65 protein-coding genes are annotated in these 56609 nt (G+C 41.8%); 49 read left to right on the top strand and 16 right to left on the bottom strand.

The genetic code is table 11. The annotated features are described in order from the left end of the window. Positions 1-486 precede the first annotated feature (486 nt). Positions 487-1359: a polysaccharide deacetylase family protein gene (locus AB5I83_RS21415; RefSeq protein ID WP_448978408.1), complete on the top strand. Its 873-nt coding sequence runs from the start codon at positions 487-489 to the stop codon at positions 1357-1359. A 91-nt stretch (positions 1360-1450) separates the two neighbouring features. Here AB5I83_RS21415 and AB5I83_RS21410 read toward each other — a convergent pair whose 3' ends face one another. Continuing rightward, positions 1451-1885 (bottom strand): DUF1885 family protein, encoded by a 435-nt coding sequence (locus tag AB5I83_RS21410; protein WP_448978406.1) that lies wholly within the window; start codon positions 1883-1885, stop codon positions 1451-1453. Positions 1886-2044: 159 nt separating this feature from the next. On the opposite strand from AB5I83_RS21410, the gene AB5I83_RS21405 reads away from it, so the two are divergent. Then, a complete protein-coding gene (locus tag AB5I83_RS21405; protein WP_041966361.1) occupies positions 2045-2344 on the top strand; it encodes a DUF3055 domain-containing protein in 300 nt (99 codons plus the stop codon). Between the two features lie 242 nt (positions 2345-2586). Beyond that, the gene (locus AB5I83_RS21400; protein WP_023615067.1) at positions 2587-2709 is read left to right on the top strand and encodes a GapA-binding peptide SR1P; all 123 of its coding nucleotides are present in this window, start codon (positions 2587-2589) and stop codon (positions 2707-2709) included. Positions 2710-2789: 80 nt separating this feature from the next. On the opposite strand, the gene AB5I83_RS21395 is transcribed toward AB5I83_RS21400, so the two are convergent. Then, complete coding sequence (locus tag AB5I83_RS21395; protein ID WP_448978403.1) at positions 2790-4259, bottom strand: aminotransferase class I/II-fold pyridoxal phosphate-dependent enzyme; 1470 nt, start codon at positions 4257-4259, stop codon at positions 2790-2792. Positions 4260-4480: 221 nt separating this feature from the next. Here AB5I83_RS21395 and AB5I83_RS21390 point away from each other — a divergent pair, with 221 nt between their 5' ends. Next, positions 4481-5440 (top strand): NAD(P)H-dependent flavin oxidoreductase, encoded by a 960-nt coding sequence (locus AB5I83_RS21390; RefSeq protein ID WP_448978401.1) that lies wholly within the window; start codon positions 4481-4483, stop codon positions 5438-5440. 111 nt (positions 5441-5551) lie between these two features. Next, positions 5552-5842, top strand: coding sequence for a UPF0223 family protein (locus tag AB5I83_RS21385; protein WP_226087293.1), 291 nt, complete (start codon positions 5552-5554; stop codon positions 5840-5842). Positions 5843-5957: 115 nt separating this feature from the next. Here AB5I83_RS21385 and AB5I83_RS21380 read toward each other — a convergent pair whose 3' ends face one another. Next, positions 5958-6578, bottom strand: coding sequence for a YktB family protein (locus AB5I83_RS21380; RefSeq protein ID WP_448978399.1), 621 nt, complete (start codon positions 6576-6578; stop codon positions 5958-5960). A gap of 170 nt (positions 6579-6748) precedes the next feature. Here AB5I83_RS21380 and AB5I83_RS21375 point away from each other — a divergent pair, with 170 nt between their 5' ends. The 3 genes from AB5I83_RS21375 to AB5I83_RS21365 all read left to right on the top strand — a co-directional run bounded on the left by AB5I83_RS21375 (position 6749) and on the right by AB5I83_RS21365 (position 8493). Then, positions 6749-6943, top strand: a complete 195-nt coding sequence (locus AB5I83_RS21375; RefSeq protein WP_448978397.1) for a hypothetical protein — start codon at positions 6749-6751, stop codon at positions 6941-6943. Between the two features lie 291 nt (positions 6944-7234). Further along, positions 7235-8038 (top strand): inositol monophosphatase family protein, encoded by an 804-nt coding sequence (locus AB5I83_RS21370; protein ID WP_448978395.1) that lies wholly within the window; start codon positions 7235-7237, stop codon positions 8036-8038. 179 nt (positions 8039-8217) lie between these two features. Next, positions 8218-8493, top strand: coding sequence for a hypothetical protein (locus AB5I83_RS21365; protein WP_448978433.1), 276 nt, complete (start codon positions 8218-8220; stop codon positions 8491-8493). A 34-nt stretch (positions 8494-8527) separates the two neighbouring features. Here the strand turns inward: AB5I83_RS21365 and AB5I83_RS21360 are convergent, their stop codons facing one another. Beyond that, positions 8528-8713 carry a YlaF family protein gene (locus tag AB5I83_RS21360; protein ID WP_226644146.1) on the bottom strand — a complete coding sequence of 62 codons (186 nt, stop codon included), beginning with the start codon at positions 8711-8713 and terminating at the stop codon, positions 8528-8530. Between the two features lie 154 nt (positions 8714-8867). Here AB5I83_RS21360 and typA point away from each other — a divergent pair, with 154 nt between their 5' ends. From typA to AB5I83_RS21345, 3 genes are read left to right on the top strand one after another with little or no spacing between them, the layout of a single operon-like run. After that, positions 8868-10703 carry a translational GTPase TypA gene (gene typA / locus AB5I83_RS21355; protein ID WP_167831875.1) on the top strand — a complete coding sequence of 612 codons (1836 nt, stop codon included), beginning with the start codon at positions 8868-8870 and terminating at the stop codon, positions 10701-10703. A gap of 19 nt (positions 10704-10722) precedes the next feature. Next, on the top strand, positions 10723-11037 hold the full coding sequence (locus tag AB5I83_RS21350; RefSeq protein WP_167831874.1) for a YlaH-like family protein: 315 nt from the start codon (positions 10723-10725) through the stop codon (positions 11035-11037). Between the two features lie 11 nt (positions 11038-11048). After that, the gene (locus AB5I83_RS21345; RefSeq protein ID WP_448978392.1) at positions 11049-11342 is read left to right on the top strand and encodes a hypothetical protein; all 294 of its coding nucleotides are present in this window, start codon (positions 11049-11051) and stop codon (positions 11340-11342) included. A gap of 341 nt (positions 11343-11683) precedes the next feature. Here AB5I83_RS21345 and AB5I83_RS21340 read toward each other — a convergent pair whose 3' ends face one another. After that, entirely contained in the window at positions 11684-11884 is a 201-nt protein-coding gene (locus AB5I83_RS21340; protein ID WP_448978391.1) for a YlaI family protein, read from the bottom strand. Positions 11885-12040: 156 nt separating this feature from the next. Between AB5I83_RS21340 and AB5I83_RS21335 the strand changes: the two genes are divergently transcribed. Further along, entirely contained in the window at positions 12041-12496 is a 456-nt protein-coding gene (locus AB5I83_RS21335; protein WP_448978389.1) for a pyridoxamine 5'-phosphate oxidase family protein, read from the top strand. Between the two features lie 19 nt (positions 12497-12515). On the opposite strand, the gene AB5I83_RS21330 is transcribed toward AB5I83_RS21335, so the two are convergent. Next, positions 12516-13100: a YhcN/YlaJ family sporulation lipoprotein gene (locus AB5I83_RS21330; RefSeq protein ID WP_448978387.1), complete on the bottom strand. Its 585-nt coding sequence runs from the start codon at positions 13098-13100 to the stop codon at positions 12516-12518. Between the two features lie 312 nt (positions 13101-13412). Here AB5I83_RS21330 and AB5I83_RS21325 point away from each other — a divergent pair, with 312 nt between their 5' ends. Further along, entirely contained in the window at positions 13413-14753 is a 1341-nt protein-coding gene (locus tag AB5I83_RS21325; protein ID WP_226644140.1) for a PhoH family protein, read from the top strand. A gap of 81 nt (positions 14754-14834) precedes the next feature. On the opposite strand, the gene AB5I83_RS21320 is transcribed toward AB5I83_RS21325, so the two are convergent. After that, positions 14835-15335 (bottom strand): peptidyl-prolyl cis-trans isomerase, encoded by a 501-nt coding sequence (locus AB5I83_RS21320; protein ID WP_448978384.1) that lies wholly within the window; start codon positions 15333-15335, stop codon positions 14835-14837. A 190-nt stretch (positions 15336-15525) separates the two neighbouring features. On the opposite strand from AB5I83_RS21320, the gene AB5I83_RS21315 reads away from it, so the two are divergent. Beyond that, on the top strand, positions 15526-15807 hold the full coding sequence (locus AB5I83_RS21315) for a YlaN family protein (protein ID WP_041965554.1): 282 nt from the start codon (positions 15526-15528) through the stop codon (positions 15805-15807). Between the two features lie 184 nt (positions 15808-15991). Beyond that, a complete protein-coding gene (locus tag AB5I83_RS21310; protein WP_448978382.1) occupies positions 15992-17200 on the top strand; it encodes an FtsW/RodA/SpoVE family cell cycle protein in 1209 nt (402 codons plus the stop codon). Between the two features lie 132 nt (positions 17201-17332). Here AB5I83_RS21310 and AB5I83_RS21305 read toward each other — a convergent pair whose 3' ends face one another. After that, positions 17333-18289: a COX15/CtaA family protein gene (locus AB5I83_RS21305; protein WP_448978380.1), complete on the bottom strand. Its 957-nt coding sequence runs from the start codon at positions 18287-18289 to the stop codon at positions 17333-17335. Between the two features lie 617 nt (positions 18290-18906). On the opposite strand from AB5I83_RS21305, the gene cyoE reads away from it, so the two are divergent. From cyoE to AB5I83_RS21265, 8 genes are all read left to right on the top strand, one after another. Beyond that, complete coding sequence (cyoE, locus tag AB5I83_RS21300) at positions 18907-19833, top strand: heme o synthase (protein ID WP_167831866.1); 927 nt, start codon at positions 18907-18909, stop codon at positions 19831-19833. A gap of 102 nt (positions 19834-19935) precedes the next feature. Then, positions 19936-21009 (top strand): cytochrome c oxidase subunit II, encoded by a 1074-nt coding sequence (gene coxB, locus AB5I83_RS21295; protein ID WP_448978378.1) that lies wholly within the window; start codon positions 19936-19938, stop codon positions 21007-21009. 31 nt (positions 21010-21040) lie between these two features. After that, positions 21041-22912: a cytochrome c oxidase subunit I gene (ctaD, locus tag AB5I83_RS21290; protein WP_448978376.1), complete on the top strand. Its 1872-nt coding sequence runs from the start codon at positions 21041-21043 to the stop codon at positions 22910-22912. Continuing rightward, a complete protein-coding gene (locus tag AB5I83_RS21285) occupies positions 22912-23541 on the top strand; it encodes a cytochrome (ubi)quinol oxidase subunit III (protein WP_448978374.1) in 630 nt (209 codons plus the stop codon). Before ctaD ends, AB5I83_RS21285 begins: the two co-directional genes overlap by 1 nt. Before the next feature lie 4 nt (positions 23542-23545). Further along, on the top strand, positions 23546-23881 hold the full coding sequence (ctaF, locus tag AB5I83_RS21280) for a cytochrome c oxidase subunit IVB (RefSeq protein WP_226087304.1): 336 nt from the start codon (positions 23546-23548) through the stop codon (positions 23879-23881). Between the two features lie 152 nt (positions 23882-24033). Beyond that, a complete protein-coding gene (ctaG, locus tag AB5I83_RS21275; RefSeq protein ID WP_448978372.1) occupies positions 24034-24945 on the top strand; it encodes a cytochrome c oxidase assembly factor CtaG in 912 nt (303 codons plus the stop codon). A 150-nt stretch (positions 24946-25095) separates the two neighbouring features. Further along, a complete protein-coding gene (locus AB5I83_RS21270) occupies positions 25096-25560 on the top strand; it encodes a DUF420 domain-containing protein (RefSeq protein ID WP_448978370.1) in 465 nt (154 codons plus the stop codon). A 98-nt stretch (positions 25561-25658) separates the two neighbouring features. After that, complete coding sequence (locus AB5I83_RS21265) at positions 25659-26843, top strand: GNAT family N-acetyltransferase (protein ID WP_448978432.1); 1185 nt, start codon at positions 25659-25661, stop codon at positions 26841-26843. A gap of 236 nt (positions 26844-27079) precedes the next feature. On the opposite strand, the gene ytvI is transcribed toward AB5I83_RS21265, so the two are convergent. Then, a complete protein-coding gene (ytvI, locus tag AB5I83_RS21260; protein ID WP_448978368.1) occupies positions 27080-28138 on the bottom strand; it encodes a sporulation integral membrane protein YtvI in 1059 nt (352 codons plus the stop codon). Positions 28139-28419: 281 nt separating this feature from the next. Between ytvI and AB5I83_RS21255 the strand changes: the two genes are divergently transcribed. Continuing rightward, positions 28420-28776: a hypothetical protein gene (locus AB5I83_RS21255; protein WP_448978366.1), complete on the top strand. Its 357-nt coding sequence runs from the start codon at positions 28420-28422 to the stop codon at positions 28774-28776. A 21-nt stretch (positions 28777-28797) separates the two neighbouring features. Here AB5I83_RS21255 and AB5I83_RS21250 read toward each other — a convergent pair whose 3' ends face one another. Continuing rightward, positions 28798-29157 carry a YugN family protein gene (locus AB5I83_RS21250; protein ID WP_448978364.1) on the bottom strand — a complete coding sequence of 120 codons (360 nt, stop codon included), beginning with the start codon at positions 29155-29157 and terminating at the stop codon, positions 28798-28800. 244 nt (positions 29158-29401) lie between these two features. On the opposite strand from AB5I83_RS21250, the gene AB5I83_RS21245 reads away from it, so the two are divergent. After that, entirely contained in the window at positions 29402-29830 is a 429-nt protein-coding gene (locus AB5I83_RS21245) for a CBS domain-containing protein (RefSeq protein WP_448978362.1), read from the top strand. 282 nt (positions 29831-30112) lie between these two features. After that, positions 30113-31192, top strand: coding sequence for a CAP domain-containing protein (locus tag AB5I83_RS21240; RefSeq protein WP_448978430.1), 1080 nt, complete (start codon positions 30113-30115; stop codon positions 31190-31192). A gap of 48 nt (positions 31193-31240) precedes the next feature. Here the strand turns inward: AB5I83_RS21240 and AB5I83_RS21235 are convergent, their stop codons facing one another. After that, positions 31241-31606 carry a hypothetical protein gene (locus tag AB5I83_RS21235; protein ID WP_448978361.1) on the bottom strand — a complete coding sequence of 122 codons (366 nt, stop codon included), beginning with the start codon at positions 31604-31606 and terminating at the stop codon, positions 31241-31243. 11 nt (positions 31607-31617) lie between these two features. Further along, entirely contained in the window at positions 31618-32109 is a 492-nt protein-coding gene (locus AB5I83_RS21230; RefSeq protein WP_448978359.1) for a PaaI family thioesterase, read from the bottom strand. 218 nt (positions 32110-32327) lie between these two features. Between AB5I83_RS21230 and ylbD the strand changes: the two genes are divergently transcribed. The 4 genes from ylbD (at position 32328) to AB5I83_RS21210 (ending at position 34003) form a co-directional block, all read left to right on the top strand. Next, positions 32328-32726 carry a spore coat protein YlbD gene (ylbD, locus tag AB5I83_RS21225; RefSeq protein WP_448978357.1) on the top strand — a complete coding sequence of 133 codons (399 nt, stop codon included), beginning with the start codon at positions 32328-32330 and terminating at the stop codon, positions 32724-32726. Positions 32727-32740: 14 nt separating this feature from the next. Next, entirely contained in the window at positions 32741-32980 is a 240-nt protein-coding gene (locus tag AB5I83_RS21220) for a YlbE-like family protein (protein ID WP_167831852.1), read from the top strand. A 123-nt stretch (positions 32981-33103) separates the two neighbouring features. Beyond that, positions 33104-33571, top strand: coding sequence for a YlbF family regulator (locus AB5I83_RS21215; protein ID WP_167831851.1), 468 nt, complete (start codon positions 33104-33106; stop codon positions 33569-33571). Positions 33572-33727: 156 nt separating this feature from the next. Continuing rightward, positions 33728-34003 (top strand): YlbG family protein, encoded by a 276-nt coding sequence (locus tag AB5I83_RS21210; RefSeq protein ID WP_167831850.1) that lies wholly within the window; start codon positions 33728-33730, stop codon positions 34001-34003. A gap of 54 nt (positions 34004-34057) precedes the next feature. Here the strand turns inward: AB5I83_RS21210 and AB5I83_RS21205 are convergent, their stop codons facing one another. Next, the gene (locus tag AB5I83_RS21205) at positions 34058-34447 is read right to left on the bottom strand and encodes a DUF7147 family protein (protein WP_448978355.1); all 390 of its coding nucleotides are present in this window, start codon (positions 34445-34447) and stop codon (positions 34058-34060) included. A gap of 166 nt (positions 34448-34613) precedes the next feature. Here AB5I83_RS21205 and AB5I83_RS21200 point away from each other — a divergent pair, with 166 nt between their 5' ends. The 3 genes from AB5I83_RS21200 (at position 34614) to coaD (ending at position 37372) form a co-directional block, all read left to right on the top strand. Beyond that, a complete protein-coding gene (locus tag AB5I83_RS21200; RefSeq protein ID WP_448978353.1) occupies positions 34614-36005 on the top strand; it encodes a hypothetical protein in 1392 nt (463 codons plus the stop codon). A gap of 299 nt (positions 36006-36304) precedes the next feature. Beyond that, positions 36305-36877, top strand: a complete 573-nt coding sequence (gene rsmD / locus AB5I83_RS21195; protein ID WP_448978351.1) for a 16S rRNA (guanine(966)-N(2))-methyltransferase RsmD — start codon at positions 36305-36307, stop codon at positions 36875-36877. Then, positions 36878-37372, top strand: coding sequence for a pantetheine-phosphate adenylyltransferase (gene coaD, locus AB5I83_RS21190; RefSeq protein ID WP_448978349.1), 495 nt, complete (start codon positions 36878-36880; stop codon positions 37370-37372). It begins immediately after the preceding gene. A 17-nt stretch (positions 37373-37389) separates the two neighbouring features. Here coaD and ylbJ read toward each other — a convergent pair whose 3' ends face one another. Beyond that, positions 37390-38613 carry a sporulation integral membrane protein YlbJ gene (gene ylbJ / locus AB5I83_RS21185; RefSeq protein WP_448978347.1) on the bottom strand — a complete coding sequence of 408 codons (1224 nt, stop codon included), beginning with the start codon at positions 38611-38613 and terminating at the stop codon, positions 37390-37392. 400 nt (positions 38614-39013) lie between these two features. Between ylbJ and AB5I83_RS21180 the strand changes: the two genes are divergently transcribed. Further along, the gene (locus tag AB5I83_RS21180) at positions 39014-39829 is read left to right on the top strand and encodes a patatin-like phospholipase family protein (protein WP_209437904.1); all 816 of its coding nucleotides are present in this window, start codon (positions 39014-39016) and stop codon (positions 39827-39829) included. Then, positions 39826-40851 carry a SepM family pheromone-processing serine protease gene (locus AB5I83_RS21175; RefSeq protein ID WP_448978345.1) on the top strand — a complete coding sequence of 342 codons (1026 nt, stop codon included), beginning with the start codon at positions 39826-39828 and terminating at the stop codon, positions 40849-40851. The genes AB5I83_RS21180 and AB5I83_RS21175 overlap by 4 nt, the downstream gene beginning before the upstream one ends. 65 nt (positions 40852-40916) lie before the next feature. Here AB5I83_RS21175 and AB5I83_RS21170 read toward each other — a convergent pair whose 3' ends face one another. After that, on the bottom strand, positions 40917-42134 hold the full coding sequence (locus tag AB5I83_RS21170) for a nucleotidyltransferase (RefSeq protein WP_448978343.1): 1218 nt from the start codon (positions 42132-42134) through the stop codon (positions 40917-40919). Between the two features lie 146 nt (positions 42135-42280). On the opposite strand from AB5I83_RS21170, the gene AB5I83_RS21165 reads away from it, so the two are divergent. The 4 genes from AB5I83_RS21165 (at position 42281) to AB5I83_RS21150 (ending at position 44737) form a co-directional block, all read left to right on the top strand. Continuing rightward, a complete protein-coding gene (locus AB5I83_RS21165) occupies positions 42281-42805 on the top strand; it encodes a YceD family protein (RefSeq protein WP_167831841.1) in 525 nt (174 codons plus the stop codon). 80 nt (positions 42806-42885) lie between these two features. Next, the gene (gene rpmF / locus AB5I83_RS21160; protein ID WP_023615018.1) at positions 42886-43059 is read left to right on the top strand and encodes a 50S ribosomal protein L32; all 174 of its coding nucleotides are present in this window, start codon (positions 42886-42888) and stop codon (positions 43057-43059) included. A gap of 207 nt (positions 43060-43266) precedes the next feature. Next, positions 43267-44037, top strand: a complete 771-nt coding sequence (locus tag AB5I83_RS21155) for an enoyl-CoA hydratase/isomerase family protein (RefSeq protein WP_448978341.1) — start codon at positions 43267-43269, stop codon at positions 44035-44037. A 79-nt stretch (positions 44038-44116) separates the two neighbouring features. After that, on the top strand, positions 44117-44737 hold the full coding sequence (locus tag AB5I83_RS21150; protein ID WP_448978339.1) for an RsfA family transcriptional regulator: 621 nt from the start codon (positions 44117-44119) through the stop codon (positions 44735-44737). 105 nt (positions 44738-44842) lie between these two features. Here the strand turns inward: AB5I83_RS21150 and AB5I83_RS21145 are convergent, their stop codons facing one another. After that, complete coding sequence (locus AB5I83_RS21145; RefSeq protein WP_448978337.1) at positions 44843-45316, bottom strand: N-acetyltransferase; 474 nt, start codon at positions 45314-45316, stop codon at positions 44843-44845. Between the two features lie 307 nt (positions 45317-45623). Here AB5I83_RS21145 and AB5I83_RS21140 point away from each other — a divergent pair, with 307 nt between their 5' ends. The 10 genes from AB5I83_RS21140 (at position 45624) to AB5I83_RS21095 (ending at position 56536) form a co-directional block, all read left to right on the top strand. After that, positions 45624-46967: an acetyl-CoA carboxylase biotin carboxylase subunit gene (locus AB5I83_RS21140; RefSeq protein ID WP_448978335.1), complete on the top strand. Its 1344-nt coding sequence runs from the start codon at positions 45624-45626 to the stop codon at positions 46965-46967. A 13-nt stretch (positions 46968-46980) separates the two neighbouring features. Beyond that, entirely contained in the window at positions 46981-47193 is a 213-nt protein-coding gene (locus AB5I83_RS21135; RefSeq protein ID WP_041965515.1) for an acetyl-CoA carboxylase biotin carboxyl carrier protein subunit, read from the top strand. A 21-nt stretch (positions 47194-47214) separates the two neighbouring features. Continuing rightward, positions 47215-48756: an acyl-CoA carboxylase subunit beta gene (locus AB5I83_RS21130; protein ID WP_448978333.1), complete on the top strand. Its 1542-nt coding sequence runs from the start codon at positions 47215-47217 to the stop codon at positions 48754-48756. Between the two features lie 239 nt (positions 48757-48995). Continuing rightward, the gene (locus AB5I83_RS21125; protein ID WP_448978331.1) at positions 48996-49892 is read left to right on the top strand and encodes a 2-dehydropantoate 2-reductase; all 897 of its coding nucleotides are present in this window, start codon (positions 48996-48998) and stop codon (positions 49890-49892) included. After that, positions 49889-50281: a DUF3397 domain-containing protein gene (locus AB5I83_RS21120; RefSeq protein ID WP_448978329.1), complete on the top strand. Its 393-nt coding sequence runs from the start codon at positions 49889-49891 to the stop codon at positions 50279-50281. Before AB5I83_RS21125 ends, AB5I83_RS21120 begins: the two co-directional genes overlap by 4 nt. Positions 50282-50485: 204 nt before the next feature. Next, positions 50486-52120: a bacillithiol biosynthesis cysteine-adding enzyme BshC gene (gene bshC, locus AB5I83_RS21115; RefSeq protein ID WP_448978327.1), complete on the top strand. Its 1635-nt coding sequence runs from the start codon at positions 50486-50488 to the stop codon at positions 52118-52120. A 381-nt stretch (positions 52121-52501) separates the two neighbouring features. Then, on the top strand, positions 52502-52933 hold the full coding sequence (gene mraZ / locus AB5I83_RS21110; RefSeq protein ID WP_102262102.1) for a division/cell wall cluster transcriptional repressor MraZ: 432 nt from the start codon (positions 52502-52504) through the stop codon (positions 52931-52933). A gap of 57 nt (positions 52934-52990) precedes the next feature. Then, positions 52991-53929: a 16S rRNA (cytosine(1402)-N(4))-methyltransferase RsmH gene (gene rsmH, locus AB5I83_RS21105; RefSeq protein ID WP_448978428.1), complete on the top strand. Its 939-nt coding sequence runs from the start codon at positions 52991-52993 to the stop codon at positions 53927-53929. 40 nt (positions 53930-53969) lie between these two features. Then, positions 53970-54326 carry a cell division protein FtsL gene (ftsL, locus tag AB5I83_RS21100; protein WP_448978325.1) on the top strand — a complete coding sequence of 119 codons (357 nt, stop codon included), beginning with the start codon at positions 53970-53972 and terminating at the stop codon, positions 54324-54326. Next, positions 54326-56536 (top strand): penicillin-binding protein, encoded by a 2211-nt coding sequence (locus tag AB5I83_RS21095; protein ID WP_448978323.1) that lies wholly within the window; start codon positions 54326-54328, stop codon positions 56534-56536. The genes ftsL and AB5I83_RS21095 overlap by 1 nt, the downstream gene beginning before the upstream one ends. Positions 56537-56609: the final 73 nt, after the last annotated feature.

Genomic DNA, 56609 nt, shown 5'->3' with positions numbered 1-56609 from the left:
TGTTTGTCCATATTCTATCACAGCAATTTCCAAAAGAATGGAATGTTATTGATTTGTTACATAATTGAAAAATATCCTCTTCATCCAGACATATACTAGTAAAAAGAGATGAATGTTTATCCTATCGCGACTAGGGAAAAAGATAATTTAGACATGGTGGTGGAGAGTTTGAAGGTGTATGCAGTATTGCTGCTTCAATTCATGATCTGGAGTGGATTTACCTTAATCGAATGGCTATCCAAACACGATCATCCAATTTATAATGGTATTATGTTCTTTGTATTTTTCTATTTAGCCATAATCATAGGCAATCAAATAATGAAATCGACGAGGAAGACCTTTTTCATAACCCTATTGAGCCTTGTTATTTATGCATCGATTCATATGACAATGTCTTTTATTTCTTCCATTTGAATTTCCTGAAATACCGAGAACCTAATCATATAAGCCATCAGCCTTGTCATTACACAGCAGGAGGGGAAAGACGTGAAAAAAACTCTAGCATTAGCAATTGCAGCTGCGATTACTTTAGCAGGATGCGGGGACACGCAAGAATCACAGAAGACAACAGGCAATATTCAAGAAAAACAAAAGACAGTCAAGGAAGAGGGAAAAGCTTCAGAAATGAAGACAGAAACAGAAGTTGAGGAGGTAACAAAAGAATCACCTGAAGAAGAGGCAAAGAGCGAAGAAGTGGTACAGGCATCACCGCAGTACACAATGAAAGGCGATTTTTCCATCCAAAACATTTCCAACCCTGATGAAAAAGTCGTTCTATTGACAATAGATGATGCACCTGACAAAAATGCTCTTGAAATGGCCAAAACGTTAAAGGGATTGAATGTAAAAGCCATCTTTTTTGTGAATGGACACTTCCTTGATACTCCGGAAGAGGGCGAGGTCCTGAAACAGATTCATCAAATGGGCTTTCCGATTGGGAATCATACATACAATCATAAATCATTAAGAGACTTAACAGAAGAACAGCAAAGGAAAGAGATTGTTGATTTGAATGACAGAGTGGAAGAACTCATTGGCGAAAGGCCGCAATTTTTCAGGGCTCCGTTCGGAATGAATACGGACTATAGCAAGCAACTGGCTGCAGATGAAAAAATGCTTTTGATGAACTGGACCTATGGATATGATTGGGAAAAGGATTATCAATCAAAGGACGCTCTTGCGGATATTATGGTAAATACACCATTGCTTCGGAATGGGGCGAATTTGCTGATGCATGACCGCGATTGGACGAGCGCAGCGCTAGGCGATATCGTAAAAGGCCTGCAAGACAAAGGATATAAAATCGTTGACCCTGAACTCATTGAAACTCCAGCGAATAAAGAAACGGCTGCCCAGTAGCAGCCGTTTCTTATGTCTAAATAGAATAGTCTATTTCATTAAATCTCAACTTTTATTCGGAATCATGCAATTGTACGAGAAGGATCATTCATTATTTTCGAGGATAGAAATACATGACTCTACCATTGAATAAATGAAGCTCACCTTGAAGTTTTTTACCGATGAATTTGCTGAATTCATTTGCTTTTCCCTTGTCACCTGCAGTTGCTGTCGGCGGCAGGGTTATTTGTATGTATGATTGCTCGCGTTCGGTCCCGTCTTCCTCGACAACAGCCTCTGTGTCAACACCAATCAGAATCGCATTATAACGGTCCTGTGATGATTCCAGGTAGAACCATTTGCCTTTGCCATCTTCTTTTTCCTTCAAATCATAAGGAAATGCGGAATTTTCATAATTCCAATCAACCTGGTCGCCAGTTTTAGCGGTAATTTCCTTATAGTAAATAAATAAATTCTTTAATTCTTCTGTGGAAATGGCTTGCTGAGATGATGATGGAACAAGTTTGATATAAGCATTACTAGACATCGTCCAATCCCCTTTTCCTATCTATTCTTCCTCATTTTATCACTCCTGAAAAAGCGTTGACAATAGAATAAAAGCTTTTTAGCTTTTAAGGCACTTGCCTTTTTGTCAAAAATAAATTATAATAATATTCTAAATATTTAATTAAAAAGGAGGAGGCATATGGAACTATTCGATAAGCTTTATGATGAGCACGAAAAGGTTCACGTCAGGTTTGTGGGGTTCACTACTTATGATACTCGTTATGACTTTGGAATCGTATATACCAATATGTTTTTCGGGAAACCACTTGTAGTTTGCATGCAGACGGGGCGTTCAGCACTCCTCGACCCTAAGGACATTGAAGACGTAGAATATTTGCAGAAAGCATTCCATATTACTGAAGTCCGGCAGGCTGAGGACCTTGCATTATTTTTCAATGAAGAATTGCCAACAGCGCCATTCCAGACTCAGTACGAATAAGCGGAGACGAGAGCAGGCCAACAGAGGCCTGTTTTTAGTTTTTTATACTGAAATTCAGGTGAATAGTGTCATACTAATTGTTTTATGAACATATATAATGGGTACATATAATAAAAATTACCATACAAAAAAATAAAAGTGTTATACAGTTTAGGCTTGAAATCTTAATAGTGTTATATTATTATATAATTAGAAATTGATGAAGCGCTTTCAAAATTCAAAACGAAAAGGAGTTTGAAAAGATGGGCACAATCGTTTGTCAAACTTGCAATGCTACAATTGACCATTTCGAAGATGAGAAAGTAACGGTTTTATATTCAAAAAAGTGCAACTGCTGCGATCATGAAGGAGCAGAGGAAAGATAAGAATAGATAAAAGGGCATGCCTGCTGCATGCCCTTTTTTGTCTATTCTTTTTACAGCGTTTCGTCTTGACTGGCTTGATGTTATCGTATTGCTTTATGTTCCTTGATTACCCTGAATGATTTAAGCTCATCATCCTCTGGTCCTTGTACTGGAAGGCCGGCTTCCATATTTGTTTTGATATATACAAGGTTTTCTTGTGTGATGATTTCTCCTGGAATGAAAATTGGAATTCCAGGCGGATAAACCATGACGAACTCTGCAATGATCCGTCCTTCTGATTCCTCAACAGGAATAACCTCTGTATCCGCATAAAATGCATCTCTAGGTGTCAATGCCAGCAAAGGTATATCAGGAAGCATGACTTCGGCATGGACCTTTTCGGCTAAATGGTGGAATTCACTTGAAAGTTCACGTAATGCCTGAACAAGTATTTCTGCTTCCTTTTGGGTGTCACCTGGTGTGATGATACACAGGATATTGTACAAATCAGAGAGTTCCACTTCGATATTGTATTTTTCGCGAAGCCATTGCTCGACTTCATAACCTGTAATATTAAGATCCTTGATGCTGATGAGTACTTTTGTCGGGTCAAAATCAAAGGTGGCATTAGTTCCAAGCAGGTCTTCACCAGGACAGTAGAGATATTCGATCTCATTTACCTGTCCACGAATCCATTGTGCCAGCTTGATGGTCCTGTCGATGATGTCCCTTCCTTCAATTGCAAGCCTTCTCCTCGCCGTATCCAATGAAGCGAGCAACAGATATGAGGTAGAAGTGGTCGTCAGCATGCTGATGATCGATTGGACGCGTTTGGCTGAAACAAGGCCTTCTTTTACATTGAGTATGGAGCTTTGAGTCATTGATCCGCCAAGTTTATGAACGCTGGTGGCTGCCATATCGGCTCCAGCTTGCATGGCTGAAAGCGGGAGGTCCTCATGGAAATGGATATGGACACCGTGAGCTTCATCCACTAATACCGGAACGTCATATGAATGGGCGATCTCAACGATTTTCTTTAGGTCAGCTGCAAAACCAAAATACGTTGGATTAATGACCAGCAGACCTTTCGCGTCAGGGTGCTGCTCAAGTGCTTTTTCAACAGCATCGGTTGATATACCGTGGGAAATACCTAGTTTTTTGTCAATCTCCGGATGGATGAAAATAGGGATGGCACCGGAAAAAACAATTGCGGACATGATTGATTTGTGCACGTTCCGTGGAACGATGATTTTATCCCCAGGTCCGCAGACAGTCATGATCATAGTCATGATGGCACCGCTTGTCCCCTGAACTGAAAAGAAAGTATGGTCCGCACCGAAAGCATCAGCCGCCAACTCCTGGGCCTGCTTGATTATTCCTTTAGGTGAATGGAGATCGTCGAGCGGACCGATATTGATCAAGTCAATTGAGAGGGCATTATCGCCAATGAACTCTCGGAACTCAGGATCGATTCCGCTGCCTTTCTTATGTCCAGGTATATGAAATTGGATTGGGTTCTTTTCTGCGTGCTTCAACAGGCTAGTGAATAGTGGTGTTTCGTTTTGTGACAATTGATGATCACACCTCTTTAACGTATTGGATTCCCTTTTTATAGGTTATGATTATAGTTCCTTTTTTAAAAAAATAAAACAAATGCATTATAGCACTAATCAGGGTGTTTGCAAAGAATTTCAAAATAACCAGAAAAACGACAATCCTGCTTCAAGAAAACAGGAAATATGGCTTCTGTAATAGAAGTATTAAAGATACAAGCATGTGAAGGAGAGGGAATATGAACTGGAAAACAGATGTTACGACCCTATTAGGTATACAATACCCTATTATCCAGGGAGGACTCGCGTATCTTGCATATTCTGAGCTTGCTGCTGCGGTATCGAACGCAGGAGGACTAGGTCAGATCACGGCGATGTCACTCCCTGACCCTGATGCACTGAGAACGGAGATACATAAAGTAAGGAAACTGACTGATAAGCCATTTGGTGTTAATTTTGCCATCGGCCAGCATGGAAGGCCATTTTCGCATTACCTGGATGTAGCGATTGAAGAAGATGTTCCCGTCATTTCAATGACAGGTGGCAATCCGGCACCTATCTTTGATCAGCTAAAAGGAACTTCAATTAAAAAATTGGTTTTGGTGGCAGCGAAGAGGCAAGCCCAAAAAGCAGAAGAGCTGGGAGCAGACGCAGTTATGGTTGTCGGACAGGAAGGAGGCGGCCATCTGGGGAAAAGTGACATAGGCACGATGGTGCTAATACCTGCAGTTGTCGATGCAGTCAAGATACCAGTCATTGCTTCTGGTGGCATTGGAGATGGCCGTGGCTTGATGGCAGCATTAAGCCTGGGGGCCCATGGGATTGAAATGGGGACCCGTTTCATTGCGACAAAAGAGTGCGTTCATGCGAATGAACTGTACAAGCAAAAGCTGGTGGACGGCAGTGAAAACGATACGACTGTCATAAAAAGAACATTGGGTATGCCAGCAAGAGCGATTGCCAACCCATTGACTGATAGAATTCTTGAAATCGAGAAGCAAGGGGGAGGCTATGAAGATCTAAAAGAATTGATAAGTGGGACTGCAAACCGAAAGTATATCTATGATGGTAATGATGAACATGGCTTTGGCTGGGCTGGCCAGGTGATGGGATTAATTAAAGACTCTCCTACAGTAGCTCAGTTATTTGCCAGGATTATTGACGAGGCTGAGGAAATCAGAACAGTCTGGAGCAAGTAACACTATGCTTTGCTTGCGCTGCCTGATAAATAACGATACAATCGATTAACAGAAAAGGGATAACCGGAAAAGGCTGATCCCTCAGACAGCATAAAAAGCAGGTGAAATAAAGTGGAATACCAATATCCGATTGACTATACCTGGTCGACTGATGAAATTGTCGATGTCATCCATTTTTACGAATGCATCGAAAAAGCTTATGAAAAAGGAATTGACCGTGACTTGCTGCTTCAGGCGTACAGACGATTTAAAGAAGTCGTCCCGGGAAAAGCTCAGGAAAAAACTCTCTTCAATGAATTCGAAGAAGTTAGTGGTTATGTCCCTTACCAGGCAGTAAAAGAAATCAAACAAACCGGAAGCGGTGAAAAGATTAAAGTCGTTCCGAAAAGGCCAAAAAGATAATAGAATGAACAAAGAAAGAGCCCGTGCAAAATGGGCTCTTTCTTTTTGTCAAAACTGACTCGCATCTCCTTGAGACTCTTGTCGGAAATGGGCAGTCGCCTACTCATTTCATGGTTTATGCCAATCTATATAGGGGTAATGTTTCTTTAAATACAAACTCAATTTTCGAAAGCATTTCATCACTGTTTAACTTGACGGCTTCCTCTCGAGGGATGTTCAGACCGCAAAGGATTTCAGCTTTTTTCACAGTTTGAAGTCGCTTGAACATGGAAAGAAGTTCTTCCTTCGAAAGTTTACTGTGAAGAGTGGCTTCTGGTTTCATATGATCGATTGACCAATAGAAATCCTTAGGTGTGCTGGTGTAGATGGAATTGATGTTCTCTTCCAGTTTTTTACCGATGTTTTCCTTATCAGGTGCTTCGTAAATGACTGCAAACCAGATAAAGACATGGGTCTCCCACAAACCAATCTGGAAATGGGGCAGCATCTTATAGCCTCTTGGATTGCTGGCAAACGCCACCCAAGTATCCTTAGGCGGATTCTTCGTCCTCCTGGCATGTTTGGCAACATGGTAATGCATCTCATCGCCGGCAATGTTTGAGAGGGTTGGTGCGAAGTGCTGGCCGAGTTCTTCCAGTTTAGGTCGAATCTGAGACTTTAAAGCATCCATTCGTTCATCAAGGCCGTCTATTTTAAAAACATCGAAATCTGCTTGTTCAAAACCTGAAAATGACAATATAAAAACCTCCTACTACTTTGTCAAATATTGTAGCAAAATCTTTATAAAAATAGAAGCGACAGGCATTTTCCGAGAACCATGGGTATACGCACATATTTGTACCATAGCCGATTGGAGATTCATACAATAAATAAAAAAACAGAAAATTAATAGAGGAGTGTAAATGAATGAAACAACTTATAAATTCAACAAGGAAAAGAAATGGTGAGCTCCAAAGAACTGCTGTACTGCGTTTGGAAATGGATTATGAATTAGCCACTCTTTTTGATGCAATGTCAGAATCTGATAAACTGAAAATGAAAGAATGTAAACAGAAACTTGAACGAATTCGACAAGAATTACTACGCTTAAAAGCTCTGTAGTACAATGCTCTGTGAAAGAAGCGAATCAGATAGGATGATTGAACTGAAAAACTGCAGCAAACGAGAAACCTGACGAACTCCTATACAGCTGATGGGGTTCGTTTCTTATTGTAATGGATGCCGAAATTGGGCAATAGGAATAAATCGTGGTGTATATCCTGGGTATTTTGCATGTTATATAGTTGCCAGGGGGAATCCTATTACTTGATGATGATAAGCATAATCCGATAAGCTAAAATAGATTCCAAAAGCTTGAATGATCGTAAAAATATATGAACGGGGGAAAGCTGAATGGAATATAATCTGAAAGAAATCGATACATACGCTAAGAGCTGGGTCAAAGAAGCTGGCGAAAATATCAGGGCTTCATTTCCTAAAACCTTAAATGTTACATCAAAATCAAATCCAAATGATCTGGTGACAGATATTGATAAAGGGACAGAGCAATATTTTATTGAAAAGATCAAAAGTACCTACCCTGACCATCGCATCATGGGCGAGGAAGGGTACGGAGACGAAGTGAAATCCTTATCAGGAGTCGTGTGGATCATAGACCCGATTGATGGAACCATGAATTTTGTTCATCAGCAGCGGAATTTCGCCATTTCCATTGGTATTTATATTGATGGTGAAGGAATGATCGGACTGATTTATGATGTGGTCCATGATGAACTCTATCACTGTATAAAAGGGAATGGAGTTCATTTAAACGAAAAATCGATACCTAAACTAACTGAAGCCAAGGTCAATGAAGCAATCATCGCTCTCAATGCTACCTGGGTTGCACCTAATAAACGAATCAATCACGAATTGCTCATCCCCCTTGTAAAGGATGTGAGGGGAACACGTTCCTATGGTTCTGCGGCCATGGAGATGGTGTATGTCGCAACGGGCAGAATAGATGCTTATTTGACGCCAAGGCTTGCCCCATGGGACATTGCCGCCGGTATCATCATGATCAAGGAACTTGGTGGAGAAGCCACAGATCTTAGGGGGAGCGAACTCGATTTGCTTCAGCAGAGCTCTCTGTTTGTATCAAAGCCAGGCCTTCATAAAGAAATCCTGAAAAATTATCTTAAGGATGGAGAATGGTAATTTTAACTTATCGGCGATTTGATAATAGAGAGTTAGCGTTTTTTCGGGAATTAGTATCCTCTAGTCCAAAATGGAGAAAAAACGAATTGGGGAGCTTGTCCTTAGAAAAGTATTTGGAAGAATATGAAGCGTTTTCTGGTCAATGGAGGATTTGGGAAAAGGCAGGAACCCCTGTGGCAATGTCATATCACCTTAAGTCGGCTCCTTCCAACCAGAAACCGTGGCTTGGCACGATATTGGTTAAGGCAGAGGAAAGACGACGGAGAATCGCCTCTGAAATCATGAACCAGCTTGCAGAGGAGTCTATGATGAATGGAAACCGGGCGATCTTTGCCGCTGTCCCCATCGATGAATATGAGTGGGCCAACTTCCTAACAGATTGCGGGTTTGAACAATTCAAAACAGAAGAAAACAAGGGCGAAACATTTTTGATAATGGTCCGCCCTCTTGAATAACCGGTTGGGAATCCAGCCGGTTTTATTATTCAATTTAAAGTTCTCCTGCTTCTCTCATCTTCTTTTTCTTCTTAAAGCCGAATCCCATAACGAAAATCAGGGCGACGATACATGCCAAAGTACCCACGATGCTTCTTTCCCCGATTGCGATTCCAATACCGATCATGCATGAAGCGGCTGCAAATGCGAAAAATAATAATGGCCATTTTATCTGCTTCAAGGTGATTCCCTCCATTCGACATTTGGTGCAAATAAATAATATATTTAATTGTACATTAAAATGCTTTTAGGTTTCTACTCTTATTGTGTTATAATATGTAAGTTGTGTAAAAAGCCAATAGATAAATTACGATATTAAAGGCAGGGTGACTTTTTTGAAATTAAGAGAAGATATTAGAAATATTGCGATCATTGCCCACGTTGACCACGGTAAAACGACATTGGTCGACCAGCTACTGAAGCAATCAGGTACATTCCGTATCAATGAGCATGTGGAAGAGCGCGCAATGGATTCAAATGATTTGGAAAGAGAACGAGGAATTACCATCCTCGCGAAAAATACAGCGATTTCTTATAAGGATACTCGCATTAACATTCTTGATACTCCTGGGCACGCTGATTTTGGCGGCGAAGTTGAGCGTATCATGAAAATGGTTGACGGCGTCTTGCTTGTTGTCGATGCTTATGAAGGCTGCATGCCGCAAACACGCTTTGTTTTGAAAAAGGCACTTGAACAGCATTTGACACCAATCGTGGTCGTGAACAAGATTGACCGTGATTTTGCTCGTCCTGCTGAAGTTGTAGATGAAGTCCTTGACTTGTTCATCGAACTTGGCGCAGACGAGGATCAGCTTGAGTTCCCAGTTGTTTATGCATCCGCAATCAATGGAACAGCAAGCATGGACCCTGAAAAGCAGGATGAAAACATGCAGGCATTGTATGAGTCAATCGTTGACCATATCCCTGCTCCTGTTGATAACCGTGAAGAGCCTCTTCAATTCCAGGTTGCCCTTCTTGACTACAATGACTATGTGGGAAGAATCGGTATTGGCCGTGTATTCCGCGGAACGATGAAAGTAGGCCAGCAGGTAGCACTGATGAAGCTTGACGGTTCGGTAAAACAATTCCGTGTAACTAAGATCTTTGGTTTCTTCGGTTTGAAGCGTCAGGAAGTACAAGAAGCTCATGCAGGAGACCTAATTGCTCTATCCGGAATGGAAGACATCAATGTTGGTGAAACTGTATGTCCATTCGACCAGCAGGATCCGCTGCCGGTTTTACGTATTGATGAGCCGACATTACAGATGACTTTCCTTGTCAATAACAGCCCATTCGCAGGCCGTGAGGGTAAATACCTGACTGCAAGGAAAATCGAAGAAAGACTTCGCGCGCAGCTGCAAACCGATGTTAGTCTTAGAGTTGACAACACAGATTCTCCGGATGAGTGGATTGTTTCTGGCCGTGGAGAACTGCACTTGTCAATTCTGATCGAAAACATGCGCCGTGAAGGCTACGAGCTTCAAGTGTCAAAACCTGAAGTTATCGTAAGGGAAATCGATGGAGTAAGATCTGAACCAGTTGAACGCGTTCAAATCGATGTTCCTGAAGAACACACAGGATCAATCATGGAATCGATCGGTGCACGTAAAGGCGAAATGCTTGATATGATTAACAATGGAAGCGGCCAGGTTCGCTTGATTTTCAATGTACCGGCACGTGGACTTATTGGATACACAACAGAATTTTTAACATTGACTCGCGGATATGGTATCATAAACCATACATTCGACAGCTATCAGCCGATGCTTCAGGGCCAGGTAGGCGGACGCCGCCAGGGTGTTCTCGTATCAATGGAATCCGGAAAGGCATCTACTTATGGTATCATGCAGGTAGAAGACCGTGGAACGATTTTCGTTGAACCAGGTACTGAAATTTATGAAGGAATGATTGTCGGCGAGCACACTCGTGAAAATGACATCACTGTCAATATCACGAAGGTGAAGGCAGCAACGAATATTCGTTCTGCAAACAAAGACCAGACATCGGTCATCAAGAAGCCAAGAATCATGACTCTTGAAGAATCTTTGGAATACTTGAATGAGGATGAGTATTGCGAAGTTACTCCAGAATCAATCAGACTCCGTAAAAAGATTCTCGATAAGAATGAGCGTGAAAGACAGGCGAAAAAGAAAAAATACGCTGAAGCTTAATTAAGTAGGGGGAAGAAGTATGGATGTAAGCCAGAGGTTATCATTTTTTGCAGCATTATTCAGGGTAGATGAAAATCCGACAGTTGGTATGTGGATGCTTTACCTTACAATTGCCGCTCTCAGCATCCTTGTATATAAACTTGGATTCGCACAGAAGCTGCCATTGTTCAAGAGTATCGTCATCTACGTGTTTCTGTTACTTGGCTCTACAGTCCTGACCTTCCTTGCTATTTTCCTTCCCATAACGGAAGGACTTGTGGTCGCAGCGCTTATCCTGATCATTTACAAGCTCAGGCTGCGCCAGCATAAAAAAGCAGAAGCGAATGTCAAATAGGAGTTGGGGAAATGAAATCACTCCAGGATGCAATTTATAATTGGCTGACCATCAAAATCGTCAGCGACGCTCGGCCAGAAGATACAGCTGCAAAAGATACAACAGAACTGTTCGAGCAAATCCTTGCTGACGAACACAATGTTGAATCAAAAGAATTAAAACGAGACGCATTAATGTATTATGTCACAGTCGTTCAGGAAGGCGATTCAAAAGAATACCGATTCCCTCGTGACCTGATTGAAGTCATGCTTGACCAAATCACGCAAGAACCAGACAAATACGTGAATTACCCAGAAGAAGAATAGTGAAAAATCCGCCCAGGAATGGGCGGATTTTTTTGTGATATAGCATGGTAATACAAAGGAGGGAATACTTGAACGGAATCCTTATAGTGAGTGAAAGGGATGCATAAGGATATCTATCGCGAGGAACGGAACCCTTATAGAGAGTGAAAGGGGTGCATAAGGGTGTCTATGGCGAGAAACGGGACCCTTATAGAGAGTGAAAGGGATGCATAAGGGTGTCTATCGTGAGGAACGGGCCCCTTATATAGGAGGGAAAGCTTGCATAAGGATACGATTCGCCAAGAACCGTACCCTTATAAAGCTTAGTTGTCCGATTCCGATACTCATAGTTGGTTAAACAATCACCAATCTTCCTTCTTCACACGTGAACGGTATAGCTTAAAGTTCCCTGTGGCGATTCGGTTGTTTGTTTTATTGGCAATTCGTTCATTGCATGGTTCACACATATATGTATGGATCGGCCGGTTCCTTAGCCGCTTAGCCTGAAGGGTATCGCTGTTAATATTTTCGATTTTGTCGCACAGTACACATTTGACTCTCATTGTTACACCTCTTATCAATAATTATCATACATAGCCTAGTTGAGATTGGATTATATTATAGTATATCATGGTTTCCAGGACGAACAGGGAAAATCATTTGATTTGCCCTGCTTAAAGGGTTCGTAGTACTATTATGATAGTGTAAGGAGGGTGAATATGGCAAATCAAGTAGAACCTAAACTGATCAAACCATTGTTTGATGAACTACAGAAAGAGCGTTTTGTTACCTTGGCAACAGTGGACCACGAAACCGGCGGACCGAATGTCAGTGCAATTTCATGGGTGCTGGCCAAAGATGAGGATACTGTTTACTTTGCGGTAGATAACCGTTCTCGAATCATCGAGAATATCAAGAGCAATGACAAAGCGGTAATCAACCTGATCGCAAATGAATCTACATATTCCATCAGCGGGACAGCGAGCGTCAAGCAGGAAAAACTTGAAGGTGTACCGTTGAAGCTGGCATTAGTTGAAATCAAGGTCGGCGAAGTAAGGGATGTTATGTTCTATGGGTCAAAAATCGTCGCTGAACCTCAATACGACAAGACATATGATAAAGATGCAGCAGCGCGCCTTGATAAGCAGGTGATGGATGCAATGAGAAAAGCTTAGTCAATCGACTAAGCTTTTCTCATTTATGGTAGTTGGATTGTTTTTCCTGTTTCTTCTCCAAATCTTTTTGTTCATCCTCGTTGAGTTTTTTCTTTGGGTCTTCAGTAGGGCTTTTTGTCTGAGGTTCAATCATGTCTGCAGGAACCTCTGGCATCACTCTTCCAGTTATGTCTGAAAGCTCGTTCATGATTCCCTGAATTGGCTGTCCGTTCTGTATATCCTCTGATATCTCCCTCAATCTCGCTGTGATATCAGGGTCCGCAAGCACGACTGCCCTAGCACCGTGCGGATCTTTTTTTAAAGCTTCGGCCACTGTATATTTAACAGTGTCTACTTCAGACCTTTCCATCTTATCATTTACGTCAATTCCAACGATCGCATAACGTCCAACTACTACAGCAGCAGCGTCGTCAACATTCGGGATGTGAGTGGTCAAATTCACCAGATGGCGGGAGATTTTCTGGCCAGATTGGCGGTCCACGTTTTCAATGACACTATTCTGGACCTTGACCTTATGATCTTTGTCATCTGTGTTTGCATTGTTCTGTCCATTGCACGCAGTCAAAAGCAATACAATCGAGATTGCAGTAAACAATCTTATCATCAATGAACCCCTCCGATTATTTATTTGTAAAAAGTCATGAATACACAGTTATGAATGAAAATATAGAAGGCATTTTCTTATCCCGACATTTTCCTGTGACTTTTTCTCAGCGGTACCCTAATAGGAAGGGCCCTCAAGTGAGAATGCAAAAGGCTGCAGAGTCTATGGCAGAAGGTATTAAAAAGAAATGCTCAAATGTTATTGTGCAAAATATCTTCTATCTTTATTCAAAAAGTCATATATTTTACCAAAGTCCCGGCCAAGGCTGCCAAGTTGGCCAGAGTCGAGATCAATAAGGCGGGAGGCATCAATTTGAGTAAAATATACGTACTGGATACAAACGTCTTACTACAGGATCCGCACGCGATCTTTTCCTTTCAAGACAATGAAGTTGTCATACCTGCTGTAGTTCTGGAGGAAGTGGATTCAAAGAAAAGATATATGGATGAGATTGGGCGTAATGCACGCCAGGTTTCAAGGCTTATAGATGGCATGAGGGAGACAGGTAAGCTGCATGAGAAAATCAATCTTGAGGGCGGTGGAACGCTAAGAATTGAATTGAACCATCGATCCTTCCATCAACTCCAGGAAATCTTTGTTGAAAAAACAAATGACAATCGAATACTGGCGGTAGCTAAGAATCTGAGTCTGGAAGAAGAAACGAAGGAAGATGGGCGCCCCGTGATTCTTGTCAGTAAGGACGCGCTTGTCCGTGTCAAAGCAGATGCCATCGGGCTGATTGCAGAAGATTTTTTAAGTGACAGGGTGGTAGAAATTAACCATCTGTATTCGGGCTATGCCGAAGTGTACTTAGAAATAGAAGAAATCAATCGTTTTTATGAAAAAGGAGAATTGAATATCTCTGATTTAAAAGGGCAAAACTTCCTTTACCCCAATCAGTTTGTCATCATGAAGGATATACTGGGCAGTTCTGCATCGGCAATTGGTATGGTCGATACAAAAAATAAAAAAGTGAAAAAACTTGTTTTTGAACATGAAGGGAAGCACATTTGGGGAATCAAGCCGAGAAATGTGCAGCAAATCATGGCGATGGAACTGCTTTTGCGGCAAGACATGCCTTTAATCACCTTGATAGGGCGTGCCGGAACGGGGAAAACTTTGCTCGCTTTGGCATCTGGACTTCTTCAGACGGAAGATCTGGGCATATTTAAAAAGCTGCTTGTTGCTCGGCCAATCGTGCCTGTAGGGAAGGATCTTGGCTTCTTGCCTGGTGAAAAAGAGGAAAAGCTAAGACCATGGATGCAGCCTATTTATGATAATCTTGAATTTCTATTCAACACAAAAAAACCTGGCGAACTTGATGCCATCCTCGCTGGAATGGGTTCAATCGAGGTAGAAGCGTTAACGTATATCAGGGGACGGAGCATACCAGATCAATTCATTATTATTGACGAAGCACAGAACCTGACAAAGCATGAGGTGAAGACGATCCTCACAAGGGTGGGGGAACGAAGTAAAATCGTCTTGATGGGCGACCCTGACCAGATTGACCATCCATACCTGGACGCCTACAATAATGGCTTGACTTATGTGGTGGAAAAATTCAAGGACCAGCAGATTGCCGGTCATGTGCGGCTCGTTAAAGGAGAACGTTCACCTCTTGCCCAGCTAGCAGCCGATCTACTGAATTAAAAACTTTCAAGAAGAAATTCAAGGGAAGAGGCAATAATAAACGGGCATCAGGATGATGCCCGTTGGAAGTGCCTTTATAACTTATTCCACTTTGAATCCGGTAACATTCTTGATCGGATTGTCCTTATTGGAGCCATCCTGATAATAGACATGCAATGGTCCGTCTTCTTTTAGAGGCTTGCCGTCTTTGGAAAAGCCGAGGATGATCCGAGTGGCTTCTTCCAGAGGAAGTGCTGCCTGAGCATTATCACCATACTCAATTATAACTGTCTTCGCAGTCTGATCTGGTTCGGCATTAACTAGAAATGGCTTGAAGGGAATGCCGAAAGTGCCTGTCAGCACTTTTTCCTTCTCATACTTCACTTCTGTCTTAAGTGTTGGCGGATAGACAGCACCCTCCATAATTTCACGGTCCCAATGTTTTGAAACAGATTTCGTATACTCCTCAAGTGCATCATCAGCCTTCTGTTCTGCACTGAAATATGTATTCAAGTCTACTTTACGGTCGTCGAAAATCCAGACACCAGGATCCAGGGTGATTTTGTATTTGACTTTACCTGTAATAGGGATGATTGTCTCCATAATTTCCTCCTGAATTTTTACATAATAATTATTTATTCAGTATAACGATATTTTAGCAAGTTGTCATTTGAACTTATCCATAGCGCAGAAACCTTTATTTCTGCATGCCTAATATTCTTGCTTTTTTGTCGACTTAAGGGTAAAATTTATAGATAGGATTGGGTAATCGCTCGGAAACGGGGGGATCAAGTTGGCGTCTGATATGATAATCAACCATCAGGAAAAAGCCCATGCCTTATTAAAGGCTGACGCTGATAAAATTTTAAAGCTGATCAAAGTGCAAATGGATAACCTTACAATGCCTCAATGCCCTCTTTATGAAGAGGTTTTAGATACGCAAATGTTTGGATTATCAAGAGAGATAGATTTTGCAGTAAGACTCGGCTTAATCGAAGAATCAGATGGAAAAGTAATTCTTGACCAGCTGGAACAAGAGCTTTCCATTTTGCATGAGGCTTCGTTAAAAAAATAAATCCTAAAAACTCAAACAATCTCAATGAATGTTTGAGTTTTTTTGTGGGTCTTTTATGATTCGTGATTTAACCTTAACAAAGGTATGACTATTTTACATTTCCATAACTTTTCCTTAAACAAAGGCAGGATATTTCAACTTATAGTAGAATAGATTAAACAACTTAGAAGATGGGGAAGAGACGATGTTAAAAAAAATACTGAAATCCTATGACTATTCATTGATCATTGTTGTTGCGCTCTTGTGCTTGTTCGGCCTTGTCATGGTTTACAGTGCCAGCATGGTCACTGCCATCCAAAGGTATGATTATCCTAGCGATTTTTTCTTCCAAAAACAAAAGTTCAACTTACTTCTTGCAACATTCCTATTTGTTTTAGCCGCGTTGTTCCCTTACAAGGCAATGAAAAACACAAAGGTTTTAATGTTAATGGTAGCTTTTATCCTGGGTGGATTGGGCGCATTGTTTTTGTTCGGGAAAGTGACGAACAATGCATTGAGCTGGTTCGAATTGGGCGCTAGAAGCTTGCAGCCGTCAGAGTTTGCGAAATTAAGTGTAATCATCTATCTATCAGCCGTATACGCTAAAAAGCAAGCCTACATAAACGAGTTCAACAAAGGGGTTGTACCGCCTCTTGTCTACTTGATTTTAGTGTGTATGCTGGTCGCGATTCAGCCTGACTTCGGAACTGCGGCAATCATTTTTGCTATTGCCTCAACGATTATTATTTCTTCAGGAATGAACTTGAAAAATATCGCCAAACTGATATTATTTGGACTCGCATTCCTCGCTCCTTTTATACTGTTTCTTCAGGATGAAATCTTTTCTGAAACAAGGGTAGGAAGGTTTACTGCTTACAGCAACCCTTTTACAGATGAACAAAATACAGGCTATCATCTAGCTAATTCTTATTATGCTATTGGTTCAGGCGGTTTGAAGGGTTTGGGCCTAGGGGAAAGTGTCCAGAAGCTTGGATATTTGCCAGAGCCGCACACTGATTTCATTATCGCGATCATCTCGGAGGAATTAGGTATTTTTGGTGTAGGATTTGTATTGCTTAGTCTGGCATTCATCGTTTTGAAAGGAATCCATATTGGACTTAAGTGCAAGGATCCTTTTGGGAGTTTACTGGCAATCGGGATTGCAAGTATGATTGGTATTCAATCATTTGTTAATCTAGGGGGAGCTTCTGGGGTCATTCCGCTCACGGGTGTACCGCTGCCATTTGTCAGTTATGGAGGATCTTCCTTGTTACAGCTTGCCATAGCAACGGGAATCCTGGTGAATGTTTCAATGTTTGTTAACTACGAAGAGAAATATAAAAAGGACAAGGCTCCACAGCCAAAGGCTTCACCAGCTGTGGTAAACACGAGTACCTTCAAGTTCAGATCTTAAGCCATATGGGTCTTTTACACGGTGGATTCGGAATAATGATTTTGATAAACGCTCATGAAAAATTTGATTAATGAAGCAACAAAGCTTGCAAAAAGAGCCATAAAAAAAGCTGCAGCATCTGCTGCAGCTTTTTTATTTCACTGTTGCCGGGGAAAGTTCAACTGGTTTAGGGTTTTGGACTCTTGCGGCATTCTTCTTGCTTCTGGAAACAAGAAGAATAAAGTAGCTAAAGACACCAAAGAGAACAGATATGAAGAATGCATGTCCCAGGGCGATGTAAAGATTCAGCCTTGTGTAGATAATCAAAGCACCTGCTATGACCTGGAGGGACACGAGAATCATCGATATGATCCATCCCCAATACAAAACTTTTTCATGCTTGTAATGTTTGACAGCGATATAGGTAACATAAGCGACCCAAATAAAAATGAATCCAGCCGCAGCTCTGTGTCCCATCTGTACCCACTCGTATATATTTGTCGGGAGGAATGCTCCTCCATTCGTACATAGTGGCCAGTCCTTGCAGACTAAACTTGCATCCATATGTCTGACCAGGGCTCCAGTATAAACGACGATATAGCTGTAAACAGCAAGTCCGATTATATGGAATCTCATCCTTTTATCGATTACCAGCTTTTCAGCTTGAAACTTTTGATCGACCTCAAATATAAGCAACGTCAATAAAAGTACAGCGGCAAAAGAAATGAGTGATATACCGAAGTGCAGTGCCAGGACAAAGTCAGATTGGCCCCAAACGACAGCGGCAGCACCGATCAATGCCTGTAGAACCAGGAAGAAGAAAGATAAAACGGCCAAAAACTTCGTTTCGCGTATATGCCCGATAGCCTTCCAAGTCCAGATGGACAATATGAGTACCATAATGCCTACGCTGCCTGAAACTAACCTGTGGGCAAGTTCTATTACCAATTCCGGAGTTATATCAGTAGGAACGAATTCCCCGTTACATAGCGGCCAGGACTTCCCACAACCCATTCCTGATTCAGTTTTGGTAACCAAAGCTCCCCCGAGCAAAACAAAAAGCATCCCAATCGTGGTTAAAACAGCCAGCCACTTGAGGGAACGATTCATATTCATCACCTGCTTATTCAAAGTTCGATAAGTTGTCAAATAATAAACTTGACATGTATAATGGAAGAAGCTTGTAGAAAAGAAAAAATTCTACCCCTATAATAACGAATTTTGACGAAAAAGGATAGAAAACAATACTTAAGATACTACACAATAATAGGTAATAATTCAATACTTACTATTATAGTTGGACAACAATCGGTTTTCTAGGTAAAATGCACATGGCAGCACCAAGTTGCTTTCAATAATGGAATTACATACCAGCGATTTTACAAACATGAAAATATTATCCAAGAATATGTAAAAATGAAAAATTGAAGGTCTTCAAACATTCTCCAAATATCAAGTCAAAATTCCTTGCAATAAAAATAAACTTTATGGATAATGGCGGTAAGACACAAATTAGTCAAATTTTGTTCAAAAAAAATTCACAAAAAAGTTGTGAAGTGTGATTTAATATACAACGTAGGCCTTATTTTTCTACACAAACATTTAACAGCCTTAACACGTTGAGAATAGTGAAAACTATCCGGAATATAAATTACAAATACTCTTCTTTTTTTTGTAAAAATTTCGTCTCTGGAATTTTGAAGGAAAAGGGATGAAGGAGGATATGGATGTCTAATTCAAAAGCTTTATCAGAAGCTGTATTAGAAAACGGACAGCCGGCAGTCGTGGAGAGAACGATGATGAAAGACTTTCTTGCACTCATTAAAGTAGGAATTGTTAATTCCAATGCCATGACCACGTTTACTGGATTATGGTTAGCACTTCATTTTAGCGGAGCGCGCTTCCTGGATAATATTGATCTGATTCTTGCGACATTGATTGGCTCCTCGCTGATCGTCGCTGGTTCTTGCAGCTTGAATAACTACATCGACCGGGATATCGACCATTTAATGGAGCGGACGAAAGACAGGCCGACTGTCACAGGGAAAGTCCAACCAGGAAAAGTGGCATTGATGAGCTTTCTTTTGATAGGGATTGGGACCGCGTTTTTGCTTACGACTACCGTTACGGCTGCTGTAATTGGCCTGTTCGGAGTTTTTAGTTATGTTGTTCTGTATACATTGTGGTCAAAGAGACAGTATGTTTCCAACACGATTGTCGGAAGTATTTCAGGAGCAGTACCGCCATTAATTGGTTGGGCTGCAGTTGACGCAAACCTTGATGTCATGGCCTGGATGCTTTTTGCCATCGTTTTTGTATGGCAGCCGCCGCATTTTTATGCTCTGGCGATGAGAAGGGCAGAAGAATACCGCGCAGCTGGAATCCCGATGCTTCCTGTCGTAAAAGGATTCAAAGCGACGAAGAGATCGATTTACCTATGGATTACAGCATTATTGCCGCTTCCATTCTTCCTTCAGGAGCTCGGAATCTCATTCATGGTTCTGGCGACAATCCTGAATATTGGATGGCTTGTTTTGGGAATCTACCTTGAAAAGCTTAAAGATGATATAAAATGGGCAAAACTGATGTTTGTATATTCTTTACAATACTTAACGGTCATGTTTGTCGCTATGGTAATTGTCACACTCATTTAACCTTTGTTAGGAGATTCACTCTTTGATGAGAGAGGATTTTTCCATATATTTTTACAACAAAAATTTATAAGATTTTTTACGAAAGAGGGGTTTAATTAAGCTATGAAGATGCTTGCTAAATGGCGTCTGCTGTCATTGTTCACATTGATGGCATTAGTCTTGTCCGGCTGTGGTGAGCCATACCTGTCTACATTAAGACCAGCAGGTGAAGTTGCTCAATCCCAGTATGAACTTATGTTGTTGAGCACGGCGATTATGGTGGGAGTAATTGCTGTCGTCACAATCATTTTTATCTATGTTGTCACGAAATTCCGCAGGAAGAACGACAACGAAATACCTAAGCAGGTAGAAGGAAGCCACAAGCTGGAAATTCTTTGGACTGTTATTCCGATCTTATTGCTTCTTATTCTTGCTGTTCCAACGGTTGCTGCAACATTTAAGCTTGCAGATGTTTCCCCTATGGAAAAGAAAAACGCTGAAGGAAAGACAGATGCGCTTGTAGTTAACGTGCGCGCGAATCTTTATTGGTGGGAATTTGAGTATCCAAATGAAGAGATCGTCACCAGCCAGGATTTAGTAGTCCCTACTGATGAAAAGGTTTACTTTAATCTTAAGGCTTCTGATGTAAAACACTCTTTCTGGATTCCTTCTGTTGGAGGAAAGATGGATACCAATACGGATAACATCAACAAATTCTGGCTCGAGTTCGATAGTAAAGGAGCCGATGAAGCAGGCGGGCTTTTCTACGGAAAATGTGCTGAGCTTTGCGGACCTGCACACGCATTGATGGACTTCAAAGTAAAAGCATTGCCACGCGCTGAATTCGATCAATGGGTAGCCGACATGCAAGGAGTAAAAGAACCTGTAAAGGCTGAAACTGCAACTGCACAGCAGGGACAGGAAATCTTCAACAACAGCTGTATTGGATGTCACGCTGTTACTCCAGCAAACACGGCTCCAGAAGCAGCTCGTGTTGGCCCTAACTTGACGAATTTCGGCGAACGTTCTCGTATTGCTGGTGTTCTTGATCATACTCCAGAGAACCTGAAAAAGTGGTTGGAAGACCCAGAAGCATACAAGCCTGCAAATAAGATGACTGGCAAGTATCCTGAGCTTTCACCTGAAGAACTAGATGCATTAACAGAATATCTGATGGGCTTAAAAGTCCAGAAATAATTGGGGATTTGTTTGAAAGGGAGGTAAAACTGTGAGTACCTATGCTCAGAAAAAGGGATTTGGCGCAACTTTATGGGACTACCTGACAACGGTTGACCATAAAAAAATCGCAATCCTTTATCTAATTGCTGGCGGATTCTTCTTCATCCTTGGCGGACTAGAAGCATTATTCATCCGTATTCAGCTAGCTGTACCTAACAATGATTTCGTAAGCGCGGGTTTTTATAATGAAATCCTGACAATGCATGGAACAACGATGATTTTCCTTGCAGCGATGCCGCTTGTATTTGCATTCATGAATGCTGTTATGCCGCTTCAGATTGGAGCGCGTGACGTAGCATTTCCATTCTTGAACTCTTTAGGATTTTGGTTATTTTTCTTTGGTGGAGTATTCCTGAACCTTTCATGGTTCCTCGGTGGAGCTCCGGATGCTGGTTGGACTTCATACGCTTCTCTAGCAATTGCGTCTGAAACACACGGTATCGATTTTTATGCACTCGGTTTGCAGATATCCGGTGCGGGTACACTAATCGGGGGGATTAACTTCCTCGTAACGATCGTCAATATGCGTGCCCCGGGAATGACTTATATGAGGATGCCAATGTTCACTTGGGCAACATTCGTAACATCTGCGCTAATCCTGTTCGCATTCCCACCGCTGACTGTTGGCCTCTTCTTAATGATTTTTGATCGTATGTTTGGTTCGAATTTCTTTGATGTAGCAAACGGTGGTAACACAATCATCTGGGAACACCTATTCTGGATCTTTGGCCACCCGGAAGTTTATATCTTGATCTTGCCGGCATTCGGTATTTTCTCAGAAATATTTGCGATTTTCTCTAGAAAACGTCTTTTTGGTTACTCATCCATGGTGTTTGCAACCGTATTGATCGGTTTCCTTGGATTCATGGTATGGGCTCACCACATGTTCACAACTGGTCTTGGACCGATTGCAAACGCGATTTTCGCAGTAGCGACAATGGCGATTGCCGTTCCGACAGGTATCAAGATCTTTAACTGGATGTTCACGATGTGGGGAGGAAGCATCAAGTTCACTACTCCGATGCTTTGGGCTGTTGCCTTCATTCCATCATTCGTTGCTGGTGGGGTAACAGGTGTCATGCTTGCATCCGCTGCAGCTGACTATCAGTACCACGACAGCTATTTCGTTGTCGCTCACTTCCACTACGTTATCGTCGGTGGTGTAGTATTTGCCCTATTTGCTGGTGCGCACTTGTACTGGCCAAAAATGTTCGGCACAATGCTGAGCGAAAAATTGGGCAAAGTTACTTTCTGGTTATTCCTAATTGGTTTCCACATGACGTTCTTCATCCAGCACTTCCTTGGATTGATGGGTATGCCACGTCGTATCTTCACTTTCCTTCCTGGACAGGGACTTGAAACTGGAAACTTGATCAGTTCAGTTGGTGCCATCTTCATGGCAGTTGCAACGATCGTTCTATTAATTAACGTCATCATGACACAAGTTAAAAATGAAAAAGTTGGAAACGACCCATGGGGCGATGGCCGTACATTAGAGTGGGCGATTGCATCACCACCGCCATTCTACAACTTCAAGCAGCTTCCACTTGTACGCGGACTTGATGCTTACTGGCTGGAAAAAATGGAAGGCAAGAATGGCATGACGCCTGCGGAACCGCTTGGCGATATCCATATGCCGAATAATTCTTTCATTCCTTTCGTTATCTCACTTGGTCTTTTCATCGCAGCATTCGGTGCAATGTACCGTGCAGAAACAAGCTGGGGACTACTTGTACTCATCCTCGGTATGGCAGTAACTTTAGGAGCGATGTTCGTACGCTCTATTAAAGATGATCATGGATTCCATATTCATAAAGAAGATTTAATGGACGATGATAATGATAAGGGGGCAAAGGCATAATGCAAGCTGAAGAAAAATTCACTTATGAAACATGGCCTGCGGAGCCTGAAAAAGCAACCCTCGAAGCAAAGAACAAGTTTTTGGGCTTCTGGTTCTTCCTTGGCGGAGAGACAGTATTGTTTGCGACTCTGTTCGCAACTTATCTAGCATTGAAAGATAAGGTGCCTAGTGCTGACCATGCACTTGCCAAGGATATCTTTGAAATACCGCTGGCGTTTGCAGCGACAATGCTACTTTTAACAAGCTCTTTGACAAGTGTATATGCTATGTACCATATGAAAAACTTCAATTTTAAGAAGATGCAGCTTTGGTTAGGCTTGACTGTAGCCCTTGGCGCGGCTTTCCTTGGGCTTGAGATTTATGAGTTCAATCACTATGTACACAAGTTTGGCCACACATTCACTAGCAGTGCATTTGGTTCAGCCTTCTACACACTAGTCGGTTTCCACGGTGGTCACGTTGCATTTGGTCTTGCTTGGATCATTACATTGATGGTCCGTAACTCCAAGCGTGGATTGAATCTGTACAACGCTCCTAAGTTCTATGTTGCCAGCCTTTACTGGCACTTCATCGACGTTGTATGGGTATTCATCTTCACGGTTGTATATCTAATGGGAATGGTGGGATAAACTGATGGCTAATCAACAACCAAGTTCAGGGAACCCAAGAGTAGACGTCGAATATCGTCGCAAGAAAAGCGCCGAAGAGATGAGATACCAAATCGTTTCCTTTGCATTGATGATTTTCTTGACAATTGTTGCCTTTGTTGCAGTTGGATATGAAGGATTCTCAGGCTGGTTCACAGTTCCGTTCATCCTTCTGCTGGCTGTGATCCAGGTAATCTTCCAGCTTTATTACTTCATGCACATGAGCCATAAGGGACACGAAGCACCTTCTTTGTTCCTATATTCTGGTGTTGTTGTAGGAGCAGTAACAATTCTTGCTTTCACAACAATTATCTGGTGGTAATATGACAGAAAGAAAAAATCGGCCTATAAGCCGATTTTTTCTTTGTAAGTGAGTATGCTAACAATTAATGGCAAAGCCGTTATATTGAAGTGCCTTTCCTTTGGAAGTATAATGAAAGTAAAGTTCTTAAACAGGACGGGGTGAAAAAAACGATGCTTACTCTAGATATATTTGGGTTCAGGGCACTATGGAGTCCGATGTATTTTCTTGTGATGGCAGCGCTATTAGTTGCCTACTATCTAGTTGTCTTCAAGTACTATGATCGTTTCAAGGAAGGTATGCCTGCAACACGTAAACAGGCTATGTACTTTACCTCTGCAATCATTGTGCTGTATATAATTAAAGGGTCGCCAGTTGATTTGATGGCACATATCACATTTTATATGCACATGATTCAGATGGCAGTCCTATACCTTGTTGTACCGCCTCTTTTGATTTTTGGCTTACCTGACTGGCTTTGGAGATCGATGCTATCGCTGCCGATAGTCGATCCTCTGTTCCGCTTTTTTACAAAGCCCTTGATTGCCTTGATTTTGTTCAATGGGATATTCTCTATTTATCATATCCCGCTGATTTTTGACTTTGTAAAAACGGATATGTGGCTCCATGCTGCCTATACATCGGTGTTATTTGTGCTTGCGATGTTCATGTGGTGGCCGCTCGTCAATAAATTGGAAGAGTATCAGACTTTATCAGGTATTAAGAAAATGGGATATATCTTTGCTGACGGTGTACTGATCACACCAGCATGCGCTCTGATCATCTTTGCCGATACACCTATGTACGCAACTTTCTCCGACCCTAATGCATGGGGTGAGGCTTTGAAATTATGTGTTCCGCCTACAATGTTATCGAGTTTAAATCTCAGCGGTCCCGAAACGTTCAGTTCTATTTCACTGCTGCATGACCAGCAGCTTGGCGGAGTAATCATGAAGGTTATTCAGGAAATTGTTTATGGTATTTTCCTGGGATATGCGTTCTTCCAATGGTTCCGTAATGAAGAAGATCGCCAGGCTGAGCAGGATGCGATCAATCTTGCCAGCGCACCACAGCCGGTCAAATAAATGGATTTTTAAAAGCTTCCTTTTTGGGGAGCTTTCATTTTTTTCTCTGCAAGAAAATTTATCACTTATATGCAATCAAATATTGAAAAAAAGAGACAGGTCACCTACAATTAACCTTATGGAGAAATAATGATTGAGAGGTAAACATACATGTCTAACTTACCGATCCTGCCAACAATCAGCACAACTTTTATTGTTTTAAGTGCGATTACAGTGGCAATTGGCTGGGCCCAAATTAAACAAAGAAAAATTGACCAACACCGCAAAACCATGACGCTGGCAGGGATTTTCGCGATCATATTCTTTGTCATCTATGCATCTAGGACAATCTTTATTGGAAATACTTCCTTTGGAGGACCGGAGGATATCAAGATTTATTACACACTGTTCTTGATTTTCCATATCACACTTGCTACTATTGGAGCGGTTCTTGGAATCATTTCACTTTACACGGGATATAAAAACAGGCTGGAGCGGCATCGCAAACTTGGACCTGTGACTAGTGTTACCTGGTTTTTCACCGGAATTACTGGTGTGGCTGTTTATTTGCTGCTTTATGTGTTTTATGAAGGCGGAGAAACAACTTCAGTCATCAAGGCCATACTTGGAACCTAGCAGACTTTAAAAACATTGCTTATAGCAATGTTTTTTCTGTTTTTAGAAGGTATTCCACTTTAAGCAGGCGAATCTAATAGGGTGTATAAAAGGGGGAGATTCACCTGGATATTAAAGTTTTATCCGAAAAACATTATATGGAGTCAATGAAGTTATCAATGTACGCTTTCCAATATAAAGTACCGGAAAGTGATATTCCGAAACGTCTGGAAACGTTAAAGAAACATCATTTGCTTGGGATTTTTGAGGGAGAAGAGCTAGCGTCCAAATTGCATATTCTTTCTCTGAAAGTGAAGCTTGGACAGATAGATTGGAAAATGGGCGGAATTGCTGGTGTAGCCACGTATCCTGAGCATAGACGTAAAGGGCATGTAAACGCACTGATGAAAAGGGCATTAAAGGATATGAATCAAGAAGGAAACGTTGTCTCATTCCTTCACCCATTCCAGATTGACTTTTATAGAAGATTTGGCTGGGAGATTATTTCAGACAATAGAAAGATTACAATTGAGAAGTCGGATTTAAAACAGGTAGATGCAAAAAAGGGCATTATTAAGCGACATACAGAGGAAAGACACTCTTCTGATATCGAAAGGGTGTATGAACGCTATGCAGAAAGGCATACGGCTATGCTTGCAAGGGATACTGAATGGTGGAGCAGGAGCATATATGGGGACCAAACAGCTGCTGTGTATTATGATTCTGAAAATGAAGCCGCAGGATACCTGTTATATGAGATTAAAGACAATGTAATGAAGGTCGAGGAATATGTTTCTTTATCTCACGAAGCGAGAAAAGCGCTATGGAATTTTATTTGCCAGCATGATTCAATGGTAGAACGTGTAGAAATCTTGACATCCATCCATGACCCCTTTCCATATTTTTTGAAGGAGCCTAAGCTCAAGACTGAAATCTATCCATATTTCATGGGCCGGATCGTGAATGCTGAAAAAGCATTATCGACATATCCCTTCAGCAACGTGGATGCTGGGAAGAATGTCTTCATCCATCTGGATGACGCTGCTGCTCCATGGAATGCAGGGACTTATATAATAGGGCAGGAAGGGGTTAAATTTTATCCTGTCAAAGAGGGGGGAACCTGCGTAACAGCTCCGAAGCGCGGATTGCACTTGAACATCAACAGCTTAACTGCTTTGTTATTCGGCTATAAACGTCCACTTGAATTATATGAATTGGAACTCCTCAAGGGAAACATTGATGAAGTAAAGGAGCTCGAGCAGGCTATACCAGCGTTCAAGCCATTCTTCTATGATTTTTTCTGATTCTCTACTAATGCAACAAACCCCGGGTATCAAGCCACCCGGGGTTTTTCGTATAGTATAGGAAATTGTAGAAGTATTATTGTTCAGATAACTCCATATTGGTATCTTAATCCAGCTCCAGCGCCTAGCCCCTCGAGACGCTTCGGTCCGCCCAATGAAGTCAAAGAACGACTTCACCGGTCGGCCCTCCAGCGCTTGTCGGGGATGACCAAGGCGCTTGCGCTTTTTGTTCATGCTTAAATCTTGAATTTAAATTTAATGATGCCAGCTTCTTTTGCTGAATTGAATCCTATTAATAGCAATGGTCCGATGACGAAACCCATGAAACCAAACAGCTTAAGGCCAAGATACATGGCAATCAGGGTAGACAATGGAGAAAGGCCGATATGGCTGCCCATTACTTTTGGTTCCACAGTCCGCCTGATGATCAGCAAAATGACTGCCAGTACAGCAAGTTGTGATCCAAGAGCGATATTTCCTGTGGCGAGGTGGAAGATGGACCATGGCGCCAGAATGACGATTGAGCCAATCAACGGGATAAAATCAATCAACCAGATCACCGCGGACATCACAATGGCGTATTCTGGTGTGATGAAAAGCAACCCAATTAGTGCAACGATAAAGATAATCACGCTTACTAGAAATTGGGCTTTCAAAAATCCAAATACAACGTAAGAAAGTCGTGAAGTCATGAAATGGACTTTGTCAGCAGTTCTTTCTGTCAAATGGCTGTAAACACCCTTCCTTAATGATGGCAGTTCCAGCAAGAAGAGAAACAGGGCAATCAAATAAACCAGGAAGCTGATCAGGAAATTCGGGATGTAGGTCAGCAAGGCCTTCAAATTATCTATATTGATAAATGCGATCATATCATTCTTGAGTTTATTGAGAAAGTCTTCAGCGCGGTTGCTGATTTCAGTAACTACTTCCCTTGGAAGGTCATTGGCCGCTTCAACAAAACTATTTTCGGCCTTATACCAGGCATTTGTGATTTCATTTATATAGACTGGAGTATTATCAATCAAGTCAATTGCCTCGGTGACTGCCGTCGTAGTCAGGAAATAGCCAGCGACCACAATGAGCAATACGAAGAGGAGGAAAACTGTCAAGACTGCCAGGCGCCGTCCGCTTTTGAATCTTTTCTGGAAGTATAAGACTGCAGGCTCAAGAAAAAGGGCAGTGATCAAAGCAGCAATCAACGGGATGGATACCGGCAGGATAATGTAGAGAATTGCTGCAACTAAGATGGTGATTAATGCAATTATGATCGTGCGTTTAGTGAAAATACCGGACAAGTGAAACTCCTTTCTATACTCCTGATGAGTATATACCTCTAAAAAGCATTGTATTAAGGGCAACTAAGCCTTAATTGTAAAAAAGCGCAAAAAATTCCTTAACACTTAAATTATAGTACGCATTTAATATAAGAAACAACAAAAATCCGCTATTATCCATGTGTTTTTGTAAACTTTGTTGATTTTTAAACAGAATGGTCCTGTAAATGAACGTTTGAAAGTTAAGTTCATTTTTATGCCGTTGAAAATCGGGTTCCGCAACCTTATAGAGGGGTGAGGAAATGAAGGAGTCTAGAAAAGTCATGCCTCTGGAATTTAGAGAGGTATGCCGTGCGGTCTGTGCGATTGTCCATGCCAATATAAATGACAGTCCTTTTTTTCACCAGTCTAAGGTAAAGGCCAGTATTTCTCGATTACGAAGAAACTCATTCGCTGATAATGGGGTCTTCGTTGAACTTGAACAGGGAATTGTGAAAATAAAAGTATATGTTGACACTATAGCAGGAGAATATCCGATTCTTCTTAATGCAATGAAGCTTCAGAAAAACATAGAAGAGGAGATTGTGCTCCTAACTTCTATTATGCCCAAGAAGATTGATCTCTTCATTACGGGCCTGAATGTAAAAAAGACGCAATGATTGCGTCTTTTTTCATTGTAATTAAATCGCGAATGTTTCTACTTCAGCTTTTACATCTTTTAAAAGCTTTTCGCATTGGCTGACAAGTGCTTTCGGGAATTGCTCGCCTTCCCCATACTCAACGCCATGTGGATAATAATGTTTTCCTAGTAAAGGATTCATCAATTGAATGATCGCTTTATGTGCACCAACATCTCCCTCGTGGACATAGCCTTGGACACGCAGATAAAACGTTCCTTCTTTGACCACTAGCTTTTTGTCATAGGTTACTCTCTCATAGTCCCATTGTCCTTCACGTACCAGACCGTGTTCTAACATAACCTCATCAAGACGGTTCAAGTCCGCTTTCAGATTTTCAATACCTGTATTTTCGAATTTCATCCTTTTCCCTCCTAAAACACACTACAGTAATATCGCCTAATAAAGATTATATCTCAAATTTAATAATAGTAAAAATATGATTAAGTTGCAATGAATATAAAAGTGAATTTCTTAGCTTTCCGTTCTGCTATCAAAGGTAATATACGGGGAAATAAGATTTATTTATGTAATTTAGGGCATAATTAACATCATACGGGCTACCCTAACAGTGAGATTAAGCTTTGATTCTTAAGGAGGAAAAATAGTGCGTAAAATTAGTGATATCATGACTAGCGATGTTGAAACCTGTAGTTTGCTGGATAATGTATTCGAAGTGGCAGTCAAAATGAAGGAATGGAATGTTGGATCCATTCCAATTGTAGACGAGGATAAGCTCGTAGGCATGATTACCGACAGGGACATAGTCATTAGAGGAATAGCAGAGAAACATCCACCGTCTTCAAAGGTGGAAAGTGTCATGAGTGACCACCTTGTCACAGCCACACCTGATATGACGATCAAAGACGCATCCAGACTAATGGCGGAACACCAAATAAGAAGGCTGCCAGTAGTCGAAGGAGATACACTAGTAGGGATTGTCGCTTTAGGAGACTTTGCTGTAGATGAAATGACAGACGAACAGGCCCAGCACGCTCTATCAGAAATATCAGAGCCGGGAAATCATATGCAATAATCTAAGGCACTCATATTGGGTGCCTTTTTGTCATTAACAAGCCTGGTGATCTGCTGTTCTCTGGAATTTTGTTGTTTGATTTTACATTGAACAAACGGTATGTTAGGAATAGGTCAAACAAGTTAAAGGATATAATTTTTTTTGCCTATAGAAGACTTCTATTAAAAACATCGCTATAAATGATATAATAATTTCAAAAAACATTCATATAGTGATAGAGAGAGAATCGTGTCTTTTGACTCACAAAAGAGTACTGGCGATTGTCAAAAAGGGGGGATCTACCTGCGAACGATTGTAAGGATTTTAATTTTTGCTGCAATTTTTTTACTTATTGGTTTATACATGGGATATAACAAGGAAGATAATGATGAATTGGTAATCGAACAGAAGTCGACTCCTAAAGTAGATGAATCCCTCAAAAAGGACATAAGTGAACAAAGTATCAGTGAGGGAATTGAGCAGCCATCACAAGGTGTCGGTTCCTTGTTAGGAAAGGATATCGACTCTCTTAAAGAGACCTTAGGTGACCCATCGAGAGTTGACCTATCAGCCTATGGCTTTCATTGGTGGATCTTTAACAATGACCCTGATGAATATATCCAGGCTGGTGTCTTGAATGGAAAGGTCGTGACGGCTTATGGCATTGGACCTTCAGTCAATGTACAGCCATTTAAAATTGGCCAGCGCATTGAGGAAATTTTCTCCATGAACGTTATTGAGCCAGATGTAACATTCGAATATAATGGAAGCTCCTATAAGTTCGAGCTTTCCGAGCAAGATATGAACACCCGTCCTATAATAAAAATGGGAGAGTACTTTGTACAGCTCTATATTGATAAATTCACTAGTTCTGTTTCGAGCATCCGGTATATGGACAAAGAAACAATCGTTAAGCAGCGTCCATATGAAATGGTATACAGGGGAAGTTTGATAGAACCGCCAGTGCTATCGGAAGGTGATTGGATCAGGATTGAAGCTGGCCTTGAAAAACAGATCTTGGATATTTCGAATGCGATCAGAATAAGGCATGGCCTTCCGATGCTTGAATGGGATGAAAAGACAGCAGAAGTGGCTTATGCACATAGCAAGGATATGGCGATTGAAGATTATTTCTCGCATGAGTCAGACAAGTACGGGGATTTATCTGAAAGGCTTAAAGCGGCAGAGATTTTATATCAATTAGCTGGCGAAAACATTGCAGCTAACTATACAGATGGACCAGCCGTTGTCGAAGGCTGGCTGAATAGTGAATCCCACCGTGAGGCATTATTAAACGAAGAATTTACGCATCTTGGTGTAGGGGTATATCAAAGGCACTATACCCAGAACTTTTTGAAAATGTGGGAAGAACCACAACAGTAATGGCCATTTTACATTCATCCATAAGATAGCAAAAGAGCATGCACCAGGTCATGCTCTTTCGTTTTGCTTGATTGTCCTGTTGACTGAGAAGAAACCCTGTTTCCAATTACCATATAAATGGACCATTTCTCCTTCGGTATAAAGAGGAGGAATGGCTCCCTTCCTTAATGGTGTCACTTTTTTTACAGTCAATTCCTTTGAGCCAGTGTTGATTTTCAAAACGATAATATGGTTATATCGATGATAATAAAACCGCTCTTTATATTCCGTAACCTCGATGATTTTTCCGCTTACGATCGCTTCCTCAGGACTGTTTTCAAGTTGGATCCATTCCTGGAAATTCGCTTGCATTTCTTTCTTCGTCAACCAGTAAAAATAAGCAAGGACAATTGGAATCACAATTGCTGTAACCATTATTGATCACCCTATTTATGCTGTTTTTTTACAACGAAAAAGCTGCCGGATGAATGCGCGATTTTTTTGCCATCAGACCTGAATACATCGGCTTCTAGGACGATGGTGCTTCTGCCTTGATGGATCAGCGTCGCTTTACAATGGAGATTGTCGCCGATTCCTGGTGCAAGGTAATGGATGTTTATTTGTGATGTGACAGCTGCGTAGCCTTCTGGAAGCAGTTTATTTGCTAATGTGCCCATCGCCGTGTCGAGGATCGTGGCAGTGAAGCCGCCATGAACTATGCCGAGTGTATTATCGAGTACATTTGTAATTGGAATATCAATTTCGCAAGTTTCATGATCGAGCCTCCTATCCATATGCAGGAGACCGTCAATATACGTGCTGTTTTTACCGCTAAGTTTATTTTTCACTCCTGAAAGTACCGTTTTAAGTGCTTCAAGCTCCTGCTCGCCTGATATCGAGATGCATTCGTCTAATAGCTGCTGCAATTCTTTTTCCACTATATTATTACCTCTTTCTGAATGGCTCTGTTCCTTAGATTTTAAATCAATAAAATTATCTTAAAAAAGCCACCTTCTTATTCTGTTTTTTATTTTAACACTTTAAAAAAGGTAGATGAAGCTAAAAGCAAGCAGATTCACATGCAAGCAAGGATTCACCAAAAATGATGGTTCTCATATGCTATTATAGGCATTTGTTACACTGTGAGGTGAAAGCTATGGCCAAAAAGAAACTTCATCCCTCTGTTGAGAAGTTCAAGGAATTTGTGAAGAGCCATCCAGAGCTCGTGCAGGAAGTCAGGAAAGGCAATACGACCTGGCAGGAGATGTACGAGGATTGGTACCTGCTGGGCGAGGATGACCCAAAATGGAACAAGAGCAGTAATGAAAAGGACGAAAAAAGCGAAGAAAAGGAAAAGAAAACGGATTGGTTAGGGACGATCATGGGGGCTGTTAAAAATATGGATCCCGAACAGGTTCAAGGACAAATCCATAATATAAGCCAGGCACTCGGAGCAATCCAGGGTGTGCTTTCTCAGTTCCAGGGAAGCAAAGGCGGACAGAAGCCATCGAATAGTTCAGGACCTTCAAATCCTTTCTCCTTCAGGCAGGATTAGAACGGAGGCTAAAAATGCGCAAAGATGTCATGGAGCAATTGCGGTCGAATAAAGAATTGATTGAGTTCGTGCGGTCTCAGCCACACTGGTACAGGAAACTGAGCAGGGATCCCAGGGATATTTATTCTGCAGAGATCGCGGCACTGCATCATTTTGAAAAGACGATCCCTCATAAGGTTCAAAAGTTCTCCAATAATATCCAGATGGCGTCCATGATGATGCATATGTTCTCAAGCATGAATTCCCAATCTTGAACAAGCTTTCTTCTGAATGAGGAAAGCTTTGTTTGCTTTTAGAAAGTAAAACAAGCAGGCATGTAAGGTCCTTCGGTTGGTGCTGGACGGAAAGTTTAGCATTTCTGGCAGTTTCATGGTAAAATGAGGTTCGGAGGTGAGCCAGCATTGCTTGCTGTTACATCAGAAAGAGTACTATTGTTGGAAGAAGCTGAACAGTTAGTCAGCATGATTTTACAATCAGATATTGCCGAATATTATCGGGAATGTTTATATAAGGTGAAGAATAATCCGGAGACAAAGAGGAAGGTTCGGGACTTTGTGGACATGAAGGAGCGCTATGAAGAGGTTCAGCGTTTCGGGAAGTACCATCCTGACTATAAGGAAGTCATGGGACAGATCAGGATAGTGAAAAGAGACCTGGATATGGATGAGGTTATTGCCGAATTCAAAAAAGCGGAAAATGATTTGCAAAATATGCTTGATGAGGTTAGCGTCATCATCGGCAGATCAGTTTCGGATAGCGTGAAGGTTCCTACCGGCAATCCATTCTTCGAGAGCTCTTGCGGAGGCGGCTGTGGCAGCGGAGGAAGCTGTGGGTGCTCTGCTTAGATCGGTACAAAAAGCATGGATGATCCATGCTTTTTTCTTTTGATTTTAGCTTTGTTTAGGTTCAATGCCACGTTTAATATGATTGATGATTGAAAAAACTGGTTTTTGTATGCTAGACTAGTACAAAGCAAACGTTTACCGAAGGGGAAAAAGAATATGATAGGACAGAGGCAGGGAATCATCGTCTGGCTGTATTCATTAAAACAAGCCAAGATGCTTAGAAGATTTGGAAATGTTCATTTTGTCTCGAAAAAATTGAAATATGCAGTAATATATTGCAATCTTGATGAGGCAGAGTCGCTGATGGAGAAAATCAATTCATATTCGTTTGTTAAAAAGGTGGAACCTTCCTATAAACCATTCTTAAAGATGGAATTCGAAAACTCATCCCCTGATAAAGCAAAAGAATATGACTATAAGATGGGAATATAGAAACAAAATAGTAAAAGGTGAGGGGATTCCCTCACCTTTTTATTTTCCACTCTACTATTGCAAAGGTGGAATATAGTGGTTCAGCCTTAAAATGCCTATGAGGTGCTGATAATACAATTCTTTTTCGGGGAACATTGTTGATGGCTTTGCATCAAATTCAATGATTGTTTTCCCAAGTTCAGAGGCGAGTTCCGCAAACATGTCGAAGCGTTTGTTATTCAAGACATGAGGGTTTGGAATGCCTTCTCTGCATACGTAAAGGGCCTGGAATTTCCCTGGATCTGTTGGTTTGAGCACAACGACAAGGGAGCTTACCTCTTTTTCATTTATTTTTGTATGGATCGCCATTAAGTGCATCAGTCGATGCTGGTTTGCCCTGGCAGTTTCTATTAGTTCGTAAAGATCGGAATATCCTTCTCCTAGCTCTATAAAGCGCTGAATCAATCTGAATTACCCCTTCCAACTTTTCATTCCTTCATACTTTACCATTTGTGGCAAAAAAATTGAAGCGTTTGTCAGACTCGACTTCTTTTATAAATTTTAAAGTTTATCTTACCCTCGTCTATTGTTTTTGATATTTTATTAGTAGAAGAGATTGGGGAGTCAGACAATGAAAAAAGTATCCATCTTGATGATATCAGGATTATTGATCATTATTTGCGCAGCCGTTTTTTGGCAGTGGCATGTATATTCAAAAGACAGCGACAAACCAGCTGAACCAAAGGAAGAGTTATCGATTATTGCTTCGGTGAAGGTTGAGGCGAATCATCTCCGGGTAAAACAGACTATTCAAGGTCTTGACGCGAATCGAAAATATGAGGCTCTCATTCCGGCACAGGTCTTAGAGATCAAGTGCACCGATGCAGCGGGAAAGCCTTGTGAAGATGGAGTATGGCCAAAGGGAAAGGACATCCAGTTTGAGTACATGATTAAAACAGGCTCTGGGATCTCGCTTCTATTGAATGATTGGATGATTGTACTGAAGGATGCAGCGGTCACCAAGTCGAGAATAGAAATTGTAGACAACTATCACCGCAAAGGAACCTGGGCTGCCGGGCTACCATTGAAGGGCTATAAGCATACGGAGCTGCTGCACTATTATGTGTTTGAAGGAGTGAATTCAAATCCTTCGTTATACTGGCAGGAAAAACCCCTTTTTAAGCTAAGCGGACAAAAGGAAATACAATATTATACCAGTCAGCAGGACCAGGCTATTTATGAATTCGACAGTCTCGGAATCCTTTCTGGCCAACATTTATCTGTAGTCATCACAGATGGCCAAAGATCTGTTCTGGGCAATGGGCTTTTGCTGGCTGGAAATAAGCTGACTGACAAAGAGCTTGAGCGGGAAATGGCCATAGCTTTATTGGCGTCAAAGTTTGAAACAGAAATGGGCATGGAAGGATTCACTCTTAAGACTCTAGCGTCACTGGTTATCAAACAGGAACCGGAAAATGCTAAAAGCAAGGCGATGGCTGCAGAGCTTAGAAATACATTGTCTGCAGAAGAAACAGTTGATTTTATCACTTATTTTTCTGAAGAGGAACATCTCGATGGCAGCTTGCTTGATGAGTACTTGTCATCGATCAGAGGAATGAATACGAAGTTCTTCTTACAGAACCGCCAAGAAAATCAAGAAGTTTACCCATTGCTTTTCACAGATACAAGGAGTGTCATCGTGAATGAAATGGAAAGCGATGAACTGGAGGTTGTGGTCAGAGGTGATAAGCACTTGTTTCCTTTGGTTCCTACTCTGGGTGCATTAGGGTATAAAACCAACATAGGAACTGATTTTACTGTTATGGAATTCTCTTCTGACACCAGGAATTATCACTTCAACTTAAAAGATAAGACATTCATTCTTAATGGCCAAAGCTTTGGGCTTCTTGAGAATCCCTTTCAGTACATAAATGGCGAATGGTACCTGGAAAAGTACTGGTTTCCAGGGGTTTTTAAAGTGGAAATTACCGAAAATGATGACAGCTTCTTTCTTGAATCATAATGGCTTTTGCGTAATTCCTTAGGCAAAAAAAAAGCCCTGCAGTTTCTGCAGGGTCCTTCTATATCCTGTCAACAGGATAGAAGGCAAAGGGAGAGGAGAAACCGGAGGAAGAACTTATGGGGAAACGTAAGTCTTCTCCGCGGTTGGCAACAACATCCTCAAATTGATGTTGTTAATCATCATTATTTCCACATTAGGAAGGGATATACACTTATTTGGTTAATTTTTTATATGTGTGGTAGGATAAGGGAGTAATTTACATAAGTTTAAAATGCTTAAATGATTGAGGAGTACAAAATATGAGAGTTGTATCAGGTGAATTTAAGGGGCGCGTTTTGAAAGCGGTACCGGGAACATCAACAAGGCCTACTACTGACAAAGTAAAGGAATCGCTATTCAATATGATTGGTCCTTATTTTTCAGGAGGAATCGGCCTTGACTTATTCGCAGGTAGCGGAGGGCTGGGAATTGAAGCTCTAAGCAGGGGCCTTGAAAAAGTTATCTTTGTCGACCGAGAAGGCAAGGCAATTCATGTCATTAATGAAAACCTGAAATCCTGCGGTTTGGAAGAACAAGCCGAGGTATACCGGAACGATGCTGTCAGGGCGTTGAAGGCGATTCAGAAAAGAGATCTAAAGTTCGATTATATATTCTTGGATCCTCCATATAAGAAGCAGCAGTTGGTCAAGCTGTTGGAACTGATTGATAAAGAAGGCCTTGTTCATCAGGATGGGTTGATCGTCTGCGAGCATGCCTCTGATATTACCCTGCCTGCTCAGGTAGGTTGGCTTGTCCAGTCAAGAAACGAGAAATATGGAATAATCGGGATTACTCTCTATAAAGTTGAGGCAGAAGACGAGGGGGAAGTTTAAGTGGCAAGAGTTGCAGTTTGTCCAGGCAGTTTCGATCCGATTACCCTTGGGCATTTGGATATCATTACAAGAGCAGCAAAAGTATTTGATGAGCTTTATGTAGTTGTTTTAAATAATTCTTCAAAGAAACCATTGTTTTCTGTGGAGGAAAGAATCCAACTTATCGAACAGGTGACAAAGGGAATCGCCAATGTAAAAGTAGATTCCTTTCAGGGTTTGCTCGTTGATTATGCAGAGAGCGTCAACGCAAATGCAATCATCAGGGGCTTGCGAGCTGTTTCGGATTTTGAATATGAGATGCAAATCACATCCATGAACAGGGTTTTGAGTGATAAAATCGAGACATTCTTCATAATGACAAACAACCAGTATTCTTTCTTGAGTTCAAGTATCGTTAAAGAGGTTGCAAAATATGATGGGAAAATATCCGAATTGGTTCCACCTGAGGTCGAAGAAGCTTTACTGACAAAATTCAAAAACGAAGATAAGGAATAACGGGCAGATTATGCCCGTTATTTTTCTTTCAATATCCGATTTCCAAGCAACCAAACATAAACGAGCAAACTGCCGATTGTTATTAGCGGTCCGACCGTGATAAGCATATTGTGTGCCTCTGCCAGGCGGCTGCCTTCTGAAGTAAGGTATTCCATTACAGGGAGGGCATTAGAAGGCTGACCATCTTCAAAAAAGCGAACATATACCGGTTTCCATAGAATAAAAGCATAAAAGGCCGCAAAGAATCCGTGAATGATTCTAGCAATAAAGAAAGGCTGGAAGCGTATATCTGTCTGGGCAAGGATGCTTGCGACCTGGGCCTGGACGCTGAACCCACTGAATGCAAGGATGAAGCTGGTTATGACTGCCTGATGCATCAAAGTGGATTCCTGGATCTGGCTGGTCATCTGGCTGCCGAGCGTGATTTCGAATAAACCGGAAATGAAAGGCAAGCTAAGCATATCCGTCATGCCTAGCATCATCAGCAGGATTTCCAGAAATTCGGCCAGGAATGCTGTGATGTGAAGATGGAATAATAGTTTATTAATGACTGAGAATAAGATAATGAATCCGCCAATCATCAACAATGTCTGGATGGAGGACATAACGGCGTCACCCAGCAGTTTTCCGATCGGGCGGTTGTCTTTTAGCCTTGTCCGGTGCAATGCCGCAAATGCATCTCTGATCGAAAGGTTTCGTTCCTTTTCCTTTGTTTTATTTTCTTCGTTTCTGCCATAGAACCTCATAATCAATCCTACGCTGATGTTCCCTAGGTAGTGGGCCAGTGCCAGAATAACACCGAGCTGGACATTATAGAAAAAACCAACTGAGACGGCTCCAAAAATGAATAGCGGATTGGACGAATTTGTGAAGGATACAAGCCTTTCTGCTTCAATTTTTGTCAGCTGCCCCTCCTGTCGCATCCTGGCTGTAAGCTTTGCACCGGCAGGGAAACCGGAAGCCATGCCCATTGCCCAGACAAAACCGCCAACACCGGGAACTCTGAACAGCGGCCGCATCAGAGGTTCTAACAAAACACCAATAAAGCGTACAACACCGAATCCGATCAGCATTTCTGAAACGATGAAAAAAGGAAGGAGTGAGGGAAAGACAATTTCCCACCACATATTCAAGCCTCTTATCGAAGCATCAAAAGATTGCTGAGGAAAAGCAATGAGTGAAGCAGCCAGCAAAGTTACGGAGGCTGCAAGGAAAAGTGTTTTTATTCTGGATTTAAGCAACTGATATCCTCCTTCCTGCAGTCATGCTGTGAAACTGTTTTAATCAATGGTAAAATAGAAGGAACTCACCAGAAAGCGGCATTCCTGTTAAAAACACGATTGCTCGTGCATCCTTTAAGCACATAGGATGCCCTATGATCCTGGTTATTGACTTCCCATTTTATCCGTTCAGACTGCTTGTATCTTTCGAATATCCTAGAAGCTGTACATCTACTTTAAACCATGCTCTTTCCCAGGAAAATCTATGTACGTAAATGCTAGTTGCCTCTGCAAAAGAAAAGATAAGGAAAGAGCTGAAAAATACATAAATGATGTTTAGTTGTCACCCTTGTCCTCATATAAATCAATATACTCGCTGAACGTTAATTTAGACCAAGTTTAGCCTGTACCTGAAAAAATCATGGTTTTAAGGGAGGAAAAAGCTTTGGCAAGTCCAAAGGTAGGTTTAGCTCTTGGATCAGGTGGAGCACGGGGATTCGCCCATCTGGGTGTCATTAAGGTTCTCAAGGATGAAGGCATTCCTATTGATTTGATTGCCGGAAGCAGCATGGGAGCGCTAGTGGCATCTTTCTACGGTGCCGGCCTGGACGTTGAACGGCTATATAAATTATCACGTGTGTTCAAAAGGAAATATTACCTTGATTTTACAGTTCCAAAGATGGGTTTTATCGCAGGGAAAAGAGTGAAGGAGCTTATTAGGATTTTCACACATGGGAAAAAGATTGAGGAGCTGGATATCCCGATTGGTATCGTTGCAACCGACCTGATGTCAGGAGAGAAGGTTGTCTTTAAAAGCGGTCCTGTGGCGGAAGCGGTGAGAGCAAGTATTGCCATTCCGGGCATATTTGTTCCCGAAAAGCTGGATGGAAGATTGTTCGTCGATGGCGGAGTCGTAGACCGGATTCCTGTTTCTGTCGCTAAGGAGATGGGAGCAGATATCGTCATCGCAGTTGATGTTTCCAGCGTGAAGATAAACGAGGAGGTAACCTCCATTTTCGATGTGATCATGCAGAGTATTGATATCATGCAAATGGAGTTGGTCGCAAATCGTGAGGTTGCATCAGATGTAATGCTCAGGCCGCCGGTTGAAATGTTTAATTCCAAGGCCTTCACTAATATAGAAGAAATCATTGCGATTGGTGAAGAGGAAGCTAAAAAGCACATCGATAAGATTAAAAAGTGCATGGAAGAATGGAAGGAGCCCCAAACAGAATGAGCAGGAAAAAATCTATAACTCTGTCTATATTCGCAGCAATATTAATAATGGCGAGTGCTCTATTTTACTTGCCTTACTATGTGACAAAACCGGGAATGGCAAAAGAGCTGGAACCGATTGTCGAGGTTGAAGATGGGTACGATGAGGAAGGAAGCTTCATGCTTACGACGGTCCGGATGGGAAGAGCGAATATTTATGCCTATATCATTGCGAAGCTGAGCAAATACCAGGAAATCTTCCCTGTAGAAGATATAAGAGCAGAGAATGAATCTGATGAGGAATATAATATTCGTCAGCTTCACATGATGGATAACTCGAAGACAGCTGCAATCGAGGTCGCCTATAAAAAAGCAGGGAAACCAGTTGATTACACATATAAAGGAGTGTATGTGTTAAGGATCATGGAAGGAATGCCTGCTGAAGGCAAGCTGATGCCTGGAGATTTGGTTTTCGAGGTGGATGGGAATGAATTTAGATCATCTGAGGATTTTATTGAATATATCAGTTCGAAAAAGCCCGGCGATACAGTGGAGCTTACTTATAAAAGGAATGGAAAAACAAATTCAGTAAAAGTTCCGTTAAAAGCCCTTGATGATGGAAGCGACCGGCCTGTCGTAGGAATTCAGCTTGTGGATGACAAGGAAATTGACGTTGAACCTGACGTAACGGTTCAATCAGATGAGATCGGCGGTCCATCGGCAGGTTTTATGTTCTCGCTGGAAATCTATAATCAATTAATTGAGGAAGATTTGACAAAAGGATATGAAATAGCCGGCACAGGGACAATGAGTCCTGATGGAACGGTGGGCAGGATCGGTGGAATTCAACAGAAAGTCGTGGCAGCTGATAAGGCTGGTGCTGAAATCTTCTTTGCTCCGTCTGAAAAAGGAGCTAAGGGCTCAAACTACGAAGAGGCGCTGATTGCCGCGGAAGATATCAATACAAAAATGAAAATTGTCCCAGTGGATACATTTGATGAAGCTGTATCTTATCTGGAAAACTTAAAAGAAAAATCAAGCTGAGACAGCTTGATTTTTCTTTTGGCTTCTTTTATACCACAAAGGTAAAAAATGAGGTGCTGTTCTTCTCATGATTTCAACATGATAGGAGGCCGGCCGAATTCTTCCGAAAACAGCTGTTCTTGTCCTTTGCCACTTTGGCCAAGAGCGTAAATCTTTGATGCTTTGATATCCAGCTCGATATCTGGATCAGAAAACCCGGAAAGCTTTGATACAAGCGGCAGGCTGAAATCCTTTTTCATCGTGTTCAGATAGGAACGTCCTTTTTCCGTTGCACCTAATAGACGCAAATAATTAGCTGTTTTTTCGCTCATTTTCATGGTCTCTTTGCGCGTATTGGTTAAAATATGAAGGCAGACCCTCTGCAGCCTTGTCCACGTATAACGTTTCGTTTTGATGGATTCCATGAATTGCTGGAAAGAGTCTGATGATCCTGCAGCGGCAAGCAATCTGTTCTCCAGCCCTTCTTCCACTTCATAAAATTCTCTTAGTTGAGATGAGGTGCTTTGGAGCAGTTTATATTTCAACAAAGGCCAATAATTTTCCCATGAATGGAATCCGCCATATTGCTCTCTGTAGTTAATAAGCTGCTCGTAGGTCGTTTCTGGTACGTATTGCTTGATTGTTTCAATTTCTCCAGCTGATCCAAATAATGCTTTGCGTATACTGGTGGCGCTGGCAATTGTGGCTGAAGCAAAATGCTCATCATGATAACCAGCATTTTTCCTCGTAATTGTTTCAGGTTTCATTGAACTTTTTTGGCTGATGATTGCCTGTATGTAATGAAGTCCAAGAATATTATTCGGTCTTGATATATCAATGAAGCTTTCCGATGGGGCCAGAGATTGGAACGCTAGGGCAATTGATTTAGGATAGCTATGGCCTTCTCCTGTATAAAACTTAATTTTCTCCTGGAATGCTTCATCGTTTTCTGCCAGAAAAACAATTGTTTTTTGGAATGATTCCAATTCTCCAGATTCACTGCCGAAGCAAAGAGTATCGCAACCAGCAGCGGAAAGAATCGAAACAGAACCTTCTGCAAAGGTTTCCGCATGCTGAGTAGCAAAACGGTAGGGTAGCTCAAACACGATATCAACGCCTGCCGCAAGAGCCATCCTGGTCCTTGCCCATTTCGAGACGAGGGCGGGCTCACCGCGCTGAAGGAAATTTCCGCTCATCGCCGCGATTGAGACATCTGCACCAGTTTGCTCCTTCGCCTGCTGCAGGTGATATAAGTGTCCATTATGGAAAGGATTATATTCAACAACGACGCCAACTGCTTTCATTCTTATACTCCTTCATGTTAAGATGGATATTGCATTGTCTTGAAGTTTAATTTACATTATTTATGTAAATTATAGTGTAAAGAAAAAATATTGACAAATGATTACGCGAAGGGCTATAATTACCTTTGTTGCCTTGGGGTGATTCTATGAAATGGACAATAAGTCAGATACAAAAACATCGAAACAAGGACTTTCTTATTGACGAGTTTGTCCGATTGGACTCGATTAAGGAAACAGATCCGACAATCCGAGAGGTATCTCCTATCCATCTAACTGGAAGGGCGGATATCAGTGCCACAAGAGTGACATTCCATATCCGGATTAATGGACATCTGATCCTGCCTTGTTCACGGACGCTGGTTGATGTAAAATATCCAATTGATGTGGAAACTACGGAAACTTTCATGTTAAACAGCCACGACTATGAGGCTGAAGAGGAAGTTTATCAAGTAACAGGCGATGTCATTGATCTTGAACCCATCATCAGGGAGATCTTGCTAGTGGAAGTTCCTATGCAAGTATTCTGTGATGATAGCGCTGGTCAAGAAGGCGCACCCCAGTCAGGTAAGGATTGGGAAGTAATCGAGGAACAGGAGAAATCCGAAAAACTTGATCCCCGACTTGCCGGACTTGCAAAATTCTTTGAGGATTCTAAGGATTCCTCTGACTAATGTATTAAAAAAGAGCGTGGAGGTCCAGAAAAGGACTGGCCTTCATAAACTTTCTTATTCCTTTTAAGGAGGTGGGAAGAATGGCTGTACCATTTAGAAGAACGTCTAAAACTGCGAAAAGAAAACGCCGTACTCATTTTAAATTACAAGTTCCGGGTATGGTAGCATGCCCTAACTGCGGTGAAATGAAACTTGCTCACCGTGTGTGCAAAGCTTGCGGAACATACAAAGGAAAAGAAGTTGTAAACGACTAATTTTCTAGAAAAAAGCACAGGATGCATCCGCATCCCTGTGCTTTTTTCATTTCAAAGATTAAAAGATGCTTCAATCCCCTCCGGTCAATCCCCTCCGAAAGGAAATCTTCTCTTTTTTGGTACCCAACCATTCTACTCGTTTAATCGCTTTTTAAATGTACAGAAGATTGATAAAATTTAGGGGACGAGAATTATAGGAGGAACACAATGAATCCATACATAATTTCAAAAGAAAAAGATGGAGTGCTGCTTTTTACGATTAACAGGCCTGACAGGAGAAATGCGATAAACTATGATGTCATGTCCGGACTTGAGAAAGCCATTGAAATGGCTGCAGCAAACGATGTGAAAGTATTTGCCATTACAGGAGCAGGGAGCCAGGCATTTTGTTCCGGTGGCGATTTGTCGGCCTTTCACCGTTTGAAAACTGAAACGGAGGCGTTTGGAATGCTTTCAAGGATGGCTAGTATTTTATACAAGCTCCTTATCCTTCCAAAACCGACGATTGCGATACTCAATGGGTCTGCGGTAGGTGGAGGATGTGAAATTGCTTCAGCCTGCGACTTCCGGATTGGAAGAGAAGGGATGAAAGCGGGATTTGTACAGGGGAACCTCGCAATTACGACAGGTTGGGGAGGGGGATCGATCCTAATGGAGAAACTTCCCCAAAACATCGCGATGAAGATGCTGCTTGATGCAAAAATATACAGCGCTGAAGAACTCAAGGGATTTGGATTCATACAGCATATTTATAAAGATGATCCGATAGAAGCCTGTCACTCATTTATGAAAGAAAGCTTGAACAAAGAGACCGCTGTCTTAGAAGCTTATAAGACATTATTGATTAAAAAGTGGAAACTTTTATCTATGAAAGAAAGGATGGAAGAAGAGGCAGCGAGATGTGCCGTGCTGTGGGAGGATGAAGCCCACCATACTAAAGTGGACGAATTCATGAAGAAAAAAAATAAAAATAATTAACAGGGTATTAGGTGATATCAGTCTATCTTTCCTATTAGATGCATATGAATGAATAAAAAACAATAGGAGGGATTTATTGATGCCATTAACCCGTCAGGATGCCTGGTCACAGGATGAAGATTTATTGCTGGCTGAAGTAGTATTGCGCAATATCCGAGAAGGCGGTACCCAATTAAAAGCCTTCGATGAAGTAGGCAAACAGCTTTCGAGGACTGCTGCAGCCTGTGGTTTCCGCTGGAACTCGTATGTGAGAAAGCAATATAAATCAGGTATTGAGCTGGCGAAAAAGCAGCGTAAGGAAGCGAAAAAACAGGCAAAGACACAGGAGAGAGCAGAAGAGCCTGCGGCGCCTGTGAGCGAAGTGCCAATTCCCCCTTCAAAACAAGAGGGAAAGCAATCAAGCATGAGTATTGAAGCTGTGAAACAATATATCGACGAGCTCTATGAAAAAGCGGGAACTGCTAACGCTCAGGATGTTCAAAATGAAAAAATCCGCGGTCTGGAAAAGCAAATCTATTACTTGTCTGCCGAAAATGAAAAATTGGAAACGCAGTTGCGATCGATGGAAGAAGACTATCGTGCTTTAATTGACATCATGGAGCGGGCGAAAAAAAGAGTAGCTCCTAAAAGTGAGGATCAGCAACAAAGAATGAACTTCCAGGTTGAGGGTAAAGGCAATCTCGAAAAAGTGGAGAAATAAGGAATAAAAAGCGCCTGCCAGAATGGCAGGCGCTATTATTTTATGCTTATAGAGAGTAATTCAACTTGTGAAAAAGCACATTTTTTAACAGGGTCAGTGGGCTTATTATTGCAGCTGCTCTGTTACACCAGCCGGATACCAGACAAGCGGATTCTCTCCACGGTCTCTTTCCACGTCATAATGAACTGGTGTAAAGCTCATCTTTTCCCAGAAGTCCTGGGATTTCACCCGAGGATTCGTTTTAATTGGCAAGCCAAAACCCTTGGCAAATTCAACAAGAGCTCTTCCATAGCCCTTGCCCTGGTAATTTGGAAGGACTTCTAACTTCCAAAGCTCCAGATAGTCCTGAGGAGGCTCGAAGTAACGGTCAAATTGCTTCTTGACCTGATACAGGCTCATACGTGCGACAAGCTTGTCGCCGAAATAGACTCCGTAGAACGGAGAATCGCTATCATTTTCCACAATGTTCGCTTCCAGATCCTCGAGCATCGAAAGCTCCTGGTGTCCGTACTCTTTGAATTTCTTGAATTCTTCTAAAGTCTTATAATTGATTTTCAGTTTTTCCACTTTATTCACCATAAAACAATCCCCCAATCATGCCGCCTATAATTCATTGTATGCTGCTCTTTGCAAAAGCTTGGTCCTTATACGGAGTGGACAGAAGCAATTTTTTTGAAAGCAGCAATCTTTATATACCCGAATTTTAGAATATTTAAAGGCAGCAGAATATATTTGTTTTTTATAGCCTATTTTTATTATATTATAAAAACATGAAAAATTCTGCATTTGAATTTTAGAAAGCGGTTCCAATTTTTGCAGGAAAAAAACAGAATATTGTAGAATTTTATATAGTGAGCGTATTTTTTTACGGGAAAGGGGAAATAGCGTGCAAAAATTACTAATTGCAAACAGAGGAGAAATTGCGCTTCGCATTATCCGAACGTGCCGCGAGCTTGGAGTTAAGACCGTTGCTGTATATTCTGACGCTGATCAAAATTTGCCTTTTGTTAAAGAAGCTGACAGTGCTTACCGGATTGGCGAGCCACCTGTTCAAAAATCATATCTTAATGCAGATGAAATTTTAAGAATTGCAAAGGAAGAAAATGTCGACGGCATCCATCCTGGTTATGGATTTTTATCTGAAAATGCAGGGTTTGCCCGTAAAGTGAAGGAAGCTGGCTTGACTTTCATTGGTCCTGCTCCTGATACGATTGAAAAAATGGGTGATAAAATCATCGCGAGATCGACAATGGAAGCAGCTGGTGTACCAGTAGTGCCAGGCAGTGAGCAGGGTCTGAAAACACTCGAGGATGCTGTCAGGTTGGCAGAAGAAATTGGCTACCCGGTCATGCTGAAGGCGAGCGGAGGCGGGGGCGGTATTGGCATGGTGCTCTGTGAAAATGAGCAAGCGCTCGCTAAGAATTATGATTCAACGAAGGGCAGGGCTAAGGCTTATTTTGGCTCTGATGAAGTATTCATTGAGAAATACATCAAAAATGCGCGTCACGTCGAGGTGCAAATCTTTGGCGATACTCATGGCAACCATGTCCATATGTTTGAACGTGATTGCTCTGTACAGCGACGCCACCAAAAGGTGATTGAAGAGGCACCATCGCCATTCCTGAAGGAAGAAGCAAGGCAAAAGATGTATGTGACGGCAGTTAAAGCTGCTAAGGCGATGGACTATGTCAATGCAGGAACTGTGGAATTCATTGTGGATGAGAACGAAAACTTCTATTTCCTTGAAATGAACACGAGACTGCAGGTAGAACATCCAGTCACAGAAACGATTACTGGCCTGGATCTTGTTAAGTGGCAAATCCTCGTTGCGCGTGGTGAAAAACTTCCGTTGCTTCAGGATGATATCAAAAAGGATGGTTGGGCCATCGAATTCCGTTTGTATGCGGAAGATCCTGAAAGGTTCCTGCCTTCACCTGGCAAGATCAGCGAGTTTTCTTGGCTGGAGGCAGAAGGCGTTCGAGTTGATTCTGGATATGAATCTGGTTCGACTGTCACTCCATTTTATGACCCTATGGTTGCCAAATGCATAGTAGGGGGCAATACCCGGGAAGAAGCAATCCAGCTTGCACAGGAATTTTTCGCGACGCTGAAACTCGAAGGCATTAAATCGAATGCCCCGCTGTTTGCGGAAATTTTGACTGAAGAGGGTTTCAAATCCGGCAATTATACTACAGCCTATTTAACAGAAAGAAAACTGGCATCTAAATAGAGGAGGAAACGAAATGAAAGAAATTACAGCAAATATGGCAGGGACAGTACTGAATGTGATGGTAGCAGCGGGGGATACAGTATCAGAGGGTCAGGAGGTCCTGATGCTTGAATCAATGAAGATGGAGATTCCTGTTGAAAGCCAAGGGGCTGGAAACGTTGCTGAAGTGAAGGTGAACATCGGAGACTTTGTAAATGAAGGCGATGTCCTTCTTGTATTAGAATAATAGATTTTAAGGAGGAGAAGGATGACTACCGCGAAAACTTTAACGGATTCATTACAGGAAAAAGTTCAACAAATCGAGGCTGGCGGACAACAGAAATATCATGACAAGCTAGCTGAGCAAAATAAATTGTTTGTGCGTGAGCGTTTGAATCTATTATTTGATGATGGCGTCTATGAGGAAGATGGTAAATTTGCCAACTTCCAGGCTGGCGACCTTCCGGCAGATGGCGTCGTAACAGCGGTCGGCAAAATCGGCGGGCAAACAGTCTGTGTCATGGCGAACGATTCAACAATAAAAGCGGGTTCCTGGGGCGCAAGGACTGTTGAGAAGATCATCAGGATCCAGGAAACAGCAGAAAAACTGAAGGTGCCTTTATTGTATCTGGTCGATTCAGCCGGTGCCAGGATCACGGACCAGCTCGATATGTTCCCGAACAGGCGTGGAGCGGGCAAGATTTTTTATAATCAGGTGAAATTATCCGGAGTGATACCGCAAATCTGCCTTCTCTTCGGGCCATCTGCAGCAGGAGGAGCTTATATTCCTGCTTTCTGCGATATCGTGATCATGGTGGACCAAAATGCATCCATGTACCTCGGATCTCCAAGAATGGCAGAAAAGGTTATTGGTGAGAAGGTAACTCTTGAGGAAATGGGTGGAGCCCGCATGCATTGCTCTGTAAGCGGTGTAGGTGATATGCTCGTTTACAGTGAGGAAGAGGCTATTGAATCAGCGAAGCGCTATTTAAGCTACTTCCCTGCAAATTTCAAGTCAAAAACAGAATTGGTTGATGGAGTTGCTCCTAAGGCAGGAAGATCGCTTGAAGAAATTGTTCCAGTGAACCAAAACGCGCCATTCGATATGTACGAAGGAATCGATGCGCTGATCGATGAAGGCAGTTTCTTTGAAATCAAAAAGCTATTTGCACCGGAAATCATTACAGGACTTGCTCGCATCGACGGCCGTGCTGTCGGGATTATCGCCAACCAGCCGAAGGTTAAAGGTGGAGTATTGTTCGTTGATTCTGCGGACAAAGCGGCGAAGTTCATTACGTTATGTGATGCCTTCCATATTCCATTGCTGTTCCTTGCTGACGTTCCGGGATTCATGATCGGTACGAAGGTGGAGAGAGCTGGTATCATCCGCCATGGGGCGAAGCTGATTGCCGCAATGAGCTCAGCTACCGTACCGAAAATCTCGGTAATTGTCCGCAAGGCATATGGAGCGGGATTATATGCAATGGCAGGACCGGCATTCGAGCCAGATTGCTGTATCGCCCTGCCGACTGCCCAAATCGCAGTTATGGGGCCTGAAGCTGCTGTCAATGCAGTATACTCTAACAAAATCAATCAAATTGAAGATCCGAAAGAAAAAATCGCCTTTGTTCAGGAAAAGCACCAGGAATATAAAGAAAGTATCGACATCTATAAGCTAGCCTCCGAACTGATTGTTGACGACATCGTCGCTGCTAATGATCTGAGGAATGCACTGATCGATCGCTTCAAACTTTACGAAACGAAAGAATTGGAATTCAGTGTGAGAAAACACCCGGTTTACCCAGTATAAAAGCTAAAAAGGAGATCCATTTTTGGGTCTCCTTTTCATTTTAAACAACAAAAACAAAAGCTCTAGTAAATTTCATTAAAATTACTATAATCGATTCTTCCTAAGAAGCATTTGTTTCTGCTAAAATATGACTAAAGTCATATAGATATTTGTGAATGAAGGCTGTTTTTGCAGCTGGAATTTATTGAAAGGCAGCAAGAAATGTCCTGTTTTTAAAAAGGATAAAATGAGGGATATTTATGAAAATAGGGATAATCGGTGGAGGCTCAATAGGTTTATTATTTTCTTATTACCTTAGTGGGCAAAATGAGGTCTTCATCTACACTCGGACACAGGAACAAGCAAACGAAATCAATGAACAAGGACTTCATCTTATTAAAGGTGGAATAGAACAGGGCACATCCCGGTTAAAAGCAGCCCCAATCAAGGAATGGGGTGGGAACGAAGAATTAACAATTATTGCAGTGAAACAGTATCAGCTTCCCAAATTACTACCTGAACTAAAAGAAAAGATGAGGGGCAGCATCCTTTTCCTCCAAAATGGCTATGGTCATATTAAATTGCTCTCAGAATTGGCAATAAATGAAGTATATGTTGGCTCTGTCGAACACGGAGCTGTTAGGGTGAACGGATATACAGTCCAACATAATGGCGTGGGTGTAACAAGAACTGCAGTATTTAGAGGAAATCCAGGCGCTCTTAGAGAATTATCTAGTAAGGCGGCTTCAGGCTTCCCATTTATCCTGGAAACAGAATTTAAGGAAATGCTCATCAAAAAGCTTGTGGTCAATGCAGTGATCAACCCATTAACGGCAATCCTTAAAGTGAAAAATGGCGAACTGGTCCACAATCCATACTATTTTAAAATTTTTGAGCAATTGTTCGAAGAATGTGCATGTATACTTGAACTGCCTGATAAAGAGCAGTATTTCAACAACCTTAAGGCAGTTTGCGAAAAAACAGCAAATAACCATTCATCCATGTATAAGGATATTGAAAACCGCAGGCAAACAGAAGTTGATGCCATCCTTGGTTACTTGCTCGAATTAGCAAAAAACAAAAATAAAAAAGCTCCATTAATACATAATTACTATCACTGCATAAAGGGGAAGGAGCACGAAAGGGAGGGAGCATGATGCCGGGATTTTTTTCTGCACTTGTTGCCACATTGATCACAGTTCCAATGATTGGCTACCTCACTGTGTTCATCATCAGTAAACAAATTACAGGAAATCATCGGCGCTCAGTCAATATGGCTCTTGATTTCAGTACCTTTTTGCTGGTGCTGTCTGTCCATTTTTTGATCATCACCATTTGGCAGAAGTCGTTCTTATGGCTGATCCTGATCATCTTATTTGGACTTGGTGCTATCTTTGTGTTGATTCACTGGAAATATAAAAAGGAAATATTGTTGCCGAAAGTATTCAAGGGCTTTTGGCGGTTCAATTTCCTGCTATTCTTCTCTGCCTACATCGTCCTTGTGTTGTATGGTTTGTTCAAGAGACTGACATTCCTGTTTGCTTAATCAAGTGTTGGGCCGTCCTGAAGGAGGGTCCAGCCTTTTTTATTTAGGGCTTTTTCCCCAAAACCAATGAGAAAACTATAAAAACTTATTTTAAAACAATCTTGATTTTAGAAATTTCGAAAGGCAAAGTTTTTTTCTTTTCAATTCAAACAATGCTATACTCATAACAGTGAAAATTGCTTACGAGAAAGGAAGTACAAGTAAATGGAGATGTTGAATCTCTCTCTTCCGGCAGCGAACCGGTTTGCGACAGATTACCTAACTGGGAGCCCTGGCCTTCAGAGCTTCTTTCATTATAATTTTACAAATAAAAACTCATATATTCATCGCCTGGATGAATTAAAAAACAGAAGCTTTATGAGGAATGAGCTTGCAGACCATATTCAGTCCTTTATGTCCGATTTTGCGGATACTGAAAAAATAACAGAAAATATTAGTAAGTTGCGAAAAGAAAATAGCGTCGCTGTCATCGGAGGACAGCAAGCCGGCATTCTGACTGGTCCGCTGTATACGATCCATAAAGTGATTTCCATTATCAAGCTCGCAGAACAAAAAGAGGCGGAGCTTGGCGTTCCGGTCGTACCCGTATTCTGGATTGCTGGAGAAGACCATGATTATCAGGAAGTTAACCATGTATACGTCATGAAGAACAATAAGCAGGAAAAGTGGATTTATCCAGAAAAGAATCTTGAGAAAAAAATGATTTCAGAAGTATGTATCAACAGGGAGCTTTGTTATTCCTGGGTTGAAGAAATCATAGAAACCTATGGTGAGACAAAACACACAAAACAGGTATTGGAATTTGCCCTTGAATCGTTGAAGACTGCGGAATCTTTTGTTGATTTTTTTGCAAGGATAATCATGGAGCTGTTCAAGGATTCAGGTTTGCTGATTGTTGATTCAGGAAATAAAGAGCTGCGCAAGCTGGAAAAAGATTATTTTATCAATCAAATCAACAATCATCGTGAAATCACTTCTGCTGTTCTCGAGCAGCAAGAACGCACAGCTGATGCTGGATTTGCGAATATGATCGATATTAGCGAAAATGCAGCGAACCTGTTCTTTTACGATGAAAAAGTAAATGAACGGATTTTGCTCCAGTTTGACCCACAAAGTGGAGGGTTTTCGAGCAAGAATGGAGATGTCAGCTTCACATATGATGAGCTTGTGGAGATTGCCAGCGAATATCCAGAGAAGCTCAGCAATAATGTAGTAACTCGTCCGTTAATGCAGGAGTGGCTGTTCCCAACACTTGCGTTCATTGGCGGTCCAGGAGAAATTGCATATTGGGCTGAGTTGACAACGGCTTTTGAACATTTCGGTCTCAAAATGCCGCCGCTTGTTCCAAGACTCAACATTACATTGCTCGAAAGGTCGATTGAGACTGATCTTGAAGAACTTAACCTTGATTTAAAAGAGGTTTTAATTTCTGGCACAAATGGACATGAGTTGAAATTTATCGATTCCCTGAAGGATCGTGAAGTAGAAGAACTTTTCGAGAATGTAAAAACCATGCTGGCAGATCAATATAAAGTCATCCGAGACAAATCAAATGGAATTGATCCTGTATTAATGCCCATGCTCCACAAGAATGAATCCATCCTGATCAAGCAGGTTGAATTCATGGAAGATAAGATAGTAGAGGCCATTTGCAGGAAGCATGATCATATCCTCCGAAAGTTCACAAGGGTAGAAAATGCGTTAAGACCAGGCGGCTCCCCGCAGGAAAGAGTCTGGAACCCATTCTACTATCTTAATAAGTACGGGTTGGATTTAATCCCCGACTTACTAAAGCTTGATTTCGAATTCGATGGAACACACAAAATTATAAAGTTGTAACTTTCAGCTTCATCCTTATAGGATGGAGTTTTTTTATGTGTAATAACTCTACCCGAAATAAAGGGAAAAGAGGAATTAAGGTAAAAGCAGAACGCTGCTTTGCCTGAAATGAGGGGAGAAGAGGTTTTACGGTAAAAGGAGCGGCTCTGCTTTACCCGAAATGCAAGGAAAAGAGGAATTACGGTAAAAGCAGTACGGCTGCATTACCCGAGAGGAAGAGATACGAGCAAATAAGGTTAAAGCAACATTTTAAAAATTAAAGAAATTCATGGAAATGAATTTTTTCGGGAGGATTTTAAAGGCGTGGGGAGAATAATTAAAATAAGGTGGTGAAAAGTGGGGGAATGTGGTACATTGTATTTAGAAAGTGGGGGTAGTGGCATGTTCATGGGTGAATACCATCATAATGTTGATAGCAAAGGCCGATTGATCATCCCTGCCAAGGTCCGTGAAAACTTGGGAGAAATGTTTATTCTTACCCGTGGACTTGACCAGTGTTTATTTGGTTACCCCGTTTCTGAATGGTCAGTGATCGAAGAAAAGCTCAAAGGACTTCCACTGACTAAAAAAGATGCTCGTGCATTTACCCGTTTTTTCTTTTCGGGTGCTACCGAGAGTGAAATTGACAAACAGGGGAGAGTCAATATCCCATCTCCGCTGATGCAATACGCCAAGCTTGAGAAAGAATGTGTGATTTTAGGTGTTTCCAATCGAATTGAAATTTGGAGCAAAGCCATCTGGGAAGAATATTTCGCAGAATCTGAGGAATCTTTTGCTGAAATTGCGGAAAATATGATTGGATTTGATATTTAAGGGTAACATTATTCTGATATAATATTACCTGCTCCTCGATTGGAAAGGTGGATCATGATGTTCAAACATACAACAGTTTTACTGGAAGAAACAGTAGACGGGCTCAATATCAAGCCTGACGGTACATATGTGGATTGCACTCTCGGTGGCGCAGGCCACAGTGAATTGATTTTGTCTAAGCTTTCGGAAGAAGGAAAGCTATACGCGTTCGACCAGGACGATATCGCTATTGCGAATGCAAAAGAAAAGCTTGCTGCATATGGCGACAGGCTGACGATCATTAAAAGTAATTTCCTTTACTTACAGGAAGAACTTGAAAAGCTGGGTGTTACAGAAGTTGATGGAATCCTTTATGATTTGGGTGTTTCATCCCCGCAGCTGGATACTCCGGAACGCGGCTTCAGTTATCACCATGACGCTCCGCTTGATATGCGGATGGACCAGGATGCTTCATTGTCCGCTTACGATGTCATTAATGAATGGCCATATGAAAAATTGGTCAAAATCTTTTTCCAGTATGGAGAAGAGAAGTTTTCAAAGCAAATTGCCCGCAAGATTGAGGCGGCAAGGGAAAGTAAACCGGTTGAAACCACTGGTGAGCTTGTCGAGTTGATCAAGGATGCAATTCCTGCACCTGCAAGGAGAAAAGGCGGTCATCCGGCCAAACGAGTTTTCCAGGCAGTAAGGATTGCGGTAAATGATGAACTTGGTGTATTTGAAAAATCGCTAGAGCAGGCAATCGACCTTCTCTCTGTAGGCGGAAGGATCAGTGTCATCACCTTCCACTCTCTCGAAGACAGGATTTGTAAGGTTACCTTGAAAAAAGCGAGCGAAACACCGCCGTTGCCTCCGGGGTTGCCGATCATTCCAGAAGAATACCAGCCTAAGCTAAAGCTGGTCAACAGAAAACCAATCCTTCCTTCCGAGGAAGAGCTGGAATTCAATAATCGTGCAAGATCTGCAAAGCTGCGTATCGCTGAAAAAGTAAAAAAATAAAATATAAAAATACAAAATATATTTTTCAGGAGGGAAAAAGATGAGCAATCTGGCTAGAAAATTGCAGCAAGAACAGCAGCAGCGCACTGTTCAGTCACCGGCAAAAGCGCCGGCAAGACGCAATTCAATATTGACGCCCGGCGAAAAGATCCTGATGTTTGTTTTCGGAGCAATAGTTTGTTTCGGCGCAACATTCATGGTTTCAAAACAGGCAGCCATTTACGAAGTCAACAAAGAAATTCAAATCATTGAAGGCAACATTCAGGAGCAGCAAAAGATTAACAGTGACCTTGAAATCCAGATTAGCGAATTAAGTACCTATGAAAGAATCAAACAGGTAACAGAAAAGCTCGGTTTAACATTGAATGAAGACAATGTTAAAGGTGTGGAAAACTGATGATTAAGAAACAGCCAAATATGAATGCAGGAGCAGCGGTATTATTCGTAATATTCAGCCTGCTCTTTTTTATCTTGATTTTCAGGTTCATTTCCATCCAGGTTACGGGAGAGGTACATGGACAAGCCCTGGCTGCAAGGGCGCAGCAGAAGTATTCTAATGAAAAAATTATTGAGGCGACCAGGGGTACGATTTTTGACCGAAAAGGCGAGGTGGTTGCAGAAGATACAACAGCCTATACGCTTGTCGCAATCCTGAATGATTCAGTGACCACAAATAAAAAGAAGCCAAAACATGTGACCGATCCGGCTAAAACTGCTGCTGTGCTGGCGAAATATATCGATATGAGCGAGTCCGAGATATACAATAGGCTGACAAAAAAAGGGGCCTGGCAGGTTGAATTCGGAAAGGCCGGCCGTGATATTTCCCATCAAGCCAAGCGAGAGATAGAAGAGGAAAAGCTTCCTGGAATAACTTTTTTGCGAGATTCAAAGAGGTTTTATCCGAATGGTGTTTTTTCATCTCATCTAGTCGGTTTTGTGGAAAATGAAGAGAACGAAGAAAAGAAATCAGTTACTACCGGTCAGTTAGGGGTAGAGAAAACTCTTAATGAGGTATTAACAGGCAAAAATGGCTCACTTGCTTTTGAAAGTGATTTATGGGGCTTTCTTTTACCAGATGGAGAGAAAAAAGTCACACCTGCCAAAGATGGCAGCAATGTATATCTAACGATTGACAAGAAGATCCAAACATTCGTGGAGGATGCCGTCGACCGTGTTGATGAGGAATATAAGCCAAAGAAAATCATTGCAGTCGTGGCTGATCCAAAGACTGGTGATATTCTTGCGATGGCCCAGCGGCCTAGCTTCCACCCGACAACAAGGGAAGGATTGGCTAACAGCTGGCATAATGAGGTGGTCGAAACACCGATTGAGCCAGGCTCGACGATGAAAATCTTCACGTTAGCAGCGGCAATCGAGGAAAATAAGTGGGATCCGAATGAGTGGTACAAATCTGGTTCTTATAAAGTTACAGAAAACTCCAAGCCGATTCGAGATCATAACGGCAGTGGCTGGGGTTCCATTACCTATCTTGAAGGAATCCAGCGCTCCTCGAACGTGGCGGTGGCAAAGCTGGTAAATGAAAAAATCGGAACAGAAAAATTCCGGGAGTATTTGACGAAATTTGGTTTTGATGAACCTACCGGTATCGATCTGCCGAATGAAGCGTCCGGAACAATAGTCTATCGATGGCCGATTGAGAAAATCACCACCTCATATGGACAAGGTACAACGGTAACTCCGATCCAAATGATCCAGGCAGCAACAGCCGTAGCGAATAATGGGACGATGATGAAGCCCCGAGTAATCGATAAGATAGTCGACCCAAACACTGGTGATGTCATCAAACAAGAGGAATCAAAGTCTGTAGGCCAGCCTATTTCTGCTGAAACCGCCAAGCAAGTTAGAGAAGTTTTGGGGACCGTTGTCACTGGTGAACACGGTACTGGTAAGTCGTACGCGATCGATGGCTACGAGGTTGCCGGTAAAACAGGGACAGCGAACTTAACAGAAAACGGAAGATACCTTGGCGGGGCGAATGATTATTTATTCTCATTCCTTGGGATGGCACCGAAGGATGATCCGAAGCTGATTGTCTATGTAGCTGTCCAGCAGCCAGAAATCGATCATTACTTTAAAGGTTCAATTCCAACCTCAATGATTTTTAAATCAGTAATGAAAAGCAGTCTCCAGTATTTGAATATCAAACCTGCATCCATGGAAAAAGCCGACTCTAGTCCGGTGCCAGATGTAACAGGGCTGAATCCAGCAGAAGCAAAAAAACTGCTTGAATCAAAAGGGTTTGAGACAGTATTGGTTGGTGACGGCAGCCAGGTAGAGGACCAGTTGCCAAAGGCTGAGATCATGGCACTTGAAGGAGAAAAGGTCTTTATCAAAGCGTCCGGAGTCATGACCTACCCAGACATGACAGACTGGTCACTCAGGGATGTCATGAAGCTGGCACAGATTGCAGATATTAAGCTAAATAAAGCCGGCAGTGGTTATGTCACAAAACAAAGCCTAAAGCCGGGGATACCGATCAATGAAGGGGAAAACCTGATCGTCGAGCTGGAAACCCCTTTACAGCAATTTGAGAAATCATTGAAACCAGAGGAAGAAAGTGAAGAAGCAGAGGAAGTTGGCGGATGAGCCCTTCCTCTTTTTTTTTTTTTTTGCGGTGCCTGACATATGTGAATGCAGTAGTTGCCGGTTCGGACAAGAT

The sequence above is a fragment of the Mesobacillus sp. LC4 genome (assembly GCF_053543455.1).
Note: the sequence above shows the minus strand (reverse complement) of the source record. Positions and strands in the feature narration are given on the sequence as shown.

Bases quoted from the DNA above. Each gene is read 5' to 3' on its own strand.
- AB5I83_RS21370 (WP_448978395.1), top strand. From the start codon at position 7,235: ATGGAATATAATCTGAAAGAAATCGATACATACGCTAAGAGCTGGGTC.
- AB5I83_RS21320 (WP_448978384.1), bottom strand. From the start codon at position 15,335: ATGGAGACAATCATCCCTATTACAGGTAAAGTCAAATACAAAATCACC.
- AB5I83_RS21350 (WP_167831874.1), top strand. From the start codon at position 10,723: ATGGATGTAAGCCAGAGGTTATCATTTTTTGCAGCATTATTCAGGGTA.
- AB5I83_RS21165 (WP_167831841.1), top strand. From the start codon at position 42,281: ATGAAATGGACAATAAGTCAGATACAAAAACATCGAAACAAGGACTTT.
- AB5I83_RS21125 (WP_448978331.1), top strand. From the start codon at position 48,996: ATGAAAATAGGGATAATCGGTGGAGGCTCAATAGGTTTATTATTTTCT.
- rpmF (WP_023615018.1), top strand. From the start codon at position 42,886: ATGGCTGTACCATTTAGAAGAACGTCTAAAACTGCGAAAAGAAAACGC.
- AB5I83_RS21175 (WP_448978345.1), top strand. From the start codon at position 39,826: ATGAGCAGGAAAAAATCTATAACTCTGTCTATATTCGCAGCAATATTA.
- AB5I83_RS21270 (WP_448978370.1), top strand. From the start codon at position 25,096: ATGTCTAACTTACCGATCCTGCCAACAATCAGCACAACTTTTATTGTT.
- ylbD (WP_448978357.1), top strand. From the start codon at position 32,328: ATGGCCAAAAAGAAACTTCATCCCTCTGTTGAGAAGTTCAAGGAATTT.
- bshC (WP_448978327.1), top strand. From the start codon at position 50,486: ATGGAGATGTTGAATCTCTCTCTTCCGGCAGCGAACCGGTTTGCGACA.
- AB5I83_RS21330 (WP_448978387.1), bottom strand. From the start codon at position 13,100: ATGATAAGATTGTTTACTGCAATCTCGATTGTATTGCTTTTGACTGCG.
- AB5I83_RS21250 (WP_448978364.1), bottom strand. From the start codon at position 29,157: ATGAAATTCGAAAATACAGGTATTGAAAATCTGAAAGCGGACTTGAAC.
- AB5I83_RS21150 (WP_448978339.1), top strand. From the start codon at position 44,117: ATGCCATTAACCCGTCAGGATGCCTGGTCACAGGATGAAGATTTATTG.
- AB5I83_RS21220 (WP_167831852.1), top strand. From the start codon at position 32,741: ATGCGCAAAGATGTCATGGAGCAATTGCGGTCGAATAAAGAATTGATT.
- rsmD (WP_448978351.1), top strand. From the start codon at position 36,305: ATGAGAGTTGTATCAGGTGAATTTAAGGGGCGCGTTTTGAAAGCGGTA.
- AB5I83_RS21135 (WP_041965515.1), top strand. From the start codon at position 46,981: ATGAAAGAAATTACAGCAAATATGGCAGGGACAGTACTGAATGTGATG.
- AB5I83_RS21405 (WP_041966361.1), top strand. From the start codon at position 2,045: ATGGAACTATTCGATAAGCTTTATGATGAGCACGAAAAGGTTCACGTC.
- AB5I83_RS21335 (WP_448978389.1), top strand. From the start codon at position 12,041: ATGGCAAATCAAGTAGAACCTAAACTGATCAAACCATTGTTTGATGAA.
- ftsL (WP_448978325.1), top strand. From the start codon at position 53,970: ATGAGCAATCTGGCTAGAAAATTGCAGCAAGAACAGCAGCAGCGCACT.
- AB5I83_RS21255 (WP_448978366.1), top strand. From the start codon at position 28,420: ATGAAGGAGTCTAGAAAAGTCATGCCTCTGGAATTTAGAGAGGTATGC.
- AB5I83_RS21410 (WP_448978406.1), bottom strand. From the start codon at position 1,885: ATGTCTAGTAATGCTTATATCAAACTTGTTCCATCATCATCTCAGCAA.
- AB5I83_RS21170 (WP_448978343.1), bottom strand. From the start codon at position 42,134: ATGAAAGCAGTTGGCGTCGTTGTTGAATATAATCCTTTCCATAATGGA.
- AB5I83_RS21120 (WP_448978329.1), top strand. From the start codon at position 49,889: ATGATGCCGGGATTTTTTTCTGCACTTGTTGCCACATTGATCACAGTT.
- AB5I83_RS21340 (WP_448978391.1), bottom strand. From the start codon at position 11,884: ATGAGAGTCAAATGTGTACTGTGCGACAAAATCGAAAATATTAACAGC.
- ctaG (WP_448978372.1), top strand. From the start codon at position 24,034: ATGCTTACTCTAGATATATTTGGGTTCAGGGCACTATGGAGTCCGATG.
- AB5I83_RS21200 (WP_448978353.1), top strand. From the start codon at position 34,614: ATGAAAAAAGTATCCATCTTGATGATATCAGGATTATTGATCATTATT.
- AB5I83_RS21155 (WP_448978341.1), top strand. From the start codon at position 43,267: ATGAATCCATACATAATTTCAAAAGAAAAAGATGGAGTGCTGCTTTTT.
- AB5I83_RS21235 (WP_448978361.1), bottom strand. From the start codon at position 31,606: ATGGTTACAGCAATTGTGATTCCAATTGTCCTTGCTTATTTTTACTGG.
- AB5I83_RS21285 (WP_448978374.1), top strand. From the start codon at position 22,912: ATGCAAGCTGAAGAAAAATTCACTTATGAAACATGGCCTGCGGAGCCT.
- AB5I83_RS21375 (WP_448978397.1), top strand. From the start codon at position 6,749: ATGAAACAACTTATAAATTCAACAAGGAAAAGAAATGGTGAGCTCCAA.
- AB5I83_RS21145 (WP_448978337.1), bottom strand. From the start codon at position 45,316: ATGGTGAATAAAGTGGAAAAACTGAAAATCAATTATAAGACTTTAGAA.
- coxB (WP_448978378.1), top strand. From the start codon at position 19,936: ATGAAGATGCTTGCTAAATGGCGTCTGCTGTCATTGTTCACATTGATG.
- AB5I83_RS21095 (WP_448978323.1), top strand. From the start codon at position 54,326: ATGATTAAGAAACAGCCAAATATGAATGCAGGAGCAGCGGTATTATTC.
- AB5I83_RS21130 (WP_448978333.1), top strand. From the start codon at position 47,215: ATGACTACCGCGAAAACTTTAACGGATTCATTACAGGAAAAAGTTCAA.
- AB5I83_RS21345 (WP_448978392.1), top strand. From the start codon at position 11,049: ATGAAATCACTCCAGGATGCAATTTATAATTGGCTGACCATCAAAATC.
- AB5I83_RS21400 (WP_023615067.1), top strand. From the start codon at position 2,587: ATGGGCACAATCGTTTGTCAAACTTGCAATGCTACAATTGACCATTTC.
- AB5I83_RS21390 (WP_448978401.1), top strand. From the start codon at position 4,481: ATGAACTGGAAAACAGATGTTACGACCCTATTAGGTATACAATACCCT.
- AB5I83_RS21215 (WP_167831851.1), top strand. From the start codon at position 33,104: ATGAGGTTCGGAGGTGAGCCAGCATTGCTTGCTGTTACATCAGAAAGA.
- ctaF (WP_226087304.1), top strand. From the start codon at position 23,546: ATGGCTAATCAACAACCAAGTTCAGGGAACCCAAGAGTAGACGTCGAA.
- cyoE (WP_167831866.1), top strand. From the start codon at position 18,907: ATGTCTAATTCAAAAGCTTTATCAGAAGCTGTATTAGAAAACGGACAG.
- AB5I83_RS21180 (WP_209437904.1), top strand. From the start codon at position 39,014: ATGGTTTTAAGGGAGGAAAAAGCTTTGGCAAGTCCAAAGGTAGGTTTA.
- rsmH (WP_448978428.1), top strand. From the start codon at position 52,991: ATGTTCAAACATACAACAGTTTTACTGGAAGAAACAGTAGACGGGCTC.
- AB5I83_RS21365 (WP_448978433.1), top strand. From the start codon at position 8,218: ATGTCATATCACCTTAAGTCGGCTCCTTCCAACCAGAAACCGTGGCTT.
- mraZ (WP_102262102.1), top strand. From the start codon at position 52,502: ATGTTCATGGGTGAATACCATCATAATGTTGATAGCAAAGGCCGATTG.
- AB5I83_RS21310 (WP_448978382.1), top strand. From the start codon at position 15,992: ATGTTAAAAAAAATACTGAAATCCTATGACTATTCATTGATCATTGTT.
- AB5I83_RS21210 (WP_167831850.1), top strand. From the start codon at position 33,728: ATGATAGGACAGAGGCAGGGAATCATCGTCTGGCTGTATTCATTAAAA.
- AB5I83_RS21305 (WP_448978380.1), bottom strand. From the start codon at position 18,289: ATGAATCGTTCCCTCAAGTGGCTGGCTGTTTTAACCACGATTGGGATG.